Annotated in this window: 40 protein-coding genes; 27 read left to right on the top strand and 13 right to left on the bottom strand. The window is 56.9% G+C overall.

From position 1 onward, the window contains the following. Nucleotides 1-102: 102 nt before the first annotated feature. Nucleotides 103-930 carry a DMT family transporter gene (locus HMPREF2796_RS05470; protein WP_070631733.1) on the top strand — a complete coding sequence of 276 codons (828 nt, stop codon included), beginning with the start codon at nt 103-105 and terminating at the stop codon, nt 928-930. A 65-nt stretch (nt 931-995) separates the two neighbouring features. Continuing rightward, nucleotides 996-1,874 carry a YicC/YloC family endoribonuclease gene (locus tag HMPREF2796_RS05465; RefSeq protein ID WP_070631585.1) on the top strand — a complete coding sequence of 293 codons (879 nt, stop codon included), beginning with the start codon at nt 996-998 and terminating at the stop codon, nt 1,872-1,874. A gap of 122 nt (nt 1,875-1,996) precedes the next feature. On the opposite strand, the gene HMPREF2796_RS05460 is transcribed toward HMPREF2796_RS05465, so the two are convergent. The 5 genes from HMPREF2796_RS05460 to mutS all read right to left on the bottom strand — a co-directional run bounded on the left by HMPREF2796_RS05460 (nt 1,997) and on the right by mutS (nt 7,978). Beyond that, the gene (locus HMPREF2796_RS05460; RefSeq protein ID WP_070631582.1) at nt 1,997-2,557 is read right to left on the bottom strand and encodes a hypoxanthine-guanine phosphoribosyltransferase; all 561 of its coding nucleotides are present in this window, start codon (nt 2,555-2,557) and stop codon (nt 1,997-1,999) included. 59 nt (nt 2,558-2,616) lie between these two features. After that, complete coding sequence (locus HMPREF2796_RS05455; RefSeq protein ID WP_070631581.1) at nt 2,617-3,060, bottom strand: hypothetical protein; 444 nt, start codon at nt 3,058-3,060, stop codon at nt 2,617-2,619. A 201-nt stretch (nt 3,061-3,261) separates the two neighbouring features. Next, nucleotides 3,262-4,431 carry an alpha-hydroxy acid oxidase gene (locus HMPREF2796_RS05450; protein WP_070631579.1) on the bottom strand — a complete coding sequence of 390 codons (1,170 nt, stop codon included), beginning with the start codon at nt 4,429-4,431 and terminating at the stop codon, nt 3,262-3,264. A gap of 253 nt (nt 4,432-4,684) precedes the next feature. Then, nucleotides 4,685-5,140, bottom strand: a complete 456-nt coding sequence (locus HMPREF2796_RS05445; protein WP_070631577.1) for a hypothetical protein — start codon at nt 5,138-5,140, stop codon at nt 4,685-4,687. 243 nt (nt 5,141-5,383) lie between these two features. Further along, nucleotides 5,384-7,978, bottom strand: coding sequence for a DNA mismatch repair protein MutS (gene mutS / locus HMPREF2796_RS05440; RefSeq protein ID WP_070631575.1), 2,595 nt, complete (start codon nt 7,976-7,978; stop codon nt 5,384-5,386). A 252-nt stretch (nt 7,979-8,230) separates the two neighbouring features. Here mutS and HMPREF2796_RS05435 point away from each other — a divergent pair, with 252 nt between their 5' ends. The 9 genes from HMPREF2796_RS05435 to aroA all read left to right on the top strand — a co-directional run bounded on the left by HMPREF2796_RS05435 (nt 8,231) and on the right by aroA (nt 18,815). Next, nucleotides 8,231-9,550 (top strand): murein transglycosylase A, encoded by a 1,320-nt coding sequence (locus HMPREF2796_RS05435; protein ID WP_141749163.1) that lies wholly within the window; start codon nt 8,231-8,233, stop codon nt 9,548-9,550. Nucleotides 9,551-9,766: 216 nt separating this feature from the next. Beyond that, nucleotides 9,767-11,275, top strand: a complete 1,509-nt coding sequence (locus HMPREF2796_RS05430; protein ID WP_070631571.1) for a hypothetical protein — start codon at nt 9,767-9,769, stop codon at nt 11,273-11,275. Between the two features lie 3 nt (nt 11,276-11,278). Further along, a complete protein-coding gene (locus HMPREF2796_RS05425) occupies nt 11,279-12,406 on the top strand; it encodes a hypothetical protein (protein WP_070631570.1) in 1,128 nt (375 codons plus the stop codon). 11 nt (nt 12,407-12,417) lie between these two features. After that, a complete protein-coding gene (locus tag HMPREF2796_RS05420; protein ID WP_003824085.1) occupies nt 12,418-12,954 on the top strand; it encodes a GTP-binding protein in 537 nt (178 codons plus the stop codon). A 2-nt stretch (nt 12,955-12,956) separates the two neighbouring features. After that, a complete protein-coding gene (locus HMPREF2796_RS05415; protein WP_003824087.1) occupies nt 12,957-13,616 on the top strand; it encodes a roadblock/LC7 domain-containing protein in 660 nt (219 codons plus the stop codon). Nucleotides 13,617-13,639: 23 nt separating this feature from the next. Then, on the top strand, nt 13,640-14,008 hold the full coding sequence (locus HMPREF2796_RS05410) for a roadblock/LC7 domain-containing protein (protein WP_064089949.1): 369 nt from the start codon (nt 13,640-13,642) through the stop codon (nt 14,006-14,008). A 127-nt stretch (nt 14,009-14,135) separates the two neighbouring features. Then, nucleotides 14,136-15,578, top strand: coding sequence for a signal recognition particle-docking protein FtsY (gene ftsY / locus HMPREF2796_RS05405; RefSeq protein WP_083308653.1), 1,443 nt, complete (start codon nt 14,136-14,138; stop codon nt 15,576-15,578). A 109-nt stretch (nt 15,579-15,687) separates the two neighbouring features. Continuing rightward, a complete protein-coding gene (gene recN / locus HMPREF2796_RS05400) occupies nt 15,688-17,352 on the top strand; it encodes a DNA repair protein RecN (RefSeq protein ID WP_070631568.1) in 1,665 nt (554 codons plus the stop codon). A 170-nt stretch (nt 17,353-17,522) separates the two neighbouring features. Then, the gene (gene aroA, locus HMPREF2796_RS05395) at nt 17,523-18,815 is read left to right on the top strand and encodes a 3-phosphoshikimate 1-carboxyvinyltransferase (protein ID WP_070631566.1); all 1,293 of its coding nucleotides are present in this window, start codon (nt 17,523-17,525) and stop codon (nt 18,813-18,815) included. Nucleotides 18,816-19,034: 219 nt separating this feature from the next. Here the strand turns inward: aroA and HMPREF2796_RS05390 are convergent, their stop codons facing one another. From HMPREF2796_RS05390 to HMPREF2796_RS05375, 4 genes are all read right to left on the bottom strand, one after another. Continuing rightward, nucleotides 19,035-19,805 carry a TatD family hydrolase gene (locus HMPREF2796_RS05390; protein ID WP_070631564.1) on the bottom strand — a complete coding sequence of 257 codons (771 nt, stop codon included), beginning with the start codon at nt 19,803-19,805 and terminating at the stop codon, nt 19,035-19,037. Between the two features lie 2 nt (nt 19,806-19,807). After that, on the bottom strand, nt 19,808-20,167 hold the full coding sequence (locus HMPREF2796_RS05385) for a PilZ domain-containing protein (protein ID WP_003824098.1): 360 nt from the start codon (nt 20,165-20,167) through the stop codon (nt 19,808-19,810). 60 nt (nt 20,168-20,227) lie between these two features. After that, nucleotides 20,228-21,211, bottom strand: a complete 984-nt coding sequence (gene holB / locus HMPREF2796_RS05380) for a DNA polymerase III subunit delta' (RefSeq protein WP_070631560.1) — start codon at nt 21,209-21,211, stop codon at nt 20,228-20,230. A 142-nt stretch (nt 21,212-21,353) separates the two neighbouring features. After that, the gene (locus HMPREF2796_RS05375) at nt 21,354-21,992 is read right to left on the bottom strand and encodes a DedA family protein (RefSeq protein ID WP_070631558.1); all 639 of its coding nucleotides are present in this window, start codon (nt 21,990-21,992) and stop codon (nt 21,354-21,356) included. A 290-nt stretch (nt 21,993-22,282) separates the two neighbouring features. Between HMPREF2796_RS05375 and ettA the strand changes: the two genes are divergently transcribed. The 4 genes from ettA to HMPREF2796_RS05355 all read left to right on the top strand — a co-directional run bounded on the left by ettA (nt 22,283) and on the right by HMPREF2796_RS05355 (nt 27,617). Beyond that, a complete protein-coding gene (gene ettA, locus HMPREF2796_RS05370) occupies nt 22,283-23,956 on the top strand; it encodes an energy-dependent translational throttle protein EttA (protein WP_070631556.1) in 1,674 nt (557 codons plus the stop codon). Nucleotides 23,957-24,035: 79 nt separating this feature from the next. Beyond that, entirely contained in the window at nt 24,036-25,376 is a 1,341-nt protein-coding gene (locus HMPREF2796_RS05365) for a deoxyguanosinetriphosphate triphosphohydrolase (protein ID WP_070631555.1), read from the top strand. Between the two features lie 108 nt (nt 25,377-25,484). Next, on the top strand, nt 25,485-26,504 hold the full coding sequence (gene galE / locus HMPREF2796_RS05360) for a UDP-glucose 4-epimerase GalE (RefSeq protein WP_070631553.1): 1,020 nt from the start codon (nt 25,485-25,487) through the stop codon (nt 26,502-26,504). Nucleotides 26,505-26,813: 309 nt separating this feature from the next. Beyond that, nucleotides 26,814-27,617, top strand: coding sequence for an outer membrane beta-barrel protein (locus HMPREF2796_RS05355; protein WP_070631551.1), 804 nt, complete (start codon nt 26,814-26,816; stop codon nt 27,615-27,617). An 81-nt stretch (nt 27,618-27,698) separates the two neighbouring features. Here the strand turns inward: HMPREF2796_RS05355 and pta are convergent, their stop codons facing one another. Then, complete coding sequence (pta, locus tag HMPREF2796_RS05350) at nt 27,699-29,777, bottom strand: phosphate acetyltransferase (protein WP_070631550.1); 2,079 nt, start codon at nt 29,775-29,777, stop codon at nt 27,699-27,701. 263 nt (nt 29,778-30,040) lie between these two features. Further along, complete coding sequence (locus tag HMPREF2796_RS05345; protein WP_070631547.1) at nt 30,041-31,087, bottom strand: 2,3-butanediol dehydrogenase; 1,047 nt, start codon at nt 31,085-31,087, stop codon at nt 30,041-30,043. Between the two features lie 156 nt (nt 31,088-31,243). On the opposite strand from HMPREF2796_RS05345, the gene HMPREF2796_RS05340 reads away from it, so the two are divergent. The 8 genes from HMPREF2796_RS05340 to HMPREF2796_RS05310 all read left to right on the top strand — a co-directional run bounded on the left by HMPREF2796_RS05340 (nt 31,244) and on the right by HMPREF2796_RS05310 (nt 36,785). Then, the gene (locus HMPREF2796_RS05340; RefSeq protein WP_070631546.1) at nt 31,244-32,137 is read left to right on the top strand and encodes an ABC transporter ATP-binding protein; all 894 of its coding nucleotides are present in this window, start codon (nt 31,244-31,246) and stop codon (nt 32,135-32,137) included. Nucleotides 32,138-32,197: 60 nt separating this feature from the next. After that, nucleotides 32,198-33,445: an ABC transporter permease gene (locus HMPREF2796_RS05335; protein WP_070631544.1), complete on the top strand. Its 1,248-nt coding sequence runs from the start codon at nt 32,198-32,200 to the stop codon at nt 33,443-33,445. Nucleotide 33,446: 1 nt separating this feature from the next. After that, complete coding sequence (locus HMPREF2796_RS05330) at nt 33,447-33,734, top strand: acyl carrier protein (RefSeq protein ID WP_070631542.1); 288 nt, start codon at nt 33,447-33,449, stop codon at nt 33,732-33,734. Nucleotides 33,735-34,157: 423 nt separating this feature from the next. After that, the gene (locus HMPREF2796_RS05325; protein WP_070631540.1) at nt 34,158-34,439 is read left to right on the top strand and encodes a hypothetical protein; all 282 of its coding nucleotides are present in this window, start codon (nt 34,158-34,160) and stop codon (nt 34,437-34,439) included. After that, on the top strand, nt 34,415-34,633 hold the full coding sequence (locus HMPREF2796_RS11065; RefSeq protein WP_141757550.1) for a hypothetical protein: 219 nt from the start codon (nt 34,415-34,417) through the stop codon (nt 34,631-34,633). The genes HMPREF2796_RS05325 and HMPREF2796_RS11065 overlap by 25 nt, the downstream gene beginning before the upstream one ends. A gap of 3 nt (nt 34,634-34,636) precedes the next feature. Beyond that, a complete protein-coding gene (locus HMPREF2796_RS05320; RefSeq protein WP_070631539.1) occupies nt 34,637-35,752 on the top strand; it encodes a beta-ketoacyl synthase N-terminal-like domain-containing protein in 1,116 nt (371 codons plus the stop codon). A gap of 21 nt (nt 35,753-35,773) precedes the next feature. After that, nucleotides 35,774-36,514 carry a hypothetical protein gene (locus tag HMPREF2796_RS05315; RefSeq protein ID WP_070631537.1) on the top strand — a complete coding sequence of 247 codons (741 nt, stop codon included), beginning with the start codon at nt 35,774-35,776 and terminating at the stop codon, nt 36,512-36,514. Nucleotides 36,515-36,572: 58 nt separating this feature from the next. Then, nucleotides 36,573-36,785: a DUF4926 domain-containing protein gene (locus tag HMPREF2796_RS05310; protein WP_064083476.1), complete on the top strand. Its 213-nt coding sequence runs from the start codon at nt 36,573-36,575 to the stop codon at nt 36,783-36,785. A gap of 226 nt (nt 36,786-37,011) precedes the next feature. Here HMPREF2796_RS05310 and HMPREF2796_RS05305 read toward each other — a convergent pair whose 3' ends face one another. Further along, a complete protein-coding gene (locus HMPREF2796_RS05305; protein ID WP_070631727.1) occupies nt 37,012-39,816 on the bottom strand; it encodes an Rne/Rng family ribonuclease in 2,805 nt (934 codons plus the stop codon). Between the two features lie 7 nt (nt 39,817-39,823). After that, nucleotides 39,824-40,051 (bottom strand): hypothetical protein, encoded by a 228-nt coding sequence (locus tag HMPREF2796_RS11060; RefSeq protein ID WP_141749160.1) that lies wholly within the window; start codon nt 40,049-40,051, stop codon nt 39,824-39,826. A gap of 468 nt (nt 40,052-40,519) precedes the next feature. Between HMPREF2796_RS11060 and HMPREF2796_RS05300 the strand changes: the two genes are divergently transcribed. The 4 genes from HMPREF2796_RS05300 to HMPREF2796_RS11520 all read left to right on the top strand — a co-directional run bounded on the left by HMPREF2796_RS05300 (nt 40,520) and on the right by HMPREF2796_RS11520 (nt 43,721). Continuing rightward, entirely contained in the window at nt 40,520-41,503 is a 984-nt protein-coding gene (locus HMPREF2796_RS05300; protein ID WP_070631535.1) for an RluA family pseudouridine synthase, read from the top strand. 71 nt (nt 41,504-41,574) lie between these two features. Beyond that, entirely contained in the window at nt 41,575-41,793 is a 219-nt protein-coding gene (locus tag HMPREF2796_RS05295; RefSeq protein ID WP_070631534.1) for a hypothetical protein, read from the top strand. Nucleotides 41,794-41,916: 123 nt separating this feature from the next. Further along, nucleotides 41,917-42,561 carry an HAD-IA family hydrolase gene (locus HMPREF2796_RS05290; RefSeq protein ID WP_070631532.1) on the top strand — a complete coding sequence of 215 codons (645 nt, stop codon included), beginning with the start codon at nt 41,917-41,919 and terminating at the stop codon, nt 42,559-42,561. A gap of 236 nt (nt 42,562-42,797) precedes the next feature. After that, the gene (locus HMPREF2796_RS11520) at nt 42,798-43,721 is read left to right on the top strand and encodes a hypothetical protein (RefSeq protein WP_070631529.1); all 924 of its coding nucleotides are present in this window, start codon (nt 42,798-42,800) and stop codon (nt 43,719-43,721) included. Nucleotides 43,722-43,848: the final 127 nt, after the last annotated feature.

The following is a 43,848-nucleotide window of genomic DNA, read 5'->3' as shown; positions in this document are numbered from 1 at the left end:
CGCCTTGTCCTGATTTTTGTTAATTCACTATATTTCCGCAACCAGATTGAATCCTTTGTGAACACTCCCGCCATTGCCGCCGACCGCCTGGGCTCAGGCTGGATGGTGGTTTCCGCCGCCCTGTTTGCCCTGATGGGCGCGTTTGCCAAAGCCGCCGGCAGCCGTTTCGGCTTCAGCTTCAACGAGCTGGTGTTTTGGCGCATGCTGTTTGGCCTGGTGGCAATCGGGCTACCTGAATGGTGGCGCCACAAGCCCTTCCGCACGCCCTATTTGAAATCGCACCTCAACCGCAGCATCACCGGCTCGGTGGCGCTCCTGCTCTCGTTTTTCGCGCTCACCCGCCTGCCGCTGGCCACCGCCATCACGCTCAATTACACCTCTTCGCTGTTTTTGGCCTTGCTTTCCTTCATCTTTCTCAAGGAAAAAATTGCCCCGCGAATGCTGGCCGCGCTCTTGATGGGCTTCGGCGGCATCATCATCCTGCTCCAGCCCACCATTGCCGCCGAGCAGCAGCTTGCCGGCCTCATCGGCCTGATTTCCGGCGTGTGTTCCGGCTGGGCGTATTTGCAGGTGCGCGAACTCTCGCAGCTGGGCGAACCCAGCTGGCGTGTGGTGTTTTACTTCTGCTGCGTGGCTACGGTTATGTCGGGCATATTGGCCTGCATCAACGGCTGGCAGCTGCCCACCGCCCAATCGCTGCCCTACCTGTTCGGCCTGGGTGCCGCCGGCACGCTCGGCCAGTTGGCGATGACCCGCGCCTACCAAGTGGGGCGCAAGCTCACCGTGGCTTCGCTGTCCTACCTTACGGTGGTGTTTTCCACCCTGCTGGGCATTTTCTGGCTGGGCGACACCACCAGTTGGCACGAAATCATCGGTATGTTGGTGATTGTATGCGCCGGCGTATTGGGCAGTTTTGCCAAGGGTAAATAAAGGGGCTTAAAGGCTACCTGAAAGCAAGGTGAGCAATTTATCCACTGTATTTAAAGGAGAAAATTATGATCAACAGCATGACCGGTTTTGCCAACGGCAGTGCCGAACACGGCAGCAAACGCCTGTATATCGAACTGCGCGCGGTCAACCACCGCTATCTCGACATCCAATTCAAAATGCCCGAAGACCTGCGCCACCTCGAAGGCGCATTGCGCGAAGCCGTATCCGCCCACGCCGCGCGCGGCAAAATCGAATGCCGCATCCAGCTGCGCCACGGCGAGCAGGCCGGTGGCGAGCAAGAATTGCGGCTGAACAAAAAATTGGTTGCCCGGCTGGCTAAAATCAACAATAAAATCTGTAAGAAATATCCCGATATTCAACGCTTGGGCGTGGCTGACATTCTCGCTTTCCCCGGCGTGCTGGCCGCTCCGGCGGAAGAAGCCGGCGATTTGGACGAAGCGGTGCTGCAGCTCATCAACGAAGTGCTGGTTGCCTTTAACCAAGCCCGCAGCCGCGAAGGCGAGCAGCTGCAACAGCACCTGCTGCAGCGTTTGCAACAGATGGAACAGATTCTGGACGCATTGGCCGCCGCTTTCCCGCAGCTGCTGCAACAGCATATGGACAAGGTGCGCCAGCGGCTGCGCGAAGCCGTGGGCGACGTGGAAAACGACCGCCTGCAGCAAGAGTTTGCCCTGTTTATGCAGAAGGCAGACGTGGACGAAGAATTCAGCCGCCTGCGCACCCACATCGCCGAAGTGCGCCGCATCGTGAACAGCCGGCCCAAAGGCAGCATCGGCAAGCGCTTGGATTTCCTAATGCAGGAACTCAATCGCGAAGCCAACACGCTGGGCAGCAAATCCATTGCCGCCGAATGCACGCAGGCCTCGGTGGAGCTGAAAGTGCTCATCGAGCAGATGCGCGAGCAAGTACAGAATATTGAGTGATATTGGTGCAGACGCAAAAGGCTACCTGAACAATCAGGTAGCCTTTTGTTGTTGTCGCGAAAGGGATGGATAGTTGGCAGTACGATACCGCCGCTTTCAGGTAGCCTCTAACTTAGGCTACGCTATTTATCAGCCAGGGCGTAGATGGCGCCGAGGTTGCGCCACATGCCGCTGGCGTCCATGCCGTAGCCGAACACATAGCGGTTGGGCACATGGATGCCCACATAATCGGCAGTGATCGGTTTGGGGCGGCTGATGTTTTTGTTGGCAAACACGGCGGTGCGGCAGGAGGCGGCGCCCATTTCCATCACTTGTTTGTGGATGGCGGCCATGGTGTGGCCTTCGTCCAGGATGTCGTCGAGCACCAAAACGTGGCGGTCTTCCACACTGTTTTGCGGGGCGCGCAGCCAGTTGAGCTGTACGCTGCCGCTCAGTTCGCTGCCGTAGCGGGAAACGTGGACGTAGTCGAAATCGAGCGGGAAACGCAGGAGGGGCAAGAGCTGGCCAGTGAATACGACGGCGCCGCCCATCACGGGCAGGAGCAGGGGGTATTGGTCGGCCAGGTCGGCGGTAATCTCTGCGGCCATGCGCTCCAAGGCGGCGCGGCAGGTGGCTTCGTCGAACAGGAGGTCGGCTTTTTCCAGGATGCCGTTGGCTTGCTGGAAACGTTGTTGGATGGTCATGCGGGGTGTCCTTGCGGGTTTGGTGTGGGGCTACCTGAAAATGATGCCGTGCATACGCTTTAGGAGGCAAATTCGGAAATGGTGATTTCTACGTTGCGGCCTTTGCGCTCAAACAGAGTAGCGCGGGAGTAGGGGGTGGCGGGACTGTCGTGGAAGAACCTGACCAGCACACGGTTCGGGCGGGGGCGGTTGATGACGAGCTTGATCGGATAGGCTTCGTTTTGGCCGTCGCCGTCGAAGTCGAAGTGGGCTTGGCTGTTGCGGGTCAAGGTGCGTGTGGGCAGGGTGCGCGGCAGGAGGGGGTGGTCGAGCTGCAGAATGCGGTTTTCGTTTTGGTTGGCGCGCATGGCGGCGTAGGCTTGGGCAAGGCTGCCATTATGGTAGGTGCAGCGGTATACGGTGGGTACGCCTTGTTGAGCCGGTTGGGGATTGCATTCGAGATTGCCGGCGGAGGCGAAGGGAGTAGCAATGAGGAGGCTGAGGAGCAGGGTTTGGGGTTTCATGTTGGGCTTTCGTGGTCTTGGGGGGTTGAAGTAAGTTGAGGCTACCTGAAGACGCGACATCCGAAAGAAGAACGGGTTTTCAGGTAGCCTCAATTATAGCAAAGCAGTATCGGCTCTGCTGGCAGCTACCGATTTCCGTTTTGAATCTGCTGCGTTTGCAACAGGAATCGCTGGGAAAGATAGCCGTCAACAGCCCTAGGCTTAACCGATTGGATAGGTGCCTTCCACCAAAATATCGCGGGTTACGTTTTGGATATTGCGGTGGCCGGTGAAGGCCATGGTGAGATCCATTTCGTTGTAGAGGATTTCCAGCGCGCGGGTGACGCCTGCTTCGCCGTAGGCGCCGAGGCCGTAGATGTAGGTGCGGCCGATGAGTGTGCCGCGTGCGCCCAATGCCCAGGCGCGCAGGATGTCTTGTCCGCTGCGGATGCCGCCGTCTATCCACACTTCGATATCGGAGCCGACGGCGGAAACGATGCGCGGCAGGGCGCGGATGGAGGAGGGGGCGCCGTCGAGCTGGCGGCCGCCGTGGTTGGACACCACGATGGCATCGGCGCCGCTTTTCACCGCTGCTTCGGCGTCTTCCGGCTCCATGATACCTTTGATGATGAGTTTGCCGCCCCATTCGTCTTTGATGCGGGCCACATCGTCCCAGCTTAAGCTCGGGTCGAATTGCTCGGCCGTCCAGGCGGAGAGGGAGCTCATGTTGCTCACGCCTTTAACGTGGCCTTCGATGTTGCCGAAGCCGCGCCGCTGGGTGTTGAGCATGCCTAAGCCCCATTCGGGCTTGGTGGCGAGGTTGAGCAGGTTCATCAGGGTGGGCTTAGGCGGAGTGGAGAGGCCGTTTTTGATGTCTTTATGGCGCTGGCCGAGCACCTGCAAATCGGCGGTGAGCACGAGGGCGGAGCATTGGGCGGCTTTGGCGCGGCGGATAAGGCTGCGCATGAATTCGCGGTCGCGCATCACATAAAGCTGAAACCAGAAGGGCTCGGGGCTGTTGGCGGCCACGTCTTCGATAGAGCAGATGCTCATGGTGGAGAGGATATAGGGCACGCCGAATTTGGCGGCGGCGCGGGCGGCGAGGATTTCGCCGTCGGCATGCTGCATGCCGGTGAGGCCGACGGGGGCGAGGGCGAGCGGCATTTTCACGGTTTGCCCGATCATTTTGCTCTCGAGGCTGCGGTTTTCCATATCCACCAGCACGCGCTGGCGGAACAGGATGGATTGGAAATCGGCTTCGTTGACGCGGTAGGTGGCTTCGCTCCACGAGCCGGTGTCGGCGTATTCGTAGAACATTTTGGGCACTTTGCGCCTGGCGATGCGCTGGAGGTCGGCAATGCAAGTGATTTTGTTGAGCTTGGCGGCTGTCATGAGGGATGCCTTTGGGATGGTTGGAATGAAGTTGCTGCTGATGTGTGGCAGTAGTGATAAGGATTATATCGCTATCGCGAATTATCTTCACTTTCGTGCGGCTTGGCTTCGCTGTGTTGAATTGCGCCTGCTGTATGCAGGGCATCGGCTTGTATCGAAAGCGATTTAACTAGGCGGTAGTGGATGGGATGTTGGGCAATGGAAAAGGCTACCTGAAAGTTTTCAGGTAGCCTTTAATCATATGCGATGTGGATTATTTGTCGAGGCGGCGGGTTTCTACGATGCGGCCGTCGGCAACCATCTGGGGCAGTTCGTCGCGTTTGATTTGGATGCGTTCGGATTCGTCCCAAGTGATGTTGGAGAGGTCGCCGTTCAGGTCTTGTTTGGCGCCTTCAGGCACTTCCCAAGCGGCATCTTCGGTGATCACGATGATGTGGTTGGATTGTACTTCCACTACTTTCATCAGGCCGTAGGCCACGGATTGCTCTTTGCCGTTTTGACCGAAACCTTGGTCGGAGAAAGAGCTGAGTTTAGCAGCGTAGAGGTCGCCTACTTTGGGCTCGGCCAATACAGAATCGAGAGCAGGCGCGGTAGCAGCGGTTTGTGCGCCGCTGGCGGCAGTGGATTGAGCCGGGGCAGAGCTGTTGGTTTGGCCGCCGCAGGCTGCCAATACGGAGATGAGGGCTAAAGCGAGTAAGCGTTGTTTCATGGTTAAAGTCCTTACGGTTATTAAATTGACACTGAGGGCTTTCGTGTTCGAAAACGGCTGTATTATCGCCGTTTTACTGGAAATCTACAAATTATTACGTTTTCAGACAGCATTTTGTAGCAAGTCTACCTGAAACCAATACAGCATTTTCAGGCAGCTTTTCGCGGCTTGGGGCTACCTGAAAAACAGCGCCGCTGCTTTTAGCTGTGTCGGTAGTTGGCGTTGGGAGGTGCAGCTCCGCTTTCAGGTAGCCTCTTGTGCAGTGGTAGCTTGTTTTTGCAGTTGATACAGCAGGTCGAGGGCTTGGCGCGGGGTAAGTTCGTCGGGGTGCAGCTCGGCGAGTTCTTGCAGCAGGGGGTGGGCGGCAGGCGGGGCGGCTTCTGTCGGGTTGTGTTCGGGCGCGGCTTCTTCGGGTAGGTTGAACATGTCCATCTGCGGGCGGTGGGCGGCGGCTTGGGCTTCGAGCTGTTCGAGGTGTTTCTGCGCGGCTTTGAGGGCAGGAGCGGGCAGGCCGGCCAGTTTGGCCACAGCGATGCCGTAGCTTTTTTCGGCCGGGCCGGGCTCGATGTGGTGCAGGAAGACGATGTCTTGCCCTTCTTCTAAGGCGGAGAGGTGCATATTGACGGCGGCGCTATGCTGCTCGGGCAGGCGGGTGAGCTCGAAATAGTGGGTGGCAAACAGGCTGAAAGATTGGTTTTTTTGGATTAAATGTTCGGCCACGGCCTGGGCGAGGGCGAGGCCGTCGAAGGTGGAGGTGCCGCGGCCGACTTCGTCCATGAGCACCAGGGATTGCTCGGTGGCGTGGCGCAGGATGTAGGCGGTTTCGCTCATTTCCACCATGAAGGTGGAGCGGTTGGCGGCGAGGTCGTCGGAGGCGCCGATGCGGGTGAAGATTTGGTCGATTTGGCCGATGCGGGCGGCTTCGGCGGGCACGAAGCTGCCGGTGTGGGCGAGCAAAACGATGTGGGCGACTTGGCGCATATAGGTGGATTTGCCGCCCATATTGGGGCCGGTGAGCAACATGAGGCGGTGTTTGTGGTCGAGGCGGGTGTGGTTGGGGGTGAAGTGCGGTACTTGGCCTTCAACCACGGGATGGCGGCCGTTGTCGATTTCGATGCCGGGATAGTCGGTGAACCGGGGGGCGTGGTAATCGTGTTCGGCGGCAAAGTGGGCAAAGCAGCAGAGGACGTCCAGCGCGGCGGCGGCCTTGGCGGTACGCTGCAGCAGGGGCAGTTGCTGCTGGAGCTCTTGCAACAGGCTGTCGTAGAGGCGTTTTTCGAGGGAGAGGGCACGCTCTTGGGCGTTGAGCACTTTGTCTTCGAAGGTTTTGAGCTCGGGGGTGATGAAGCGTTCGGCGTTTTTCAGGGTTTGGCGGCGTTGGTAGTCGGCGGGGGCCTCGGCGGCTTGGATTTTGGAAAGCTCGATGTAGAAACCGTGTACGCGGTTGTATTCGACTTTGAGGGTGGAGAGGCCGGTGCGCTCGCGTTCTCGTGCTTCGAGTTCGAGCAGGAAGTCGCTGCCGTGGTTTTGGATGCGGCGCAATTCGTCGAGCTCGGCGGAAAAGCCGTGGTTGATTACGCCGCCGTCGCGCAGCCATACGGCGGGTTCGGGCAGGATAGCGGCTTGTAATTTCTCGGCAATGCCGGTGCCTTGCGGGAAAATGTCGACCAGGGTGTTGAGCAGGCTGCTTTCAGGTAGCCTGAGTTGGGTGAGGGTGAACAGGCTGTCGCGCAGGCCGGAGAGGTCGCGCGGGCGGGCGGAGCCTACGGCGATGCGGGCGGCGATGCGTTCGATGTCGGCGATGGTTTTCAGGTAGCCTTGCAGGGCGGAATAATCGTTTTGCAGGGCGGATACGGCTTCTTGACGGGCGCGGATGTGTTCGCGGTTGCGCAGGGGGTTGTGCAGCCATTGGGCGAGCAGGCGGCTGCCCATGTTGCCGGCGCAGCGGTCGAGGGTGGAAAAGAGGGTGGGCTCTTTTTTGCCGGACAGGGTGGCGGTGATTTCGAGGTTGCGGCGGGTGGCGGCATCCATGCCGATGTATTGCTGTTCGGTTTCGAGGCTGAGGTTGTCGAGGTGGCGCGGCAGCTGGGATTGGGTGTGGCGGATGTAGTTGAGCAGGGCGCCGGCGGCGCCGATGGCGGGGTCGTGTTCGCCGGATTGGAGGCCGAAGCCGAGCAGGTCTTGGCAGCCGAAGTAGTCGGTGAGCAGGGTGTGGGCGCTGTCGGGGGCGAATTGCCAGTCGTGCAGGCGGGTGGGGTTGCAGTTTTCAGGTAGCCTCAGTTTAGCAGCGGCTTGGTCGGGCAGTAATACTTCGGCAGCCTGCAGGCGGGCGAGTTCGTCGGGCAGTTGGGCCGGGGCGATGATTTTGGCTTTGAATTCGCCGCTTTGCAGGGAGGCCCAGGCGAGGCCGACCGGCTGCTTGGCCTTGCCGCTCCAAGCCACGGCGGCGATGCGGTTGGTTTCTTTGTCTTCCAATAGGGCGGCATCGGTGAGCGTGCCGGGGGTAATGATGCGAACCACTTCTCGCGCCACCGGGCCTTTGCCAACGCCCACTTCGCCTACTTGCTCGCAAATGGCCACGCTGCGGCCGAGTTTGACCAGTTTGGCCAAGTATTGCTCGGCCGCATGGTGTGGCACTCCGGCCATTTTGATGGGCTCGCCGTTGATTTGGCCGCGGGTGGTGAGGGTGATGTCGAGTAGGCGGGCAGCTTCTTCGGCATCAGTGAAGAAGAGCTCGTAGAAGTCGCCCATGCGGTAGAACAGCAGTTTGTCGGTGTGCTGGGCTTTGATCTCGAGATACTGCTGCATCATGGGGGATACGGCACTTTTGCGGCTCATGAAAGGCTACCTGAAAAATGGAAAGGCGAAAAACGATATTGTAGCCGATGCGGCAGCGGACGAAATGTTTGTGCTTGTAAAATGATTTGCCCGGCGGCTTGGGTGGGTGGTTAAATTCTGCCAGTTTGCGCCTGCGGTCGCCGTAAACGGGCAGGAGTTGGCTAGAATGCATCGGAAACGGTGCGGGACGGGCGGTAATGTTTATATATTATTTATCGATTTCTTTCAGTGGTATAAATTCAACTTCATGGAATGAAAACTGAAATGGCAGGAAAATTTCTTTCTTCTCGTAACGGCTGGCTGTTGCTGTCGGCATTGCTGCTGGGCGGCTGTTTTTTTCATAGTCGGCCCAAGCCCTCCGGCGGCGGCATAAGCGGTATGTCAGCTTTGCCGCCCGGGCAGCGTTATGCAGAAGGCTATCAGCACCGGGTTTCAGGTAGCCCGGCAGGGTATAAGGCAGTGTCGTTTTCTGCTTTGCCGCAGTGGCCACAACAGGATTTTGCTGCCAGCTTGAATGCGTTTCGCAAAAGCTGTACTGCTTTGAAAAACAAGCCGCAATGGCAGAATGTGTGTGCCCAGGCCGACAGGGTGGGCAGTCAGTCTGCGGCGGCTAGGCAGTTTTTCGAGCAATATTTCACTCCGTGGGAAGTGAGCCACAACGGGCAGTTGGGCGGTACGATAACCGGTTACTACGAGCCGGTGTTGCACGGTAGTGCGCGGCAAACTGCGCAGGCGCGCTTCCCGATTTATGGCTTGCCTGCGGATTTGGTTACTGTGCCACTGGCCGGTGCGCCGCAATCGGGAACAGTACGAATTCACCTCACCGGTCGCAACAGTGGCCAAATTGCCGCCAATGGTGAATACACAGCCAATCTGGCAGACTTCCCTGGTCGGGATAAAAGCCGATCTTTGAAAGGGCGGGTTTCAGGTAGCCGTTTTGTGCCGTATTACACCCGTGAGCAAATCAATGCCGGTGCGGTAAATGGCAGTGCATCGGTGTTGGCTTATGCCGATGATCCGGTTGAATTGTTTTTCCTGCATATCCAAGGCTCCGGCCGAATTCGTACGCCGGATGGGCGCTATATCCGCTTAGGGTTTGCCGATAAAAACGACCACCCCTATATTTCTATTGGCCGTTATATGGCCAATAAAGGTTATCTGCCGCTGGCGCAAACCAGTATGCCGAAGATCCGCGATTGGTTGCGTGCGCATCCGGATAAGTTGGCTGAAGTGTTGGGCCAAAACCCCAGTTATGTGTTTTTCCGCCAACTGCCGGATGGCAACGACGGGCCGATTGGTTCGTTGGGTGTGCCATTGAGCGGCGGTTATTCCGGCGCGGTGGATAAACGCTTCATCACTTTAGGCGCGCCACTGTTTTTGGCTACTGCTCATCCTGAAACCGGTCATGCGCTCAACCGCCTGATTATGGCACAAGACACCGGTAGCGCCATTAACGGCGCGGTGCGGGTGGACTTTTTCTGGGGTTATGGCGATGAAGCAGGGAGAGTGGCCGGCCGTATGAAGCAGACCGGCTATGTTTGGCTGCTGTTGCCTAACGGAGTGTTGCCGTGAAATTTCCATCAATTATTACCTGCTGGGTGAAGAAAAAGATATGTCGTTAGTGTGCAATCTCTTTCTTTTTGGCGGAGAGTTTCATTAATCCGTTTGAATAAAACGTGTAAATTAATATATACTTTAGGCTAAATTTCCAACATTTGTGTTTGGAAAGATGTTAAGAGAAGTAGGATGAATATTTTCATTCAATTATGTTTAGGGAGGGTGGGATAAATGGATCTGACGATTCTAGTTCCGCTATTGGTGGTTTTGGCAGGCTTGATTTTTGTGCAGCGCCGCCAAAAACAACAGGCAAAAGCCGCTGTTGATGAAGAGAAAAAAGGCAGAGGTAAACGCGCTGCTGCCCGATCAGCTAGCAAAAAGTCAGCGCCGGCAGCTGTTCGCCAGGCTGCAGCAGTTTCGCCATCTGAGCCTGAAGAGATTGAGGTGAGTGAAGACTGGGGTTGGGAAGCTGTGCCTGATGTGGAGGCGGAAGCAGCAGCAGTCAATGTGGCGCAGGAAGTTGATGCACTCACGGAATATAAAGTCTATAAGCAATTCGGTTACCATGAAAAAGCAGCCGAATCGCTGTCTCAATATCTAACTTCCGGCTCGGCAGCAGTGAGCGACGGTATGCGCAGCACTTTGGTTAATGAGTTGGTGCAATTGTGGCTAGATGCTAAAAAGCCGGACGAGTTGGCTGAAACTTTGCGCCAGTTCGGCAACCTACTCACCAAAGCACAAACTGAGGACTATATCAAACAAGGTTTGGCTGTCGATAAAAACAACCTTAATCTACGCGTGTTGGCTGAAGAAGTGCTGGGCTGGGGTGTGCAGCAAACCTCTGCCGAAATCGGCGAACGCAACGGATTGGATGCTCCGGCACAAAGCAAGCAGACCAAGCAGAAAAGCCGTCGTGCAGTTGCAGAAGCCGAGAACGAGCAGAAAGTGGCAGATTTGGCGTCAGTCAAGACTCGCAAGGAGTTGGTGACCAACTCCAAATATGCTGGTGCTATTCTTGTGCACGATGAAGAAAAAGCCGCTCTGATGGGCTTTATGGAGCCTGAGTCAGGCTATCGCCTGATGAAGGATGGATTGGCCTATGATGCGGCAGTCAGCTATGCCAATAAGGCCATCCGCCAGGCTAACAAACCGGCTGCATTGATTATTGATGCGCTGAGTTTGGATTATAAAAATCAAAATATCGACCGATTTGCCCAACATCTTTGGCAGCTCTACTACACATTAGGCCAGTATGGCCGCCAAGTGAAGGAAAGGATGCTGGGCTGGGGTCTCAACTTGGGTGAACACCCTATCTTTACTCAGTTGGAAGCTAATCCGAATGAGGCTCAATTGCGCGAAATCGGGATTGCCAACGGTTTCTTGGATCGTGGCACTAGTACCCAAAAAGCGCACCGCAAACCCCTTATTAGAACACGTACTGATGATGTCAGCGTAAAACAGACGCCGGCAGAAAAAGTGTTGCGTGATGTCGAATCGTTATTGATGTACGGTCAGTTGGATGAAGCAATGAATTTGCTGGAAGAATCGATTTTGGAATACCCCAGCGAATCGCAGCTGTATATCACGCTGTTCGATATTTGCGAACGTGCGGAAGAGTGGGAGCGCTTGGAGCAGGTATTGCATAAGATACGTGCCAATATCCAGCATCCGCCAGAGGAGGTAGTATTGGCAATGAGCCAGTTGCTACAAAAAATCAACTACGGTTCTGTTCGGACATAATAAATGACTAATAACGCAATCCCCCAAGTGAAGACGGTTCACATTATGCTGTTGGGCATGGATGAGCGCCAATATGCGATGTTCCGCATGGCATTCAAAATGCACGGCATCACCAATTATGAACTGGTTACGATGGAGCAGGGCATTCAGCCGGATATGGTATTGGCCGATGCCGATACCGATGTAGAGATTTGGAAAGATGCGAAAAACCAGTTTCCAGATGCGAAAGTGGTGTATTTCTCCAGTTCTCCGCCTCCGGTAACCGCTCCTTATTTGGCCAAACCAATTAAGTTTGATACTCTGTTTTTGAACTTGAAGAACTTGCAACAGGGTAATGGTATTTGGGTAGCTAGTAGTAGTGGCAGCTCAGCGGCTCCTGTTTCTAGACAGGCAATACAAGAGACTGAACCGGCAGCCACACAATCTCATTCAGCCAATATTACCATCGAACATTTTGATGAAGACAGCGGCTTGTTGGGCGAAGTGCGCAAAGCAGCCAAGCAGGATAACGATGTGGCAGTAATGCACAATGGTAAGCCTGTGCTGTTGGTGTTCCCTTCTGTTCAGAAAGTATTGCTGGCAACCGATTCTGAAACACTCCAATCTTTGTGTGAGCAAAAGTTTGTTGATTTGCAGACACGAGTAATCACAGAAGAACATTTGAAGGCTAAGGCTAAACTCTCCATCAGCGCTTGCTTGTGGCAGCTGGCTATTTGGACAGGTAATGGCCGTTTCCCCAAAGTCATCAACAAAAATACAGTATTCAAAGTTCGCAACTGGCCAAACCTGACTCGTTTGGCACCGCTTGCCGAATCAATGCGCCTATCTGCCTTCTTAACCAAGGCTTCAGGTAGCCTGACTATCCTACACAAGCTGATGCTTATCGATAACAAAGATTTGGCTGATTATCTTACTGCAGTCTATGTTACCGACCATCTGATTGTGGAATCAGCTGGACAAGCTGAGCCTCAAACTACTGGAGCAGGGCAAGTTAGGGCTGCCGCCCAAACGCAAACTATACAGCGTCCGGAGAGAGTTCATGCCAGAGCGCATGAAGATAATGGCGACGAAGAAGTACCGAAACAGCGCGGACTGCTGCAACGTTTGATGAATAAAATTATTGGCCGATAAAGGAATATAACATGGCAGAGAATAAGATTATTTTTACAGGCCCGGTCGGCGTGGGGAAAACTACCGCTATTGCTGCACTGTCGGACGACCCGCCGATCAAGACCGATGCCCGTGCATCTGATATGACGACCTCCATGAAAAGCCACACCACCGTGGCCATGGACTACGGCGTGATTCATTTGGATGAAAAAACCAAAGTGCATTTGTACGGTACGCCTGGGCAGGAACGCTTTGATTTTATGTGGGATATTCTGAGTCAGGGTAGTATGGGCTTGGTGTTGTTGCTGGATAATACCCGTTCCAATCCTTTGAAAGATCTGAAGTTCTTCTTGGATTCATTCAGCGATTTGCTCAAAACCGCCCCTGTGGTTGTTGGTGTAACCAAGATGGATTTGAAAGCCACGCCGGGTATCGAGGTATACCAGAAATATCTGTTGCAATACGGCATGAACGTGCCAGTATTTGAAATTGATGCTCGTAATGAAAACGATGTGAAACAGCTGGTTACAGCTATGCTGTATTCAATTGATCCTGGTCTAGAGGTATAAAAATGGATTCGACACTACTTTTGCAGCCTAATCTATACCCACGAGTAACTCCTGCCGGCGCATATTATGCGGTTTCCAATAAAGGCCAAAGCGCTAGCCGTACTCTGCTGGGCGGCATTTTGCAAGCCGGTGAGCAGGAAACCGTTAGCCGCGAAAACGTATTGCGCTGGGCGCAAACCAACGATATTGATGCTGCACTCAACTTGTTGTATCGCATGCAGCGTTTGGAATTTTTGTATGGCGAAGACGAGCCGGACAAGAAAACAGATTTGCTCAGCGGCACTGGTCTGCCCAATATCCTGATGCACCTTTCTGATGTGCAAAAAGCATTGTTGGTGGATCAAGACGGTTTCTATTTCTCCAGCTCCGGTTTCAACCACGAAGCTGCCGAAGAAATCGCTGTGCTGGCTAGTGAAGCCGTGCGTTTGTATGAACAGCACAGTCTTCTGATTAAGAATAACCTGAACATCTACCACAACGCGGTGGGCATTTGCGATCCGTCAGGACAGAGTGAGCTGACCTTCTTCCCGCTGTATATCGGTGATTTGAAATTTATCCTGGTGACCGGCGGCGTGCCGCAGCTGCATAAAGATGAATTTGTATCTTTGGTGCGGGCGCTGTATCAAATCGTTGATTCTGCGAACCAAATTGAAACATTCTGATTAAATTATTGGGAAAACACGATATGCAACAACAATTAGTTTCTTCCGTATTGAGCGATTTGAACAGTTCGTCTGTTGATATTACCGCTTCCGCCGTTATTTCTAGTGACGGTTTGCCGATTGCTTCTATGCTCCAGGCCAATATTGACCCGGATCGCGTGGGTGCGATGTCTGCCGCTCTGCTGGCCTTGGGTAACCGTACCACCAAAGAGCTGCTGTGTGGCGAATTGGAGCAGGTGATTGTGAAAGGCACTGATGGCTATATCCTGCTGATTCAGGCCGGTGAAGATACCGTATTGGTAGTAACCGCCCGCGAAAGCGCTAAATTGGGCCTGATTCTGCTCGACGCCCGCCGTGCAGCTCGCAGCATTGTGGATTTGGAAAGCAGCTAAACGCCTCTCCAATACGCACTGAGTGCCGCACGCCAGGCTACCTGAAAATACAGCCAATCTGTTTCAGGTAGCCTTTGTTCCATTGCCGGTTGGTAAACCGGTTTGTTTATGGAGTATAACCAACCAGATGGTATTTGGATTTTTTAGAAAGCGCAAAGCGCAACCCACAGTCCCGCAACAGGATGCCGAATCAGTACAAGCTGCTGAAGAAGTCGTGCAAACCGATGAGGTTGCGGCACAAGCTGCCTCAGAAACAACAGAGCAAGCCGCCGCCCAAACGCCTGCTGCAGAAGTTGCTGTGGCCGAGTCGGGGTTAACTGATTTAGCTACCGAAACATCGGCATACGAGCCCGCAAGCACAGAAGTAGCAGATGCTGAAGCAGCGCCCGCACAACCGGAAGTTTTGGCGGGACGCCCCCCTGTTGAAACACAGGCAGATGAAATCACTGATGCCGTGCCTGCGATGGAAGTGGCAGAACAAGCAACGGGCGAAACATCTGTTGCCACAGCTGAAGTAGCTGCTTTAGTTGATGAACGCGACTCTAACGCTCAGGCAAGCAACGAGCCAGCATCCAGTGAACCAGCAGCGGCGGAATCAGTTGCTCCATTAAGCACCGACATCGACCAAGCTGCTATCGAGCTAGCTCCAGAGCAGCCAGCTTCGCTTGGCTGGGCCGCCCGACTCAAGCAAGGCTTGAGCAAATCGCGCCAGCAGATGGCCAAGTCGCTGGCCGGCGTGTTTGGTGGCGGCAAGATAGACGAAGACTTGTATGAAGAGCTGGAAACCGTGCTGCTCACCAGCGATATGGGCATCGAAGCCACTGAGCATCTGATGGAAGAAGTGCGCCAGCGCGTGAGCCTGCGCGGCCTGAAAGATGGCGAAGAACTGCGCGGCGCATTGAAAGAAGCCATCTACGAGCTGATTAAACCGTTGGAGCAGCCGCTGACCTTGCCCGCAGACAAACGGCCGTTTGTGATTATGCTCGCCGGCATCAACGGCGCGGGCAAAACCACTTCCATCGGCAAGCTGGCTAAATATTTCCAAGCCCAGGGCAAAAGCGTGCTGCTGGCTGCCGGCGACACTTTCCGTGCCGCTGCCCGCGAGCAGCTGGCCGAATGGGGCGAGCGCAACGGCGTTACCGTGATTTCCCAAGCTTCCGGCGATTCTGCCGCCGTCTGCTTTGATGCCGTGGAAGCCGCCAAGGCGCGCGGTATCGACATCGTGCTGGCCGACACCGCCGGCCGTCTGCCCACGCAAACCCATTTGATGGAAGAAATCAAAAAAGTGAAGCGCGTGTTGCAGAAATCCATACCCGACGCGCCGCACGAAATCGTGGTGGTGCTGGATGCCAATATCGGCCAAAACGCCGTGAACCAAGTGATTGCCTTCGATGACGCGCTGGGGCTCACCGGCCTCATCGTGACCAAGCTCGACGGTACAGCCAAAGGCGGCGTGCTGGCTGCGCTGGCTAGCCGTCGCCCCGTGCCGGTGCGCTTTATCGGCGTAGGCGAAGGCATCGACGATTTGCGCCCGTTCAACGCCCGCGAGTTTGTGGACGCATTGCTGTAATCCCACTATGCACAGCAAAAGGCTACCTGAAAAACCGTTTTCAGGTAGCCTCTCGGTTTTCAGGTAGCCTGTTATATAATCCGCTTCACCCTTTCCTTTCGAGAACACCATGCTGCTTGCCCTCTCTTTGCGAGATTTTGTGATTGTTGAGCAACTCCATTTGGATTTCCAATCTGGCTTTACCGTGCTCACTGGTGAAACCGGTGCCGGCAAATCCATTACGCTCGATGCGCTCAGCCTGCTGCTTGGCGACAAGGCCGACTACAGCCAAATCCGCCATGGCTGCCCCGAAGCGCAGCTGTCTGCCCTGTTCGATTTGAGCGGCCTGCCCACATTGCGCGCCGAACTCTGCGAACAAGGCCTGCTTGGTACAGACGAGGTCGAGCTTTCCATCCGCCGCACCATCGACAGCAAAGGCCGCAGCCGCAGCTTCATCAATAATCAGGCCGCCACCCTGGCCCAACTGCGCCAAATCGGCAGCCGCCTGGTGGACATCCACGGCCAAAGCGCGCACCACTCGCTCAACAGCGAAGCCGTGCAGCGCGATCTGCTGGATGCTTTTGCCGGCAGCAAACCATTGGCCGAGCAAGTGCAAGCCGCTTATCGGCAATGGCGGCAGGCGCAGGAGAATTTGGCTATGGCCGAGGCCGAGGGCGAACGTTTGGCCGAAGAGCGCGAACGGCTGGCCTGGCAGGTGGGCGAAATGGAAAAACTCGCCCCGGTGGAAGGGGAATGGGCGCAGCTTTCGCAAAGCTACGACAGCTTGGCGCACGCTGCCGAATTGTTGCAGGCTGCCGAAGAAGTGGCCGCCCACATCGACGGCGACAACGGCCTGCACAGCCTGGCCGGGCGCTGCCGACGCCAGCTGGAAAGTCTCTCCGGCATCGAACCGCGTTTTGCCGAAAGCCTGGAAATGCTGGATAGTATCGAAGCCGAGTTGGGCGAAATCAGCAGCCACATGCACAGCGTGGCCGCCCGTGCCGAAATCAACCCCGCCGAATTGGCCGCGCAGGAAGAGCGCATGGCCGAACTGATGTCTGCCGCCCGCCGCCACCGCATCGAGCCCGAAGAGCTGCCTGCCCGCCTGGCACAGCTGCAGCAGGATTTGGCCGATTCCGAAGCCGCCGCCGACATCGAAGCCCTGCGCGAACAGGTGCGCCTGGCCGAAGCCGCCTATTTGCAGCCCGCGCGCGAGCTATCCGCCCAAAGGCAGCAGGCCGCCGCCAAACTGGCCGAAGAAACCACTGAACATATGCAGCAGCTTTCCATGCGCGGCGCACGTTTTCACATCGAGCTCATTCCGTGCGAAGCGCAGGCATACGGGCTGGAGCAGGTGCAGTTTCAGGTAGCCGCCAACCAAGGCAGCCCCTTGCGGCCGTTGAACAAAGTCGCTTCCGGCGGCGAACTGGCCCGCATCAGCCTGGCCCTGCAGGTCACCGCCAGCCAATACACGCAGATTCCCACCCTGATTTTTGACGAAGTAGACAGCGGCATCGGCGGCGGCGTGGCCGAAACCGTCGGCCGCGCCCTGCGCACGTTGGGGCGGCAGCACCAAGTGCTCGCCGTTACCCACCTGCCACAAGTGGCCGCCTGTGGCGCACAGCATTGGCAGGTAAGCAAACACAGCGGCGGCGGCCAAACCGTGAGCACCATTCGCGAGCTCGAAGGCAGTGCGCGCATCGAAGAAATCGCCCGCATGCTCGGCGGCGAAACCCTCACCGACACCACCCGCCGTCATGCCGCCGAAATGCTGGAAATGGCGGCAGCAGAGTAGGGCGGTTGTTTCAGGTAGCCTTTCTGGGTTTCAGGCTACCTGAAAACTAAACCAGCCAAAATTTCAGGTAGCCCGCAAACACGAAAGGCTACCTGAAAGCAGCCATTCCGGCATAAAACCCGCTGCCTGTTTGCAGCCATCCTCCCTCCCTATTTCAAGCCCATCCCATCATGACCGATTCCCTCTACCTCCCCGCCGCCCGCCTGCGCCCCGCCGCCATCACGCTGCCCGGCTCCAAAAGCATCAGCAACCGCACCCTGCTGTTGGCCGCCCTGTCCGACAACGCTTGCCGCATTGAAAACCTGCTCGATGCCGATGATACCCGCCACATGCTCGCCGCGCTGCAAAGTCTCGGCGTTCGCATCGAACATCATGGAGGCGGCAGTTACACCGTGCACGGCTGCGGCGGCCGTTTCCCACGGCGGCAGGCCGATTTGTTCCTCGGCAACGCCGGCACCGCCTTCCGCCCGCTCACCGCCGCACTGGCCTTGCTTGGCGGCGATTACCGCCTGCACGGCGTGGCCCGGATGCACGAACGCCCCATCGGCGATCTGGTCGATGCCCTGCACCAAGCCGGAGCCGACATCCGCTACGAAGGCCGGAAAGGCTATCCGCCGCTACACATCGGTGAGCGGCAGGCCGGCGGCCAGAGCCACATTGCCGTGCGCGGCAATGTGTCCAGCCAATTCCTCACCGCCCTTTTGATGGCGCTGCCGCTCACCGGCCAGGCGCACGAAATCGAAGTGCAGGGCGAGCTGATTTCCAAACCCTATATCGACATCACGCTCAAACTGATGGCGCAATTCGGCGTTCAGGTAGCCCACGACAGCCACCGTCTGTTCAGGCTACCTGAAACAGCCCGTTACCACGCCCCGGCTACTCTCCATGTGGAAGGCGATGCCTCTGGAGCGTCCTATTTCCTCGCCGCCGGCCTGCTTGCCGCCGCCCCTGTGCGCGTGAATGGCATCGGTCGGCACAGCATCCAGGGCGACACCGCGTTTGCCGCCGAGCTGGAAAAAATCGGCGCCGCCGTGGAATGGGGCGAAAATTATATTCAGGTAGCCCGCCGCCCCAGCCAGCGCATCCGCCCCTTCGATTTGGATGCCAACCACATCCCCGATGCGGCAATGACCCTGGCCGTGGTGGCACTTGCTTCCGGTGCGCGTTGCAGCCTGCGCAATATCGGCTCATGGCGCGTGAAAGAAACTGACCGCATCGCCGCTATGGCCGCCGAACTGCGCAAACTCGGCGCACGGGTGGAAGAGGAAGCTGAAGCCATCCACATCACCCCGCCGCCCCGCCTAGCTGCCAACGCCCGCATCGACACCTACGACGACCACCGCATGGCCATGTGCTTCTCGCTGGTTTCCCTGCTCGGCGTGCCGGTGTATATCAACGACCCGCAATGCGTGAATAAAACCTTTCCCGATTATTTCCGATTGTTTGAATCTATGCGGGCGTGAGAGGCTGCATAAGGGAAGATGAGCTATCAGCCAAGCGTGAGCAATCTGTTTTTATGCTTTGGCTGAATGGAAGAAATTGGCATTAAGTGGCAGCTGGTTTGGTATAAATGCTTGGCCTGCTCTCTGCAATGTTAAAAGGCTACCTGAAAATTTTCAGATAGCCTTTTAACGTACGAAAGGGACAGACTCTTAGCAGAAGCTGTGTGTACCCAACAGACCTCAAGCCGCAGTGTTGATTTTGTTGAATAGCCGCAGGCAGTTGGCGGTGGTGGCTTGGGCGATGTTTTCCAAGCTGTCGCCGCGCAGTTGGGCAACGAAGGCGGCGGTGTGGCTGACGTAGGCCGGTTCGTTGGGCTTACCGCGTTTGGGCACGGGCGCGAGGTAGGGGGCGTCGGTTTCCACCAGCAGCCTGTCGAGCGGCACGTAGCGGGCGGCTTCTTGGATGGCGGTGGCGTTTTTGAAGGTGACGATGCCGGAGAATGAGATGTAGAAGCCTAAATCCAAGGCCAGTTTGGCGGCATGGACGTCTTCGGTGAAACAGTGGATAACGCCGGCGTGGGCTTGGTGTTCGCGCAGCAGCCGCATGGTATCGGCGGCGGCATCGCGGGTATGGACGACAAGCGGCAGGCCGCTGCGGTTGGCAGCTTCGATGTGCAGGATGAAACGTTGGTGCTGCCAGGCCAGATCGCCTTTGCACCAATGATAATCCAGGCCGGTTTCGCCGATGGCCACCACTTTGGGCCGGGCGGCGCGTTCCAGCAGTTCTTCCAGGCTGAATTCTTCGGCTTCCGGGTCGTCGGGGTGGATGCCGACTGTGGCGTAGATGTTGGGGTGATTTTGGGCGATGGCGTGCACTTCTTCGAAGCTCTGCCGGCTCACGCTGATGGCGATGGCTTTATCCACGCCGGCCTCGGCCATGTTGGCGAGGACTTCAGGTAGCCTTTGGGCGAGGTCGGGGAAGTTGAGGTGGCAGTGCGAATCGATCAGCATGGCTACATGGTGTAGGTGGCGCGGTCGGTGTGCACCAGGCCGGGCAGTTGGTCTTCGATGTAGTTTTTACATTTGATGCCGGTTTCGTCGTCGCCGAAAGCGAGGCCCACGCCTTGCGGCTGACCGTTGGTGGTACGGCTGAGGTTGATCCACACTACGCGGGTGCGTAGGAAGAATTTTTCCGGATTGTCAAACAGTTCCAATACCAACAGCACTTCTTCGCCCATTTTGAATTCGTCGTTGGTGGGCACAAAAATGCCGCCATGCTCCAGAAATGGCATGTAGCTGTAGTAGGCGATGGGTTTGTCTTTGAGGCTGACGCTCATCATGCGGCCGGGGGCGCTGTCGGCGGGTGTGCTCATGGGTATTTCCTTGTTTTAAGTAAGTAACGTTTATACAAAATAAATAACGGGCTTGTTTTCTTAAAGCGGTTTGTTTTGCCAGAAAGCAAGGTAGTTGGTTAGCAAATTTTCAATCTGCATTCTAACACTTAAGGTGTGCCGGCCGTAAGGGCTGAGGCGGTTTAGGGTGTGTACCAGTTGGAATAAGGTTGTCCCCTGGGTGCGGGAGGCTACCTGAAAAATGGCGGCTTGGTGTTGCGGGTAGTAGAGCGGGGGCAGGTTTTGTTGGGCGAGCGCAGTGTCGGTCAGCCATTTGTGCAGCCAGTCGAGAAACACGGCCAGCGGCCATTTTTGTTTGTCGAAGACGGCGGCGTAATCCAGCATGGCCAACAGGCGCGGTTTAGCCAGCAGTTGGCACAGCTCTTCGCGCATCGTGTCTTGCTCCGGCTCGGCTGCAAACAGCGGGGCGCCGCTGTGAAAGGCAAGCAGGGCTTCGGCTTGAGGGGTGTTTTGCGTTTTCAGGTAGCCTAAGGCTTCTTCGGCGCTTGGGTCGGGCAGTAGGAAGGGGCGGCAGCGGCTTTTAATGGTGGGCAGCAGGCGGTCTTTGTTGTGGGTTACCAAAAGGAATACCACCGATGCGGGCGGTTCTTCCAGCATTTTCAACAGCGCGTTGGCGGCTTGGGTATTCATGGTTTCCGCTGGCTGCACCAGCACCACACGCAGCCCGCCGCGCACGGAGCTTTGCAGCAGCGGCGATAGCACGGCGCGCACGGCGTCGATTTTGATTTGCAGCAGCTTGCGCGCGCTTTCGCCTTCGGTGGGCAGCTCGGGCGCGAGTTCATAGTAGTCCGGATGGCTGCCTTGGGCGAACAGGTGGCACGAAGGGCAGCTGCCGCAAGGCTGGTGTTCGGCCTGCGGCTGTTCGCACAGCAGCGCCTGTGCTAGATGGCGGGCAAACGCGGTTTTGCCGGTATCGCGCCGGCCTGTAAGCAACCAAGCGTTGGGGCGGTTGCCCCATTGGGCAGCCAACTGCCGCCAAGCGGATTCATGCCAAGGATAAATCATAGGAAAACGTGAAGGCTACCTGAAAAAAGATTGGCCGTTTAAAAATAGAATAAATGAAAATAAGACTGCTACGGCGTGGGTTCGCCGCCATGTTAATCCGCTATAGCAAGAGGCTACCTGAAAACGAAGCAGGAGCAGCACACTAAGCCTTCTTCCCCCACTTAGCCTTGGCGATTTCCACCGCCATCGGCAGCACGGATACTACGAGAATGCCGATCACCACCAAGCCGAAATTATTTTTCACCACCGGCAGCTCGCCGAAGAAGTAGCCCGCATAAGTGAGCAGCCCCACCCACATCAGCGCGCCGATGATATTGTAGCGGATAAAGCGGCCGTAATGCATATTGCCCATGCCCGCCACAAAGGGCGCAAAGGTGCGCACAATCGGCACGAACCGCGCCAGAATAATCGTTTTGCCGCCGTATTTTTCGTAGAAAGCATGGGTTTTATCCAGATACTCGCGTTTGAACACGCGCGAATCCGGTTTGGCAAACAGCTTTTTGCCGAAATACTTGCCGATGGCGAAGTTTATCGCATCGCCGATTACCGCCGCCGCCAAGAGCAGCGCGGCCGCGATATGCACATTCATCCCGCCCAGCGCCGCCACCGCGCCGGCAGCAAACAAGAGCGAATCGCCCGGCAGAAAGGGCGTAACCACCAGCCCGGTTTCGCAAAACACGATGAGAAACAGGATGGCGTAAATCCACAGGCCGTAGGTTTGGGTGAGCTCGATGAGGTGTTGGTCGATATGCAGGATGAAATCAATCAGGCTGGCAAGCATGGGAAAACCGCAAATAGAAAGAACGGGCGGCATTGTAAGGCAAGAGCGGGCGGGCTGAAAGGGCTGTGTGCAAACCGGGCTGCAAACGCCGTTTTTTGCTGCCGGATAGATGATGTCAGTTTTCAGGTAGCCTCAAGAGGGGAGAGAGGCTACCTGAAAAATTTCTTTTTCTCAGAAACGCAGTCGACCTGTATTTTCAGGTAGCCTTTCGGCTGCCTGAAATGCTTTTTTCGGTTAGAATCGGCGGCATTTACCCATTTGCCTGTTTTCCCTATTTTCGAGGAGTTGTTATGTCGCAATACGTCTATTCCATGCTGCGCGTGAGCAAGGTGGTGCCGCCGCAGAAAACCATCATTAAAGATATTTCCCTTTCTTTCTTCCCCGGCGCGAAAATCGGCCTGCTCGGTTTGAATGGCGCGGGTAAGTCTACCGTGCTGCGGATTATGGCGGGCGTGGATAAAGAGTTTGAGGGCGAAGCCGTGCCGATGAGCGGCATTAAAATCGGCTATCTGCCGCAAGAGCCGGAGCTTGATCCTGAAAAAACCGTGCGCCAGGAAGTGGAAAGCGGCTTGGGCGAAGTGGCCGCCGCGCAGAAACGTTTGGAAGAAGTGTATGCCGAGTACGCCAATCCTGATGCGGATTTTGATGCGCTGGCGGAAGAGCAGGGCCGCTTGGAAGCGATTATCGCGGCGGGTTCGTCAACCGGCGGCGGTGCGGAACACGAATTGGAAATCGCCGCCGATGCGCTGCGCCTGCCGGAATGGGATGCCAAAATCGGCAATCTGTCCGGCGGTGAAAAACGCCGCGTCGCTTTGTGCAAACTTTTGTTGAGCAAGCCCGACATGCTGCTGCTGGACGAACCGACCAACCACTTGGATGCGGAAACGGTGGAATGGCTGGAGCAATTCCTCGTGCGCTTCCCCGGCACGGTGGTCGCGGTAACGCACGACCGCTACTTCTTGGACAACGCCGCCGAATGGATTTTGGAACTCGACCGCGGCCACGGTATTCCGTGGAAAGGCAATTACTCGTCTTGGCTGGAGCAGAAAGAAAAACGCTTGGAAAACGAGGCGAAATCCGAAGCTGCGCGCGTGAAGGCGATGAAGCAGGAATTGGAATGGGTGCGCCAGAATGCCAAAGGCCGCCAAGCCAAGTCCAAAGCGCGTTTGGCGCGTTTTGAAGAAATGAGCAACTACGAATACCAAAAACGCAATGAAACGCAGGAAATCTTCATTCCCGTCGCCGAGCGTTTGGGTAATGAAGTGATTGAATTTGTGAACGTTTCCAAATCGTTCGGCGACAAAGTGCTGATTGACGATTTGAGCTTCAAAGTGCCTGCGGGTGCGATTGTCGGCATCATCGGTCCGAACGGCGCGGGTAAATCGACGCTGTTCAAAATGATTGCGGGCAAAGAGCAGCCTGATTCCGGTGAAGTGAAAATCGGGCAAACCGTGAAAATGAGCCTGATTGACCAAAGCCGCGAAGGTTTGCAAAACGACAAAACCGTGTTCGACAACATCGCCGAAGGCCGCGACATTTTGCAGGTCGGACAGTTTGAAATCCCCGCACGCCAATATTTGGGACGCTTCAATTTCAAAGGCAGCGACCAAAGCAAAATCGCGGGGCAGCTCTCCGGCGGTGAACGCGGGCGTTTGCACTTGGCAAAAACCTTGTTGAGCGGCGGCAATGTGTTGCTGCTGGACGAACCGTCCAACGACCTCGACGTAGAAACCCTGCGCGCGCTGGAAGAAGCATTGCTGGAATTTGCCGGCAGCGTGATGGTGATTTCGCACGACCGCTGGTTCCTCGACCGCATCGCCACGCATATTCTGGCTTGCGAAGGTGATTCGAAATGGGTGTTCTTCGACGGCAACTATCAGGAATACGAAGCCGACAAGAAACGCCGACTTGGCGAAGAGGGCGCGAAACCGAAACGTATCCGCTACAAACCGGTAACCCGCTAAAGCGCAAAGAGGCTACCTGAAAACCGCAGGCTTAGTTTTCAGGTAGCCTCAATTTATCCAGCCAAACCAAAGGACAAACATGAACTGGCAGCAATTGCTCAGCACCAAGCGCTTCAAGCCCGAGAACGGCCAACTGGTAGCCACCGTTACCCCCTCCAGCCAGGAAGGCGCGGATGCGCTGCGCACCGATTTTCACATCGATTACGACCGCGTGGTGTTTTCCGGCTCGTTCCGGCGGCTGGGGCGCAAAACGCAGGTACACCCCTTTGCCGAACACGACCACACCCACAACCGCCTTACCCACAGCGTGGAAGTGGCTAGCGTGGGGCGCAGCCTGGGCAACCGCGTGGGCGTGATGCTGGCCAAGGGCGGTTTCTTGCCGCCGGAGAATACGCCATCCGATATCGGCGCTGTGGTGCAGGTGGCCTGCCTGGCGCACGATATGGGCAACCCGCCTTTCGGCCACACCGGCGAAGAGGCATTGCGCGATTGGTTCCGCAATCCCGAGCACGCAGGCTACCTGAAACACCTGGCCGAAGCCGAACGGCGCGACGTGCAAACCTACGAAGGCAATGCCCACAGCCTGCGCATTTTGGCCAATCTTGAAATGTATCAGCACCGCGGCGGCATGCGCCTCACCGCCGCCTCTATTGGCGCGCTGCTCAAATATCCTTGGACCACTTCCGCACCGCAGGGTTTGAAAAAATTCAATATTTATCAAACCGAGCTGCCATTTATCGAATGCGTGGCCGCCGAATTGGGGCTACCTGAAATCGCCGCACACCATTGGAGCCGCCACCCCCTGTCCTACCTGATGGAGGCGGCAGACGACATCTGCTATGCGCTCCTGGATTTGGAAGATGCGGTGGAGCTCGGCTTGTTGGACGACCGCGAAGTGGAAAACGTATTGCAGGGCATGGTGCACATCGACAAACTCTGGCCGGAGCAATCCGCCCGCCAGCGTTGCGCCATGCTGCGCGGCATGGCCATCGGCCGCGCCATCGACGACATGGCGCAAACCTTTATGCTGCACCATGCCGACCTGCTCGCCGGCAGCTTCCAAGGCAAAGACCTGCTCAGCGTGTGCACGCCCGAAGTGCGCTATTCGCTGGAACGGGCCAAAGAGCTGGCACGCACCCGCGTGTTCCGCCACCAGAGCAAGCTGATTACCGAAATCGCCGCCTTCCCCTGTATCGGCTCGATTCTCAACCTGCTCGTACCCGCTGCCTTCGCCTACATCACCAAAGCACACGTCAGCACCCGCCAATCGCTGGCCTTGGAGCTGCTGCGCGACGACCCATTGAACGAACAAGACACGCTTTACACCGCCTACATGAAAATCCTCGATTTTGTCGGTGGCATGACCGACAACGCTGCTGCTAGACTGGCGCGGGAAGTGTCGGGGATTGGGATGCTGTAAGGATTGATGTGCCAATCATGTAAGGCTACCTGAAAATAAGTGCAGCCAACTTCCGCGAAGCTAAAATATAACTCGATATTTTGTCATCAAAAGCTAGAAAGAAACTCCATGTCCACCATCCTCGTTACCGGCGGCGCCGGCTTTATCGGCTCGCACACCGTAGTTGAACTTATCCAAGCCGGTCATAGCCCGGTGATTATCGATAACCTCTGCAACGCCTCGCCCCAAGTTATCGGCCGCATCGCCGAAATCACCGGGCACACTCCCGCCTTTTATCAGGGCGACATCCGCGACCGCGAATTGTTGCGCCGCATTTTTGCCGAACACCCCATCCAATCCGTCATCCACTTCGCCGCCCTCAAAGCCGTGGGCGAGAGCGTGAAAAAACCGCTTGAGTATTACAGCAACAACGTTTCAGGCAGCCTTATCCTGCTGGAAGAAATGCAGCGCGCGGGCGTGAAAAGCATCGTGTTCAGCTCCTCCGCCACCGTGTACGGCGACCCGGATACCGTGCCGATTACCGAAACCGCCCCCCTCGGCGAAGCCACCAATCCCTATGGCGCATCCAAGCAGATGATGGAGCGCATGATGGCCGACCTCCACACGGCCGACCCCGAATGGAGCGTGATTCTGCTGCGCTATTTCAACCCCATTGGCGCACACCCCAGCGGCCGCATCGGTGAGCAGCCCAACGGCATTCCGAACAACCTGCTGCCCTACGTTTGCCAAGTGGCCGCAGGCAAACTGGCCGAGCTTTCCGTGTTCGGCGACGACTACCCCACTCCCGATGGCACCGGCGTGCGCGACTATATCCACGTTGTCGATCTGGCGCTCGGTCATGTGGCCGCCCTCGATAAAAAAAGCCGTGAAGCAGGCGTGCACATCTACAACCTCGGCACCGGCAAAGGCTCGTCCGTGCTGGACATCATCCGCGCCTTCGAAACCGCCTCGGGTAAAAAAATCCCCTATGCCATCAAACCCCGCCGCGCGGGCGACATTGCCGAATGCTACGCCGATCCAGCCCGCGCCGCTGCTGAGCTGGACTGGCATGCAGAACGCAGCCTAGACGACATGATGCGTGATTCTTGGCGCTGGCAAAGCGGTAATCCGAACGGATATGGAGATTGATGGCGGAGAGGTTACCTGAAACTTTCAGGTAGCCTTTATCCAACACAGGCTACCTGAAAAGAATAATGTGCTAATTTTGCTAAATTTCAATACTCTATCTTGCTACACTGAACGTTGATAAGCCTGATGGGCAGTAAAAATAGGACGGTTTGTCCATTCAGAGTTGAAGCTCAATTCGACCAAGATTTATCATGCACTCGAAAATATTGCTTACTCAAAGCATTAAACCGATTTTGTCAGCAATATCTACACCGTTGGATACAGCAAACTGCCTCCACGGTATTCTTTCCATCCACACCGGAGAAAATTATGCAAAAAACCCTGATTGCCTTGGCCGTATTGGCCTTATCTGCTGCTGTTCAGGCTGCCCCCGCAGATGAGGGCGTGCCGTTGCACCCTATCAACGACGGCCGCTACACCGTAACCGCCGGCTACGCACACGAAAATGCCAAAATTGATCAGCTCAAATATTCCGGCGACGGCGTTACCCTGCAAGGCCGCGCCGATATCCCGCTGGCACAACAGCATGCCATCCGTGCCGAATTGGGTTATCGGTATCTTGATTCCGATGCGAAAGCTAATGGCGAGAAAGTGATTAATGGTGCCAAAACCAATAATGTAGACGTATATGCCGGCTACTTGTTCTCTCCCTCCGGCTTCAAAAACGGCGGTCTGCGCGTGGGTGGTGGTTTGGGCTACAACCACGGCAAAACCGATGTGCGTAACCACAGAATCGATCCCGATGACGATTCTGTCGATATCAGTGCTAACAATCTGTATCTGAAAGCCCAGGTGGAATACGAGCAGCAACTGGGCAGCGGCTGGAGCATTACCCCCTGGACTGAAGCCCAAGTCAGCCTACACCGCCGAGTGGAAGAGCAATATACACAGATTGAGTATGCCAGCGATGGTAAATACAAACAAAACAACTACAGCCTCGGCCTAGGCGTGGACGTGAACAAACAGCTGGGCGAAAGCACCAGCCTTACCTTCGGCCCCTACTACCGCTACACACGGGATAAAGCCACCAGCTTTACCCACGAAGGTGAGAATATCGAAGTGCCGAAAACTAACCGCCACAGCTTCGGCATCCGAGGCGGCGTGCGTTTCTAAACATTGTATTTGTCTGCAATACAAAGGCTACCTGAAGTTTTCAGGTAGCCTTTTGCTTGATGCTTCAAACCAACAGGGCAGTTATTTGCCCATCTGCACGGCCTGGATCGCGGTAAGGGCGATGGTGTAGACAATGTCGTCTACCAATGCGCCGCGCGAGAGGTCGTTTACTGGTTTGCGCAGGCCTTGCAGCATGGGGCCGATGCTCAATACGTTGGCGCTGCGCTGTACGGCTTTGTAGGTGGTGTTGCCGGTGTTTAGGTCGGGGAAAACGAACACGTTGGCTTGGCCGGCTACTTTGCTATCGGGCGCTTTCTGGCGGCCTACGCTGGGCACACTGGCGGCGTCGTATTGCAGCGGGCCGTCGATGAGCAGATCGGGGCGTTTTCCCTGCGCCAAGCGGGTGGCTTCTTTCACTTTTTCCACATCGGCGCCGCTGCCGGAGGTGCCGGTGGAGTAGGAAATCATGGCCACTTTGGGATCGATGCCGAAGGCTTTGGCGGATTCGGCCGATTGGATGGCGATGTCGGCCAGCTCTTCGGCGGTCGGCTCGGGGTTCACGGCACAGTCGCCATACACGAACACCTGCTCGGGCATCAGCATGAAGAACACGCTGGACACTAGGCTGGCGCCGGGGGCGGTTTTAATCAGCTGCAGGGCTGGGCGGATGGTGTTGGCGGTGGTGTGTACCGCGCCGGATACCAAGCCGTCCACGTCGTCTTGCTGCAGCATCATGGTGCCGAGCACGACGCTGTCTTCCAGCGCCTGGCGCGCCAAGCCGGGGGTGAGGCCTTTGTTTTTGCGCAGTTCCACCATCGGGGCAACGTATTGCTCGCGGATGGTGTCGGGATCGATGATTTCCAAGCCTTCAGGTAGGGTGATACCACGGTTGGCGGCCACTTCGCGCACGGCTTCCGGTTTGGCCAGGAGCACGCAGCGGGCGATGCCTTTGCTTTGGCAGATGGCGGCGGCTTCCACGGTGCGTGGCTCGTCGCCTTCCGGCAATACGATGCGGCGGTTGGCGGCGCGCGCCTGCTCCATCATGCGGAAACGGAAGGCGGGCGGCGACATCAGCAGCTGGCGCGGCTGGCCGATGTGGCGGCAGAGTTCTTCCACATCAACATGTTCAGCCACGAATTCCACCATGGTTTCCATGCGTTCGGTGTCGTCGGCGGGGATGGTTTGGTCTTGGTGAGCCAGTGCGTAGGCGGTAGCGAAAGTGTCGTGTTCGGTGAGCAGCACCGGCACGTTTTGGCTCAGTGCGGGGCTGATGATGCCCTGTACGGCAGGCGAAGGCGCGGTGCCGCAGGTGAGCAGCAGGCCGGCCACCGGCACGCCGCTGAGGATTTTCAGCGAAGCAGCCATCAGGATGTCTTCACGGTCGCCGGGGGTAATCACCAGAGCGCCGGAAGTGATGCGGTGGTGCATATGGGCGGCATTTTGCGCAGCCACCACGATTTCTTTGGTGCGGTTGCCCAAATATTCTTTCCCGGCAATCACTTGGGCGTTCAGGTAGCCTGCAATGTCGGCCACTCGGCGCAGCGATTGTTCTGGCGCGAAAGGCAGCACGCCCATGCAGGGGATACCACTGCGCACTTTGGCAGCCACTTCGGCAGCAAAGGCTTTGCTGTCGTTGCCGTGGTAGCGGTTGATGATGAAGCCGGCCACATCGGTATGGCTGTTGGCATATTCCTGCGCGGCCAAGTTGATTTGGTCGGCCACTTGTTCGGCGCTGTGGTTGCCGGCGGCGGCCACCAGGATCACGTTGGCGTTGAGCGCGGCGGCGATTTGCGCGTTTTTGTTGGAGAGGAAACCGCGTTCGCTATCGGGCACCACGCCTTCAATAATAGCCACGTCGTGTTCGGCAGCGGTAACCTGGTCGAAGTCGGATACCATCAGCTCGATCAAATCGTCATCACGCCCGGCGCCCACCAGCTCTTCTACTTTGGAGAGCGGCTGCGGACGCGGCGGGTTGAGGTGGAACAGTTTGTTGGCAAACACGATGGCGGCTTCGGTGTCACCGGCAGGCGTGGGTTTGTGCGATACCGGTTTGTAGTACACCGGACGGCGGCCGCTACGTTGCAGGGCGCGCAGCAGGCCGAGCGAGATGCTGGTGAGGCCGGTTTTGGTGCCGATGGGCACGAGGAGGAAGTTCGGCATAGGGCTTCTTTCTTGGTAAGGGGTTAATCAATCAGCGTAAAACGGCCAAATCAACAAGGCGGCCGGCAGACGTCTGCCTGAGCTGTTTTTTGCAGGCTGCATTGTTGCACTATTAACCAGGAGCGGCAAGCGATGGGTGTGATTTATACACGTTTCTGCTATGCCGCAAGGCTACCTGAAAATTGGTTTTCAGGTAGCCTTTCACACAAAACCGCCCGCAAGTTTCCCTGCGGGCGGCTATTCGGTTTAAGCTAAGCGAGTGCTTAGTTCGGAGACACCAAAATCTTCACTTGGCTCTTCTCTTTCACCAGGGCTTCAAAGCCTTCGCTCACGATGTCTTGCAGCTTGATGCGTTTGGTCACCAGCTTGTCTTTCGGGAAGTAGCCTTGTTCCATCAATTGCAACACAGCGGGGAAAATGTCGCGGTAGGCGATGATGCCTTTCACGGTTTTTTCCTTGATCACGATTTCGTTCGGGTGGATGGAGGCTTCGTTTTCCCAAATACTTACGATCACGCATTCGCCGTCGTTTTCCACGGCTTCGATAGCCTGTTTCAGCACGGGGGCGACGCCGGTTACTTCAAACGATACGTTCACACCACCGTCGGTTTCGGCTTTGATGTATTCCACCACGTTTACTTTGGAGGGGTCGATTACTACTGCACCCAGCTCGCGGGCTTTTTCCTGACGCTCAGGAGAAAGCTCGATGGCGTAGATGGTGGTGGCGCCGGCAGCGCGCAGGGCTTCGATGGTGAGCAGGCCGATGGGGCCGCAGCCGAATACGGCGGCGGTGTCGCCGGCTTTCAGCTTGCTCTGGCGCACGGCATACAGGGCCACGGCAGCGGGCTCGGTGAGCGCACCTTGTTCGTAGTCGATGCTGTCGGGCAATTTGTGGCACAATTCGCCGTCTACCACGCAGTAGCTGGTGAAGCCGCCGTCGGCAGCCAGGCCGACGAAGCCGAGGTTTTTGTCGAGGTTGTATTTGCCTTTGAGGCCGTCTTTGGCCAAAATCGGCTCAACGGTTACGCGGTCGCCCACTTTTACGTTGGTTACGTCAGCGCCCACTTCCACGATTTCGCCGGCAAATTCGTGGCCGAGCGTGAGCGGGGCTTTGCGGCCGGAATAGGGGTGCTCTTTCTCTACCGGGATAAAGATAGGGCCGCCGAGGTATTCGTGCAGGTCGCTGCCGCAGATGCCGGTGTATTTCACAGCGATTTTCACTTGTGACGGGCGTGTGATTTCGGGAACGGCTACGTCTTCCACGCGGATGTCGCGGCGGCCGTACCATCTTGCAGCTTTCATTGTACTCATATCAGTATCCTTTGAGGTCGAGTTGAGAAGGAGAACCGATTGTAGAAACTTTGGGCGGCAGTTTCAAGCGAATTTGGGCTATTATTCCGATTTATTTTTCAGGTAGCCGAACACAACGGCCGGTTGCCGTTGCTTTGGCTTAAAATTTAGAAATTTATGATTGAAATACAGGAAATTACCTATCGCTATCCACAGGTGCAGGAAAATGCGCTCAACGGCGTGAGCCTGCCGGTGGCCGAGGGAGCGGCGCTGGGCCTGCTCGGCCCCAACGGAGCGGGCAAAACTACGTTGATGTCGCTTTTGGCTGGGCTGTTGCCGGTACAGGGCGGGCAGATTTTGTTTGACGGCGTGCCGCTGGGCAGGCTGCCGGCCAAAGAGCGGCAGCGTATTTCGCTGGTGCCGCAGGATTTTGCCTTTTATCCCTTGCTCTCGGTGTGGGACAATATGCGCTTTTTCGCCGCGCTGTATGCCGTGCGCGACGAAGGCTACCTGAAAACCCTGCTGGAACAGGCCGGCTTGGCCGAACACCGAGCCAAGCTGGCCAAACACCTCTCCGGCGGGCTGAAGCGGCGGCTGAATTTTGCCATCGGCCTCATCAACCGCCCCAAGCTGATTTTTTTGGACGAAATCACCGTGGGCATCGACCCCGAATCGCGCCGCTTTATTTTGGATAGCGTGGCCGCGCTCACGCAGCAGGGCATCACGGTGGTGTACACCTCGCATTACTTGCAGGAAATCGAGCTCTTGTGCCGCGATATTGCGCTGCTGCACGGCGGGCGGCTGGTGTATCACGGCGACTTGCACGAAGTGTTGCGCCAAGGCGAGCAATCCGGTTTGTCTCTGCGCACCGTGCCGCCACTGCCCGATGCCGAGCTAGCCGCGCTGCAAGGCCGCCGCACTGCCGACGGCACGCTGCATTTCGATACCGATACGCCTGCCGAGCTGCTGGCCGCGTTGCAAAATAAAGGCTATACCGCCGAAGCCTGCCGTTTTGGCTTCGCTTCGCTGGAAAGCTTTTATTTGGACTTCTTGGCCAAGCAGGCTACCTGAAAACCATAAAACGAATATGATCAAACCCATGCAAGCATCCTTCCCCACAAGGCTGGTCTCATGTTAGCCTCCGCCATTGCCAAAGAACTCAAGCTGCTCAGCCGCGATCTGCACGGCGTGGCGGTGCTGTTTGTGATGCCGATTCTGTTTATGCTGATTATGTCGGCCGCCTTGAGCAGCAGCCGGGAAAACCTCAATCCCGATGCGCAAATCGTGCTGCTTGGTAAGCCCGGCAGCCAGCTCAACCAACAGTTTCTGCAAGCCCTGCAAAACGAGAAGCTGAAAGTGCAACTGGCCGATAAAAGTCGCCTGACCGAGTTTCAGGTAGCCTTACAGCGCGGCGAGGCCGATTTGCTGCTGCTCAATCCAAACGATGAAGCCACCCCGCTGGAAAAAGAACAGCCCCTGCGCCTGTGGCTCCAACCCGATGCCGACCGCGGCTGGCTGCTCGGCATCAAAGGCCTGATGCGCCAGCACTATACCCGGGCGCGCTTGGCGCAGTATTTCGATGGCAACGAAATCGTGTTGGACAACAACAAGAATCCCGTCGTGCACCGCATTCAAGACCAAGTGAACAAAGAATTGGACGATAAGTTCGGCCAAATCGAAACTTATCTCGGGCACGAAATGTGGCAGGAAACCTATCTGAACCGGCAGGGCGAGGCGGTGGAGCAGCCCAATTCCGTGCAGCACAGCGTACCCGCCTGGCTGATTTTCGGCATGTTTTTCATCATGATACCGCTATCCAACGTGATGGCGATGGAGCGGCAGACTAACACGCTCACCCGCCTGAATATGGCGCGTGCCCCCGCTTGGAAGCTTTTGGCCGCCAAGCTGATTCCCTACTTCTTAATCAACCAGCTGCAGTTTGCCGGCATGATTGCGCTGGGCGCATGGGTGCTGCCTCTGCTCGGCATGCCCGCCTTTGCGCTGGCCGGCGGCTGGGCGGGTTATGCCGCCGTATCCTGCGCCGTGAGCCTGGCCGCGCTGGGCTACGGGCTTTTAGTGAGCGTATTGGCCAAAACCACCGAACACGCCGTGGTGCTCGGCGGCGGCGGCATTATCATCATGGCCGCACTGGGCGGCGTAATGGTGCCCGTGCACATCATGCCCTCGCTGATGCAGCAGCTCTCCCAGCTCTCGCCGATGGGCTGGGGCTTGTCCGCCTTCCAGAAACTGCTGTTAAACCATTACACCCTAGCACAAATCGCCCCGCAGCTGCTGCGCCTGGCCGGTTTCGGCCTGGCTGCCCTCGCCGCCGCCGCCGCGCTCTACCGCCGCCAACTCAAAACCCAAGCGAGATTTTAAAGTGAACACGCCCGATTTAAGCTCCCCCGCGTTGGAGCAGGCCTTGAAAAACCTGATTGTGCGCGAAACCGAAAAACAAGACGATGTGGACATGGCCGCCTTTGCCGACGACTCCCCGCTGTTCGGCCAGGAAAGCCCGGTCGGCCTCGATTCGCTCGATGCGCTGCAAATCACCGTCGCCCTGCAAGCCCGTTACGGCGTGCGCCTCAATGGCGACCGCATGGTGCGCAAACACATGATGAACGTGCGCGATTTGGCCACCTTTATCCGCGAACAGCACGGCGCATAAAGGCTACCTGAAAGTCTTTTGTAAGACCTGTTTGTAAAGCAAGAGTTGGGTTTTAAGCAGTAGCCAAATTTCAGGTAGCCTTCGCTATTTTTGCCTGTTCACCTTTACGCCTCATGCCGGCGCGGGCACTTTCTTTTCTTTGCTTCGCCAAAGAAAAGAAAGCAAAAGAAAGGCGACTGCGGGCACAGGTTTGGCTTCGCCAAACTTCCCTCACTCCACGCGGTTTTTCGGGCGGGCTCGCAACTTGCGGCTGCGCCGCTTCGAACATGCAAGCCCTTGTTCCCCGAAAAACCGCGCTCCGTTCGGCTGCACCAGCAGATAAGCATAGCTGCACCATTCTCACTGGAAAATTTGTGCCTAGTGGTTTGAATATTTTTGTTAAACAATTGTCTATATTTTTCAGGTAGCCTTAAGGGTGTAACCATGAACCCTAAAATCGCCCGACTCCAACAACGCAACGCCCAAGCCCGCCTGCGGCAGCGCTACGCCTTTTTAAACATTGCCGACATCCAATCCACAGATGGCGACATTGCCCGCCGGTTTGTCGACAGCGGCATCTATCGCTTACTAACCCAGCCGCAGCCACTTTCCCGTTTCATCAAAACGGCATCATCGATCGCCCGTTCCACCAAGCCCAACACCAAGCCGCCCGCGCCGAAATGGTGCGCCGGATACGCGCCTTGCTGGCCGATACGGCGTGGATAAGCCTAGAGGAAAATGGCTTCGGCTTCTGGGCGCGCATTTCCCTGCCCGCCTTGCAGGCCGCGTTGGATCATTGGTTTGAACAACATGACGATTTCGGGCTGTATCTTGAAAACGGCTATGCGCTGGCCATCCATGAGGCGGAGTATGAATGGGAATTGCTGGAAACGCCGGGCAGACCGCTTGAGGCTACCTGAAAAATGAACACCGCAAACACTCCATCCCGAGCCGTCTATTTGTGCAGCAGCAGCTATTGGTGCGCACAAGGGCAGGGCAGCCGCCCGTTCGGGCTATCTGAAACCTCATTCTTGCCGCCCGCCCTCCGCACCGCCCACGGCTTGGGGCAGCCGTGCGAGCTGCCGTATTTCGCCGCCCTCCCCGCCGCGCCGGTCTCGCTGGCGCAGCTGTGCGGCTGGATTGAGGCTCAAATCCGCCAAGCCGCCGCGGCAGCCGGCTGGGAGGCAGACAACCTGGCCGGCATTCCCGTGTTCATCGGCTCCACCTCCTATGTGATGTCCGACCGCGAAGCCGCGCCGGCTGCCAGCCCAGAAGAAGAACACTACACTCTGTGTGAAATCGCAGGCTACCTGAAAACCCGGTTCCGCAGCCCCAACGTATTTAGCTTCGCCACCTCTTGCACCGCCGCGGCCCAAGCCCTGCTTGCCGCCGCCCGCAGCATCGAAAACGGCTTGGCCGAACGTGCCATTGTGGTTGGTTTTGAAAGCTTTAATCGGCTCACCTTCGAGCATTTCTATGCCATGAATCTGCTCGACACCGAGCCGGGCAGGCTGCCGTTTCTTAATGCCGGCGGGCTGGTGTTGGGCGAAGGCATGGCTGCGCTGGCACTCTCTGCCCGGCCGCACCGCGATTACGTTTGCCGCCTGCATGGTTTCACCGCGCAAACTGACCATCTCAACCTCACCGCCTCCTCCGCCGAACCACTGCACAGCCTGCTTGCCGAATGCCTGCGCCGCGCCGGAATAGCCGCGCCGGATTTACGCGGAGTGAAAATCCACGGCAGCGGCGGTTTGAGCGATGAAGTAGAGATGCAGGTGCGCCGCCAAATCTGGCCGCATACTCCGTCCCTGCTGTTCAAACCCTACACCGGCCACACCCTCGGCGCCACCGCCACTTTGGAAACCGCCCTGTTGCACGCCGCCCTGCAACAAGGCCGCCTGCCGCCCCTGCCCGTATCCACCCCCGATTTCCCTCTGCCCACCCTGCACGGCCAGCCGTTGCCCAATGGCAGCTATCTGAACTATTTCCTCGGCTTCGGCGGCAGCCATTGCGCCTGGGTGTTGAATTGGCAGGGCTGAGGCTACCTGAAAAGTATTCTGATGATGTCGAACCCATTAAATCCAGGCCGAACACTGGCCTATCTCCAAGCCACTGCCCGCTTTATCGCCGAGCTGCAGCAGCCCGATGCCGAACTGCGCCGCCTTTTGCGCGAGCAATACGGCATCGATGCACGCCGCCTGAGCCGTTTCACCCTGCTCGCCCTGCTTGGCGCCTTGCCGCTGTGCCAAGGGCTACCTGAAAACCCTGCCATTTATCTCGCCTCGCCGTTCAGTTCCCCCTCCCGCATGGCCGCGATGCAACAGAAACTTGCCGCCTGTCAGCCCTCGCCGCTCGACTTTATGGCCAACCTCCACAACGCTGCTACGTTCCAGCTGGCGCAAATCCTCGGCAGCAGCGGCAACAGCGTGTTTCTCGCTGCCGATGCCGCCTATTGCCTCAGCCCACTGTATGCCGTGCTGAACGCATTGTTGGCCGAGCCCGGGCAAACCGTGCTGTTGGGCTGGGCCTATGAGCAGTCGGGGCAGGATGAGCAGGAAGGCAGCGTGTGGTGGCAAGTTTCAGGTAGCCTGCCGCCCCGGCAGCACGGCTGGCGGATAAGTACCGCTGCAATCAATCAAACCATCACCACCATGCCGCACCAATCCGCCTTCCTGCCCGCGGTATTGGCTTTGGAAGAGCAGTTGCACGACCGGGGCGGGCTTCTGCTGCCGCCACACGGCATCTGGCCAGCCTTGCAGATAGAGCCGCTTGCTGCCGACGAGATAGGGAATGAGGCTTAACACAGTGCAAGGTGAGCCCATGCCATATGAAGGGTTTTAGCGATAGAAAGGGGCGGCGATGCCGTATCAATTATTGGCTGTGGTTGAACTGATTAGAGATATTCCCGAACACCACCTACCTGCCGGCGCACGCGGCGTGATTGTGGATATATACGGGCAAGATAAGTATGAGGTTGAGTTCGTAGGAGAGAACGGCGAAACCTTAGCACTGCTCGCCTTAAATGGGCAGACGAATTTTAAGCAGCCCGGCAAGCTGGGAACGGCTAGCTGAAAGCATGGAATAACGGAATTCCAATGCTGTTGGTCGTGAGCAATAGGAATGCGGTGGGTTCAGCTTGTTATCGTGCCCGTATTCTGAGGGCTGCTGCCTTGCTTCGTCTCTCTTTGGAATAGTTATACAGATCCGGCTAGCCTGGAAATTGACCATCAAAAACCACCCCGAATAATCATTCGGGGTGGTTTGCTATTGGCCGCTGCAGGCTACCTGAAAACCTACATCAGCTGCGGTGGGTTTCCACTTGCTGCAGTTGCTGCGGCTCGGGCACGGCAGTCGGGGCGGCGGGGGCAACATCGGCGCGGCGCAGGCCTTTGGGCTGTTCAGGCTCGGGCTGAACGGCGGAGAGCGCGGCGGGATCGGTTTGCACTAATACCAGACCACCTAGGTCGGCGGCCGCGGGTTCGGCTGCGGTTTGTTGCGGAACGGGTTGCGCCACGGCTGTCGTTGCCGTTTCTACGGCTTGGGCTGCGGCAGCAATGGAATCATCGGCAGATGCAGCTTCCGGAGCGGCTTGGGTTTCGACGGATGAGGCTTCTACGGCCACGGTTTCCACCACAACGGCTTCTTCCCGCGTTGTTTCAGCAACCGGGCTTGCAACAGCAGTCTGGTTTACGGTTTCAGCAGCTTCGGCGGTGTTTTCTTCGGCAAACACGAAGGTGGGTGCATCGGCTTCATCGGCCACTTCGGGGATGGTGATGACCAGCGGTTTGTTGATGTCGGCCTCATTGGGCTGCGGCATGGTGGCGGGCGCTTCGGTATGCAGACCCAATACCATGTCGGCAGCGGATTTCAACAGCTCGGCTTGCAGCGGAATATCCAGATATTGGATGATTTTCTGTGCAGAGGGGATATTGCGCTGGCGGCTTCGGCCTTTGCCGTTGCGCTGGCTGTTGTCTTGGCGGCGGTCGCGGCCGGATCGGCGTTCGTTGCGTTCGCCGTGCTCATTATTGCGCTCGCTTCGTTCATTGCCACGCTCTTGGTTTTCTGCAGAGCTGCCGGTGTCGCCAGCAATGCGTTCAGGGATATCGGCCGCTTGGCCGGCGGCCTGTAGCTTATCGTTTTCAGCCGAGGCTACCTGAACATCGCTGTCTTTGCGTTGGCGGCGGCGTTGGCGAGGATTGGGCTGCTGCTCGGCAGCGGATTTCTCTGCCAGCTGTTGCGGTGTGCGGTTGTCCAAAGTTTCGGCATCGTCGGCATTTTGCTGGCGCGGCGGGCGGCTGTTGCCGTTTTGGCTGCGCTGTTGGCTGCGGTTGCGGCGGTTGCGGTTTTGCGGGGCTTTGCCGCGATTGCCGCCGTTGCGCCCGTTGTTGGTTGCAGGGGCTTCGGCAGATTTGGTTTCGCCGCCGCCAAACAATTTGGCAAACCAGGCGCCGATGCCGGCCAGCAAGCCGGGTTCGGCAGGCTGCTGCACCACGGGGGCGGGGCTGCTGTGTTTGATGCCTTTTACGGCGGGCTCGGGTTTCACCGGCTTGGCCTGGCGGCCGATTTCCAAGGTTTGGCTGTCGTCTTCTTCGGGGATTTCGACTTGTTTGTAGCTGGGCTCGGCATCGTCGTCCACATCGTCGGGGCGTACGCGGGTGATGTTGTAGTGCGGGTTTTCCAGATGGGTGTTGGGAATCATCAGGATGGATACATCCAGCCGCTCTTCCAGGCCGAACAGCTCGGCGCGTTTTTCGTTGAGCAGGAAGGTGGCCACGTCCACCGGCACTTGGGCGTGCACTTCTTCGGTGTTGTCCTTCATCGCTTCTTCTTGGATGATGCGCAACACGTGCAGGGCGGTGGATTCGATGCCGCGGATCACGCCGGTGCCGGCGCAGCGCGGGCAGGCTACGTGGCTGCTTTCGCCCAGGGAGGGGCGCAGGCGCTGGCGGGAAAGCTCAAGCAGGCCGAAGCGGGAAAGTTTGCCCATCTGCACGCGGGCGCGGTCTTTCCGTAGCGCGTCGCGCAGGGTGTTTTCCACATCGCGCTGATGCTTGGGGTTTTCCATGTCGATGAAGTCGATCACGATCAGGCCGCCCAAGTCGCGCAGGCGCATTTGGCGGGCCACTTCTTCGGCGGCTTCCATATTGGTTTGGAAGGCGGTTTCTTCGATGTCGGCGCCGCGGGTGGAGCGGGCGGAGTTCACGTCTACGGAAACCAGAGCTTCGGTGTGGTCGATCACGATAGCGCCGCCGGAGGGCAGGCTCACGGAGCGCGAGAAGGCGCTTTCGATTTGGTGCTCGATTTGGAAGCGGGAGAAGAGCGGGATGTGGTCGTCGTAGTATTTGAGCTTGCCCACGTTGTGCGGCATCACATAGCTCATGAATTCCTGCACTTGGTCGAACACTTCGCGGTTGTCGATGAGGATTTCGCCGATGTCAGAACGGTAGTGGTCGCGGATGGCACGGATGAGCAGGGAGCTCTCCATGAAGAGGAGATAAGGATCTTGATGGGCGTTGCCGGCTTCTTCGATGGCGCGCCACAGTTGCAACAGATAGTTGAAATCCCATTGCAGCTCTTCCACACTGCGGCCAATGCCGGCGGTGCGGGCGATCAGACTCATGCCGTGCGGCACATCAAGCTCGCTCATGGCGGCTTTGAGCTCTTGGCGCTCTTCGCCTTCGATACGGCGGGAAATGCCGCCGCCGCGCGGATTGTTCGGCATGAGCACGAGATAGCGGCCGGCCAGGCTGATGAAGGTGGTGAGCGCGGCACCTTTGTTACCGCGTTCGTCTTTTTCCACCTGCACGATGACCTGCATGCCTTCTTGCAATACGTCTTGGATGCGGGCGCGGCCGCCGTCGTAGTCTTGGAAGTAGGCGCGGGAAACTTCTTTGAAGGGGAGGAAACCGTGGCGGTCGGTGCCGTAGTCCACGAAGCAAGCCTCGAGCGAGGGCTCGATGCGGGTGATGATGCCTTTGTAGATATTGCCTTTGCGCTGTTCTTTGCCCAGCGTTTCAATGTCGAGATCGAGCAGGTTTTGCCCGTCTACAATCGCCACGCGCAGCTCTTCGGCCTGGGTGGCGTTAAATAACATACGTTTCATGATGTTGCTAACCTTTTGTTTGGTTTGCAATTCCGAAGCGTGTAATTAGTTTGGCCGCTTTGCTGCCGCTGGGGAAGGCTACCTGAAAACAAAGTTTCAACGAAATTAAAATCGGCAGCCATGTGTTGTGCGGTCCTGAAGCGCGGTGTGCGGCAACCGCTGTGGCGGTTGGGCAGCCGGCATCGGGTGCGGGCAGAAAACGGTAAAGAAGGTAGTGAAAGAGCAGGGCGGGCATCACTGCCGCGCCGGCCGCCGGATGGGCGGCTGATTTGGAATGCCGCGGCAGGCCGGATGGCGACCGCTTGCGGCGGGGTATAGCGGATTAATTTTAAAGCAAGGCCGTGCCAGCTTGTTTTGCCGTACTGCTTGGATTGCGGCTCGCCGCTTGGCCCTGGTTTAAACTTAATCCGTTATTAATTCGGTGTTGTGGTCTTCTTTAAGCCCGGCAGCGGGTGCGGCGGCGCGCTGGTCGCGTCTTAGGCCGTTTGGGCTGCCGGAGCCGTAAACTCAATTACTATTTCAATCTGCCCGCCAAAATACGCGGCAGGCAGAGGAAAGCCGTTCGGAATTGTCTTTTTACGATAAAATAAACAGTAAACAATCAACTTGCCAACCCGGCGGCATCCTTTGTTTTTCGCTTCGTTGAAGCTTGGCTTTCAGGTAGCCTGGGCACGGTGTCGGCAGGGAGAGGATTATAGAGAAAATGCCAGCAATTAGCAAAAATTCAGTCAATTATTTGAGCGTGGACGAAGCTGCCGCCGGGCAGCGTTTGGATAACTTTCTCATCCGCCTGCTCAAAGGTGTGCCCAAGAGCCATATCCACCGCATCATCCGAGGCGGCGAAGTGCGCGTGAACAAAAAACGCGCCGCTGCCGACAGCCGCTTGGCCGTGGGCGACGAAGTGCGGATTCCGCCGATCCGGCTGGCGCAGAAAGCCGAGCCGGCCGAGGCTGCCGTGCCGCCGCGCGAGTTTGATATTGTGTTTGAAGACGAGCACCTTTTGGTGGTGGACAAACCTTCCGGCGTGGCCGTGCACGGCGGCAGCGGCGTGAGCTTCGGCGTGATCGAACAGCTGCGCCGCGCCCGGCCGCAGGCGCGTTATTTGGAATTGGTACACCGGCTGGACAAAGATACCAGCGGATTATTGGTGGTGGCCAAAAAGCGCAGCGCATTGGTGAAGCTGCACGAAGCCTGGCGCAACGACAAGCCGAAAAAAGTATATTTGGCGCTGGGCATGGGCGCATGGCCGCAGGACGTGCGGCAGGTGAAGCTGCCGCTGTTCAAATACACCGGCGCGGCAGGCGAGAAAATGGTGCGCGTGAGCGAAGAAGGGCAGAGCGCGCACACGCTGTTCCGCGTGTTGGAAACCTTCGGCGGCGCGCCGCTGCATGGAGTGGGGCTTTCCGCCCTGAGCCTGATGGAGGCCACGCTGCGCACCGGCCGCACCCACCAAATCCGCGTGCATATGCAGTCGCAAAACTGCCCGATTGCCGGCGACGAACGCTACGGCGACTACACCGCCAACCGCCGCCTGAAAAAGCTCGGCCTCAAACGCATGTTCCTGCACGCCCACCGCTTGGAGCTCGAACACCCGGCAAGCGGCGAAATGCTGGTGCTCACCGCGCCGCTGCCGGAAGAGCTGCGTCAGATGCTGGAGGGCTTGAGGCAGGAACAAGAGGCTACCTGAAAAAAGTGTGCCCATGATTCCGGCTTCGTTTTTCAGGTAGCCTGTTTGCCATTTAGCCCAAAAGGAAAGATATGCAGCAAAACGATCAACAGCCAAAATTCAAAGTTATTCTGCCGGAAGGCTTTTCTTTGGAGCGCCCCAAGCAGGTGATCACCCAGCCGGTCGAGAGCGGCCGTGCCGATTTGGAGGAAATCATCCGGCAGGAAACAGTGTGCCGCCAAACCGAGGCGGAAGCCGATGAAATCATGATTAACGCCTTGCTGCACGGCGCAGGGCGCAGCTTCAAGTGAGGCGGATAGCTAAAATAATTATTTCTTTATGCCAGGCGAGCCAACGCAGTAGGAAGAAATAAGAATTTTAGCTATACCTGAAAATTCAGCCAGCCCAAACTTCCAACACATCAAGGAATGCCCATGAAACCGTATCGCGTATTGATTTTCGACTGGGACGGCACCTTAGCCGATTCCACCGCCCAAATTGTGCAGGGCGTGCAAAACTCTTTTTGCCGTTTCGGCTGGCCGCCGCCCGCCGAGGCCGATATCCGCAACACCATCGGCTTAAGCCTGCACGATGCCTTACACCGCCTGTGCCCGCAGCTGAACCAACAGCAAATCGAAGCCGCCATCCGCGCCTATCAGCACGAATACTTCCACCGCCGCGAGCAAACCGTTTTGTTTCCCGACGCAGGCAATACCCTGCAGCGGCTGCAACAGCACTACTGGCTCGCTGTGGCCACTGGCAAAGGCCGGCGCGGGCTCGATGCCGCCCTGGACGAAACCGGCACGCGCAACTTCTTCCTCGCCACCCGCACCGCCGACGAATGCGCCTCCAAGCCCCAGCCCGAAATGGTGCTCTCTATCTGCGACGAATTGGGCGTGCACCCGGCCGAAGCCCTGGTAATCGGCGACACCACCCACGATTTGCACATGGCGCACAACGCCCAAAGCCCCGCCGTCGCCCTCACCACCGGCGCCCACACCCCCGCCCAACTGCAAACCGCCCCGCACCTGGCCATGCTGGACGGCTTAACCAGCTTGGCGGCCTGGTTGGCAGAATAAAGGCTACCTGAAAGCGTAAGCTTCAATGCAGGGCGAAGATTTTTCAGGTAGCCTGTAAGTGATATGGCGGCAAATCGAAAGGCTACCTGAAAAACAAGAAACTTCAGCGAAGCGAAAACTTAAAAGCCAAGCCTGCAATCAGAAAGCACCTCCCAAACATGCCGAAAACTTTTCAGGTAGCCTAACAGGCAGACCGATTCAAAACCCAGCCAAACAAGCAAAGGACACCCTACCCCATGTTCACCTCGCGCGATCTCGGCCGATTCCTCTATTCCCTGTTTAATGTTTTGGAAGTTATCGGCATCGTGGCTGCCATCGTGATAGCAATCATTGCCTCAGTGGTGTGCTACCACATCAAACCGCAATGGATGCAGAAACGCCGCTGGCTGGTGCCCGTTCCCGCACTGGTTGTGTTGTTTGTATTCCTCGTTATCCCGTATTTTTTGCAAAAAGAGCGGGATGCGCAGCGGCAGCAGGAATTGCAGCAGGCGAGAGCCGAACGGGCGGCATGGCGCAAGCAATACTACGAGCCCGCCAAAGCCCGCTTCGACCAGCTGTGCCAAAACGCCGGCGAGAAGATTTACCGCACGGCGGACAATGTGGACGGTATCCTGCTGTTGAAAGTGCGCGGGGATGATGAGAAGTATCAGAGTAACCGCTACAACCCGCGGAAAGACCAGATGTGGGAGGATGCGGCGGTGGAGAGTGAATCAAAGCGGGAAGAATATGTTGCCAGTTTTTTGCCATATTTTTCCCATGTGCACTATGACCATGTTGATGTTTTGCAAAAAGATGGCTCGATTATTCGTTATAGTGGTAATTGGCACATATATGACAAACCGTTTAATCAAGAGACTAATCCAGCACATCCTGCCCGCTATGCCGTTACCTATGAGAATGATGTTTCTTGGGAAAACCGCAAACACTGGATAGCGGGAACAACCATCAAGATTATCGATACCAAAACCAATGAATTGATGGCTGAGAAAACGATGTATGTTTTTGTGCCAGCACTAGGTTATTCTAAGTTTGAGCAAAATCCGAATCCTTGGGGCAGGGGAGATAGATGCCCGGAGGAAGATTCATACCAATTACAAGCTGTTTCTTTTGCAAGAAAAGTTTTGCTTTCACCGGCATTTAAGCCTGAACATAGAAAATAACCAAGCAATAGGGCGGGGGATAGGTTTCAGGTAGCCTCAAACCGAAAAGGCTACCTGAAACTTTGTGTGATAGGGCATGGTGAGGCATGGTGCCCTTTTATAGTGAATTAACAAAAACCAGTACAGC

It is taken from the genome of Eikenella sp. HMSC071B05 (genome assembly GCF_001811325.1).
GTDB lineage: Bacteria > Pseudomonadota > Gammaproteobacteria > Burkholderiales > Neisseriaceae > Eikenella > Eikenella corrodens.
This window is presented reverse-complemented; position numbering and strand designations above follow the sequence as displayed.

Excerpts from the sequence above, each read along its gene's own strand:
- HMPREF2796_RS05470 (WP_070631733.1), top strand. The coding sequence starts at position 103 with ATGGTGGTTTCCGCCGCCCTGTTTGCCCTGATGGGCGCGTTTGCCAAA.
- HMPREF2796_RS05465 (WP_070631585.1), top strand. The coding sequence starts at position 996 with ATGATCAACAGCATGACCGGTTTTGCCAACGGCAGTGCCGAACACGGC.
- HMPREF2796_RS05460 (WP_070631582.1), bottom strand. The coding sequence starts at position 2,557 with ATGACCATCCAACAACGTTTCCAGCAAGCCAACGGCATCCTGGAAAAA.
- HMPREF2796_RS05455 (WP_070631581.1), bottom strand. The coding sequence starts at position 3,060 with ATGAAACCCCAAACCCTGCTCCTCAGCCTCCTCATTGCTACTCCCTTC.
- HMPREF2796_RS05450 (WP_070631579.1), bottom strand. The coding sequence starts at position 4,431 with ATGACAGCCGCCAAGCTCAACAAAATCACTTGCATTGCCGACCTCCAG.
- HMPREF2796_RS05445 (WP_070631577.1), bottom strand. The coding sequence starts at position 5,140 with ATGAAACAACGCTTACTCGCTTTAGCCCTCATCTCCGTATTGGCAGCC.
- mutS (WP_070631575.1), bottom strand. The coding sequence starts at position 7,978 with ATGAGCCGCAAAAGTGCCGTATCCCCCATGATGCAGCAGTATCTCGAG.
- HMPREF2796_RS05435 (WP_141749163.1), top strand. The coding sequence starts at position 8,231 with ATGAAAACTGAAATGGCAGGAAAATTTCTTTCTTCTCGTAACGGCTGG.
- HMPREF2796_RS05430 (WP_070631571.1), top strand. The coding sequence starts at position 9,767 with ATGGATCTGACGATTCTAGTTCCGCTATTGGTGGTTTTGGCAGGCTTG.
- HMPREF2796_RS05425 (WP_070631570.1), top strand. The coding sequence starts at position 11,279 with ATGACTAATAACGCAATCCCCCAAGTGAAGACGGTTCACATTATGCTG.
- HMPREF2796_RS05420 (WP_003824085.1), top strand. The coding sequence starts at position 12,418 with ATGGCAGAGAATAAGATTATTTTTACAGGCCCGGTCGGCGTGGGGAAA.
- HMPREF2796_RS05415 (WP_003824087.1), top strand. The coding sequence starts at position 12,957 with ATGGATTCGACACTACTTTTGCAGCCTAATCTATACCCACGAGTAACT.
- HMPREF2796_RS05410 (WP_064089949.1), top strand. The coding sequence starts at position 13,640 with ATGCAACAACAATTAGTTTCTTCCGTATTGAGCGATTTGAACAGTTCG.
- ftsY (WP_083308653.1), top strand. The coding sequence starts at position 14,136 with ATGGTATTTGGATTTTTTAGAAAGCGCAAAGCGCAACCCACAGTCCCG.
- recN (WP_070631568.1), top strand. The coding sequence starts at position 15,688 with ATGCTGCTTGCCCTCTCTTTGCGAGATTTTGTGATTGTTGAGCAACTC.
- aroA (WP_070631566.1), top strand. The coding sequence starts at position 17,523 with ATGACCGATTCCCTCTACCTCCCCGCCGCCCGCCTGCGCCCCGCCGCC.
- HMPREF2796_RS05390 (WP_070631564.1), bottom strand. The coding sequence starts at position 19,805 with ATGCTGATCGATTCGCACTGCCACCTCAACTTCCCCGACCTCGCCCAA.
- HMPREF2796_RS05385 (WP_003824098.1), bottom strand. The coding sequence starts at position 20,167 with ATGAGCACACCCGCCGACAGCGCCCCCGGCCGCATGATGAGCGTCAGC.
- holB (WP_070631560.1), bottom strand. The coding sequence starts at position 21,211 with ATGATTTATCCTTGGCATGAATCCGCTTGGCGGCAGTTGGCTGCCCAA.
- HMPREF2796_RS05375 (WP_070631558.1), bottom strand. The coding sequence starts at position 21,992 with ATGCTTGCCAGCCTGATTGATTTCATCCTGCATATCGACCAACACCTC.
- ettA (WP_070631556.1), top strand. The coding sequence starts at position 22,283 with ATGTCGCAATACGTCTATTCCATGCTGCGCGTGAGCAAGGTGGTGCCG.
- HMPREF2796_RS05365 (WP_070631555.1), top strand. The coding sequence starts at position 24,036 with ATGAACTGGCAGCAATTGCTCAGCACCAAGCGCTTCAAGCCCGAGAAC.
- galE (WP_070631553.1), top strand. The coding sequence starts at position 25,485 with ATGTCCACCATCCTCGTTACCGGCGGCGCCGGCTTTATCGGCTCGCAC.
- HMPREF2796_RS05355 (WP_070631551.1), top strand. The coding sequence starts at position 26,814 with ATGCAAAAAACCCTGATTGCCTTGGCCGTATTGGCCTTATCTGCTGCT.
- pta (WP_070631550.1), bottom strand. The coding sequence starts at position 29,777 with ATGCCGAACTTCCTCCTCGTGCCCATCGGCACCAAAACCGGCCTCACC.
- HMPREF2796_RS05345 (WP_070631547.1), bottom strand. The coding sequence starts at position 31,087 with ATGAGTACAATGAAAGCTGCAAGATGGTACGGCCGCCGCGACATCCGC.
- HMPREF2796_RS05340 (WP_070631546.1), top strand. The coding sequence starts at position 31,244 with ATGATTGAAATACAGGAAATTACCTATCGCTATCCACAGGTGCAGGAA.
- HMPREF2796_RS05335 (WP_070631544.1), top strand. The coding sequence starts at position 32,198 with ATGTTAGCCTCCGCCATTGCCAAAGAACTCAAGCTGCTCAGCCGCGAT.
- HMPREF2796_RS05325 (WP_070631540.1), top strand. The coding sequence starts at position 34,158 with ATGAACCCTAAAATCGCCCGACTCCAACAACGCAACGCCCAAGCCCGC.
- HMPREF2796_RS05320 (WP_070631539.1), top strand. The coding sequence starts at position 34,637 with ATGAACACCGCAAACACTCCATCCCGAGCCGTCTATTTGTGCAGCAGC.
- HMPREF2796_RS05315 (WP_070631537.1), top strand. The coding sequence starts at position 35,774 with ATGATGTCGAACCCATTAAATCCAGGCCGAACACTGGCCTATCTCCAA.
- HMPREF2796_RS05310 (WP_064083476.1), top strand. The coding sequence starts at position 36,573 with ATGCCGTATCAATTATTGGCTGTGGTTGAACTGATTAGAGATATTCCC.
- HMPREF2796_RS05305 (WP_070631727.1), bottom strand. The coding sequence starts at position 39,816 with ATGAAACGTATGTTATTTAACGCCACCCAGGCCGAAGAGCTGCGCGTG.
- HMPREF2796_RS11060 (WP_141749160.1), bottom strand. The coding sequence starts at position 40,051 with ATGCCCGCCCTGCTCTTTCACTACCTTCTTTACCGTTTTCTGCCCGCA.
- HMPREF2796_RS05300 (WP_070631535.1), top strand. The coding sequence starts at position 40,520 with ATGCCAGCAATTAGCAAAAATTCAGTCAATTATTTGAGCGTGGACGAA.
- HMPREF2796_RS05295 (WP_070631534.1), top strand. The coding sequence starts at position 41,575 with ATGCAGCAAAACGATCAACAGCCAAAATTCAAAGTTATTCTGCCGGAA.
- HMPREF2796_RS05290 (WP_070631532.1), top strand. The coding sequence starts at position 41,917 with ATGAAACCGTATCGCGTATTGATTTTCGACTGGGACGGCACCTTAGCC.
- HMPREF2796_RS11520 (WP_070631529.1), top strand. The coding sequence starts at position 42,798 with ATGTTCACCTCGCGCGATCTCGGCCGATTCCTCTATTCCCTGTTTAAT.